This is a genomic window from Cryobacterium sp. TMT1-19, assembly GCF_004403055.1.
Classification (GTDB): Bacteria; Actinomycetota; Actinomycetes; order Actinomycetales; family Microbacteriaceae; genus Cryobacterium; species Cryobacterium sandaracinum.
On record NZ_SOHB01000049.1, the window covers coordinates 1 to 57,671 of the forward strand.

Sequence of the window (57,671 nt, forward strand, 5' to 3'; positions counted from 1 at the left end):
CCCCCCCCCCCCCCCCCCCGGCGCGGGGCACCTCTGGGAGCGGTCGTGGCCAACTCAGGAGATCCAGCCGGGCCGTGCCGGGCATCCGCACCTATGCCGCACTGATCCGCGGCGGCCGTCTACTGCGGGCGACGAATGTCCTGAGTTAGCCACACACACACACACGGGTCCGGCCAAGCCGCCCCGCGGGCGGCAGCGCCACATTCTTCGTCGGATACGTCGCGGGAACGGCCGGAGAGAGGTCCGTTGCCCTACCGCTGGGGGAAACCGTGCGGGAGGCTATGCAGAATGGACTGCAGACGGTCGAGACGCTCCTGCTCGAGCTTCAGCGCCGTGAACTCTCGGCTTCGGCGCACCGCGGCGACCCCGGCCAGGAAGACCTCCGCCGAGACCTGCGCCGGGACCTCCGCCGAGACCTCCGGCTTCGGCGACACGAACGGGACGGCCTCGGTGGCCAGGCTGTCTGCGAGGCGCAGCCGCGTCGCCGGAGTCAGCTTGTCGGCCTGGCGGAGAAACTGCGCGATGCGGCGGGACAGGCGATCGGGGAGCCGCACAATGTCGACCGTCTGGGCCCAAGCCTCGAGCACGGGCGGCAGCGGGACGGTTCGATCAGTGAGGCGGGGAACCCGCTCGTGCTGGCTGTACGTGCCGGCCAGCAGGTCGCCCAGGCGTTTGGACTTGCTGTTCAGAAGCGCAGTGGTGGCGGCGATGCCGCCGAACGTCAGGTAGATCTCGATGATGCCCAGCAGGGCGCGGATGAACGCGTGGCGCAGCTGGATCGCGCCGCCGTCGTCGCGAACGATGCGGGCGCCGATGGCGAGCTTGCCCAGGGACCGTCCGCCGCTGGCCGTTTCGACGGCCATCGGCACGATGAGCAGGCAGACCACCAGGCCTGCGATCCCGAGCGCCCGTCCGAGTGCGTCGTCGATTGCCACGCCCGTGAGACCGGCCACAAGAAAGGCCACCCCCAGGAAGAGGAGGATGTAGGCAACATAATCGATGATCGTTCCGGCGGCGCGCAGGATGATGCTGGCCGCCCTTACATCGAGGGCAACGGCCTCGCCGGTGACCAATTCCTGCTCGGTCCACGAATACTGGCCGTGATCGGCCACCTTGCCGGGCTGCTCCATGTCTACTATTAGAGCAGATGGACCTTGACGCATATTCAGCGGCGCACCGCGCCGAGTGGGACCGCCTGGCTGAGCTCGGTTCGCAGCGGCGGCTGTCCGGCGCGCAGGCAGACGAGCTGATCGAGCGGTACCAGTCCGGCGCGACCCAGCTGTCGGCGATCAAATCGACCGCCGGTTCGACGCTGGAGGGTGACCGGCTCTCGGTGGCGCTGTCCCGGGCAAGGCTGCGGTTCACGGGGGCGAGCGCGAACGTTGTTTCCCAGATCCCGAGCTTCTTCGTGCTGCAATTGCCGGCCGCGCTCTACCGCCTACGGTGGCTGACCCTTGCCGTGGGGGTGGTGACGATTGTGGTCGCGGGCCTCTACGGTTTCTGGATCTCCGGCAACCCTGAGGCCCTGGCCGCCGTCGGCTCCGACGCCGAGCTGCAGAAACTCGTCAACGAGGACTTCGTCAACTACTATTCGGAGAATCCCGCGGCATCCTTCACCGGCTTGGTCTGGACCAACAACGCGTGGATCGCCGCGCAGGCCATCGCCTTCGGGATCCTCGGCGTCTACGTGCCCTACATCGTGCTGCAGAACGCGCAGAACGTCGGCATCACGGCCGCGGTCATGTTCGCCTACGGCAAGGGCGACGTGTTCTTCCTGTACATTGCACCGCACGGCATGCTCGAACTGACCGCTATTTTCGTGGCCGCGGCAGGTGGACTGCGCATCTTCTGGGCTTGGATCGCCCCCGGGGCTCGCACTCGCGCGCAGGCTTTGGCCGAGGATGCCCGCGCCCTCTCGACGGTGGCCATCGGTCTGGTCTTCGTGCTCTTCGTCTCCGGGGTGATCGAGGGTTTCGTCACCCCGGCCCCGTGGCCGTGGCCGGTGAAGATCGGGATCGGCGCGGCCGCCCTGCTCGCCTTCCTCACCTACATGCTCGTGCTCGGCCGGCGTGCCGTGCGGGCGGGTGAGACCGGCGACCTGGCCGAATTCGAGGCCGGCAGCACCCGGATCTACGCGGCCTAGCGCCTAGAGCCGGCCGGCGGCCTTGAGCGCGATATAGCGGTCGGCCAGTGCGGGTGGCAGGTCGGCGGGGGAGCCGGTGACGACCTCGGCGCCCTGGCGTCGGATGGCGGCCGAGACCCGGGCCACGTCGAGCAGTGCCCGTTCGGCGGCCGCCGCCCGGTAGATCTCCTCCCGGTCGCCGCGCGGGCGCGTGGCCTCCAGGGTGGTTGGGTCGGTGACGGATGCGACGATCACGGTGTTTCTGCGGGTCAACTGGGGGAGCACCGACAGCAGGGCGCTCGAGGCTCCGGCCGCGTCGATCGACGTGATCAGTACGACCAGGGCCCGGCGGCTCGTCACCGCGCGCACCTCCCCGGGAACGGCCGACCAGTCAGTCTCGATCAGCTCCGGTTCGATCAGGGCCATGGTGTCGACCATGCGCGAAAGGAGCTCCGCTCCCTGCGCACCCTGCACGCGGCCGCGCACCCGACGGTCGTAGGCGATGAAGTCCACGTGGTCGCCGGCCCCGGCCGCCAGCGCGGCGAGCAGCAGCGACGCCTCGAAAGCCGTGTCGAGGCGCGGCTCGTCGTCGATGCGCGCGGCCGAGGTGCGGCCGCTGTCGATCAGGATGACCACCCGGCGGTTCCGTTCGGGGCGCCAGGTGCGCACCATGACGTCGTTGTGCCGGGCCGTGGCCCGCCAGTCGATCGAGCGTACGTCGTCTCCGCGCACGTATTCGCGAATGGAGTCGAACTCGGTGCCCTGGCCGCGCACGAGCAGGCTGGTGCGCCCGTCGAGCTCCTTGAGCCGGGTCATGCGCGACGGCAGGTGCTTGCGCGAGTTGAAGGGCGGAAGCACCCGAATCTGGCCCGGCGCCTGGAGGGTGGCCTGACGGGCCCACAGCCCGAGCGGCCCGAACGAGCGCACCGTGACCTGGTCCACCCGGCGTTCGCCGCGCCGGGTGGGCGTCAGTCGCAGCGACACCAGCCGTCGTTCGCCAGGAGGCAGCACCAGCGGTGTGCGGTTGTTGCCCGTCCCGGCCGACGGCTGCCAGGCATCCCGCACCACCATGGTCAGTCGCCGGCCCCCGGTGTTGGTCAGGTACAGGTCGCTCGTCACGCTTTCGCCCAGGCGCACCCGGGAGGGCAGGGTGCGGGAGAGCACGATCTTCCGCGGCGATCCGGCCCGGGCCAGGTCCAGGATGCCGAGACCCACCAGGGCGAGCACCCATAGTCCCAGCACGGCCGTCGCCATCCCCGGGGTACTCCCGAGTAGCACGATCGGCACGACGCCGAGCGCGAGGAGGGCAACGAACCGACCGGTAAGCGTCACTTAGATCGGCACCTGCACCTGGGCGAGCACGGCACGCAGGATCGCGTCCACGGACACGCCCTCGAGTTCCGCCTCCGGCCGCAGCTGCACGCGGTGCCGCCAGACCGGCAGCACCATCGCCTGCACATGGTCGGGGGTGATCGAGTCATAGCCGCTCAGCCAGGCCCACGCCTTGGCCGCGGCGAGGAGCGCGGTCGTGCCGCGCGGGCTGACGCCGAGCTTGACCGACGGGCTGCTTCTCGTTGCGCGGGCCAGGTCGACGATGTAGGCGAGAACGTCCGGACTGGCGCCCACGGATGCCACGGCGGCCTGGGCCGTCTTCAGCTCCTCCGCGCCGAGAACCGCGGTGACGCCTGCACCGGCCAGATCGCGGGGGTTGAAGCCCTCGGCGTGGCGCCGTAGCACCTCGAATTCCGCGTCGCGCTCCGGCACGTCGAGCACGAGCTTGAGCAGGAACCGGTCGAGCTGGGCCTCGGGCAGCGTGTAGGTGCCCTCATATTCGATCGGGTTCATGGTCGCCGCGACGATGAACGGGTCCGGCAGGGGGAGGGAGCGCCCGTCGACGCTGACCTGGCGTTCCTCCATCGCCTCAAGGAGGGCCGACTGGGTCTTCGGCGGGGTGCGGTTGATCTCGTCGGCCAGCAGGATGTTGGTGAAGACGGGGCCCTTGCGGAACTCGAAGTCGCCCACCCGGGCGTCATAGACGAGTGAGCCGGTCACGTCGCCCGGCATCAGGTCCGGCGTGAACTGCACCCGTTTCGTCTCCAGGCTGAGCGAGTGGCTCAGGGACCGCACCAGGAGGGTCTTGGCGACGCCCGGCACACCCTCGAGCAGCACATGGCCGCGGGCGAGCAGCGCGATGATCAGCCCGGTTACCGCGCCGTCCTGTCCGACGACGGCCTTGCCGACCTCGGTGCGGACCTGGGCGAGGGAGCCTCGCAGGGTATCGACAGGGGTATGAGTGCTCATGAGTCCATTCTTCCGGGTGGCAGGGGCGTGGTCGCGCGGGCCGTGGCCCGCTCAATTTCCTGGATGCGGTCGGAGAGGGCGACGAGATCGGAGTCGGATGCCGGGACGGCGTCCACCAGCACGGTCCGAACGTCGGCCGGCGGCCGGTCGACCACGGTGGCCACCATGGCGATCACATCGTCGAGGCTCGCCAGCCGGGACAACCCGACCTGGCCGGCAAGGCGCTGCACGGCGCCGACCCGCAGCGCGTCGAGGGCGCGCAGGCGGGCGTTGCTGCGCGCGTAGAGCCGGGCCCGGCCTTCCATCGTCTCGCTGGCCCGCACGGTGACCGGCAGGTTCTCGGCGACGAGAGGCCCGAAGCGCCGCCCACGCCAGACGGCCGCGGCCACGGTGACCAGCACCAGCAGGATCAGGGTCGGGGTGACCCAACCGGGCGTCAGTTCGCCGAGCGACGGCGTCCCGGTTTCCGGCACATCGGCGATCGTCGGCAGGTACCAGACGAGGTCGTCGCCCGCGCCCAGCAGGTTGAGTGCGAGAGCGGCATTGCCGGCCTGGCCGATCTTCTCGTTGCTGAACAGGGTGCCGTCGGCGAGCAGGGTGAGGGTCCGGTCGGCGGTGGTCTGTTCGACCAGGGCGAAGGCGTTCTCTCCCGAGGTGAAGCATCCGCTCAGCTCGGCGGCGTCGGCCGGGATCGTGAGTGTGGAGCCGCCGGGGGAGAGATTGTCGGCCTTGACCGCGGCCGCGACCGTGCAGGCGGCACGGGACACCGTGGTCTGGGACACGCCGCCGAAGCCCACCGAGGGGGTCAGCGTCTGCAGCGCCAGGAAATCGGGGGAGGCCACCACCGTGCGCGGGGCCAGGGCGGACATCGCGCTCAGCTGGTCGTCGGTGAGGTAGCCGCTCTCGTCGAAGAAGAACACGGTGGGGTCGGCGGCGGCGCCGGCTAGGCTCCGCGCCTCCGCGAGGGTGTCGGCGGCGGTGACGTTGACACCCTGTCGGCGGAGTACCTCGACGAGCGCCCGCGCGCCGGCTGGGGCCGCGCTGTCGGCCTCGAGGGGCTTACCGCCCACGCCGCCGCCCGCAGCGAGGACGGTGCTGACGACGGCGACGATCAGTGCGCCGACGCCGGCGAGCAGCCAGTACCGCGCCCGGCGTCCGGCTTCGCGCAGGGTCGGTGTGGAGGAGACGGCGTTTTCGGCCGGCTGTGAGGCCGTTTGTGTGAGAAGACTCATGGCTGCTTCGTCGGGGCTGGATCCTCGAGGTGCGGCGGCCGGGCGGCCCGCAAGACGCTCTCGAGCGCCGCCAGGGCCAGGAAGCGCTGCTCGGTGCCGTCGACCCCCAGGTAGCGCACCCCGTCGAAGAGCTCGGCCGCCTCGCTCAGTCGCACCCGTTCGCCGGGGAAGGCCTCGGCGGCCCGCACCGCGAAGGAGTGCGCGGTGGTGCCCGGCGTCACGATCAGGATGGTGCGCTCGGACAGTCCGCGCGCCAGCGCCCGGAACATCTCGGCACTCGCCAGGTTCCAGTCCCGGTGGGAGGCGGCGGCCAGCGCGGCACGACGCAGGTCGGCGGCGCCGCGACGGTCGTCGACGCCGAAGAGGTCGGACGCGAGCCGGCTGCGCCGGTTGAGCCGGGGCAGGCCGAAAATGAGGAGGGCGGCGACGACCAGGACCACCACGGCCACGGTCAGGAGCAGGGGCACCCAGGCGGCGAAACCGTCGGCCGACGGCGCGGTGAGGGAGGCTAACCAGTCCAGAATCGATGTCGACAACCGATCGAACCAGGTGGGCTTGGCGGCCTCGTACGGAGCCTTGGCCAGCTCTTCCCGCAGCCACTTCCGCGCTTCGGGCGCGCCGGGATCGACCGGTATCGCCGCCCGGATCACCGTGTGGATGTGCGACCCTGCGATCATGCCCAGGCAGCCTCCGAGGCGTGTGCCGGCTTCGACCGGTAGGGGTCTACACCGACGCCGACGGCCGATTCGACGAATCGGGCCAGCTCGAGGTCGAGGCCTTCCTTGCGCATCCGCAGATCGATGTAGATCAGGGCGGTCGCGGCCGACTGCACCACGGCTGCTACGGCGCCGAGCACGAGGCCGATGAGGATGGTCAGAACGTACAGGATCACTGACGGGAGGTACGCATCGAAGGCGGCGTTCGGGTCGACCACGGAGATGGCGGCACCGAACAGGAGCGACAGCGGCGTCGTCACAATCTGGGAGACGACGTTCACGACCGTCGCGACCAAGAACTGCACGCCGAACGTGCGCCAGAAGTAGCCGCGGGTCAGCGACCAGGACCGCCCCACCGCCGCCCGGATGCCGAGCCGTTCTAACACGATCACGCTCGGCACGAGCGAGGTCTTCGTGAACAGCCAGATGCCGAGCGCGAGAAGGGCGACCGTACCGAGGATGCCGGTGACCACCGCCAGACCCACGCCCGCTCCGCCGAGGGAGACGAAGAACACCACCAGTCCGGCCAGGAGGGCGATGGCCGCGATCAGGGCCGAACTCAGCATCAGGGTCCAGAGCACCAGCGGCCAGAGGCGCGGCAGCACGGCACGCCACAGGGCGCCCAGCCGCAGCTTCTCTCCGAGCGTGGCCCGGGCCACCTCGATCACTATGACGCCCTGCAACAGAGCGGATGCGACCACCGCCAGAGCCAGCGGCACGATGGCCGAGAGCACAATGCTGAGGGTCGCGCCGGCCTCGAGCGCGTCGCGGTCCTCCAGTGGAGAGTTCTCCACCCGTGCGAGCGCGAAGTAGGAGACCAGACCCATGATGACGACGGCGATCAGGGCGACGCCCGCCTGAACGAGCAGCGCGCTGCCGAAGGTCGCCTTCGGGTTGCGGCGCAGAACCTGGAACGGCGCCCACAGCAGGGTTCCGAAACCCAGCGGGCGCAGAGGGATCAGTCCCGGTCTGGGTGGGGGCGTCCAGGTCGGTGGGGGACCCCAGACCGGCGGCGTATTCGCGCCGGGAGCACCGGTCGGTTTTGCCGGGGGCACAAAACCGGCGGGCGCGAGGGGCGGTTTTTGCTCGTCGCCGACCGGGATGCTGCGCCCGTCATCGGTCGGGGAGTGCCAGTTCTGCGGGTCGGTCACGAAACCTATGCTGGCATACCTCGGTGTGGAATGAGCGCGTTGAGCTTTCCTGCGGCGCCGTCGACTACTCTTGAGCCAGTGATTGCATGACTCACCGGGGTATTTTGGGTGACTGAGTGGAAAACGGTTTGATGAACGCACGCATTCTTGTCATAGACGACGACACCGCGCTGGCTGAGATGATCGGCATAGTGCTGCACGCCGAGGGCTTCGAGCCGGTTTTCTGCGCCGACGGCTCCCTGGCCCTGGAGGTCTTTCGCGCCGTCAAGCCCGATCTGGTCCTGCTGGACCTGATGCTGCCCGGCCTCGACGGCATCGAGGTCTGCAGCCTGATCCGCGCCGAATCCGGCACGCCCATCATCATGCTGACCGCGCGAACCGACACGACGGATGTCGTGAAGGGCCTCGAGTCCGGCGCTGACGATTACATGGTCAAGCCGTTCAACCCGAAGGAACTGGTCGCCCGGATCCGCACGCGCCTGCGCCCGATTTCTTCGGAGACCCCCGCCAACCTGCAGATCGGGGATCTGGTCGTCGATGCCGCCGGGCACGAGGTGCGGCGCGGTTCGCGGCAGATCAACCTCACCCCGCTCGAATTCGACCTGCTGCTGGCACTTGCGTCCAAGCCCCAGCAGGTCTTTACCCGGGAAATGCTCCTGGAGCAGGTCTGGGGCTACCATTACAAGGCGGATACCCGCCTCGTCAACGTGCACGTGCAGCGTTTGCGCGCCAAGGTCGAAGACGACCCGGACAACCCTCGCATCGTCATGACGGTGCGCGGGGTCGGCTATCGGGCCGGCGCGGCCGGCTAGGTTCCTCGTGTTCGGTGGCACCGGGTACGACCGCAGCGTTTGGCGGGACTGGCGGGACTGGCGGGACTGGCCGGCCAGGATCGGCGGACTGTGGCGTTCTTCGCTGCAGTTCCGCACGGTGACCATCACGGTGGCGCTGTCCGGGATGGCCATCATGGTGGTCGGGGTCTACATCTCCGCGAGTGTGGGCAACGACCTGTTTCAATCAAGACTGAACCAGGTGCTCGTCGACTCGAACCGGGCCACGACCGCCGCCCAGGGCATCTTCGACGCCTCCGACGCCGCGGACCGGGTGGAGGTGCAGACCCTGGTGGGCTCCGCCCGCACCCTGATTACCGCGGCATCCTCGTCCCAGATGATTGCCATCTTCCGGTCTCCCGGGCAGGACGCCTCCACCGTGGCGCCGCAGGACTCCTCGTCATTCGGTGTTTCGACCGGCGTGATCACGCCCGCTCTCCGCCTCCAGGTGCAGGAGAAAGCCGGGGAGCAGTTTTGGCAGTCGGTGACGCTTGCGACGGATGACGGAGCGCAGGTTCCCGGCATCGTCGTCGGTTCCCAGCTCACCGTGCCGGTCGCCGGCCGGTACGAGCTGTACATCGGGTATAGCCTGGCCGACGCCGAGGCAACCCTGGCTTTCGTGCAGCGAACCCTCGGCATCGCCGGCCTGGTGCTGATCCTGCTGATCGGCGGGGTGACCTGGATCGTAGTGCGCTTCGTGGTCACCCCGATCCGCGTGGCCGCGGCCACCAGCGCGCGGCTGGCCTCCGGTGACCTCGGCGTGCGCATCCCGGAAAAAGGTGAAGACGTCATCGCGACGCTGGCCCGTTCCTTCAACGGCATGGCGGACAGCCTGCAGAGCCAGATCAAGGAACTCGCCGACCTGTCCGAGGTGCAGCAGCGCTTCGTGTCGGACGTCTCGCACGAGCTGCGCACCCCGCTGACGACGATCCGGCTGGCCGGCGACGTTCTCTATGACCACCGTGCCACGTTCCCGCCGGCGGTCGAACGCACAGCCGAGCTCCTGCACACGCAGGTCGAGCGCTTCGAGCTGCTGCTGAGCGACCTGCTCGAGATCAGCAAATACGACGCCGGGTCGGTGCAGCTGGAGACTGAGCCCACGAACCTGGTGCACCTGGCCGAGGACGCCATCGAAGGGCTGCGCTCGCTCGGCGACTCCAAGGGCACGGTGCTGACCCTGGTGGCACCGGGCGGGCACCTCGACGCGGACGTCGACCCCCGCCGCATCCGCCGCATCATGCACAACCTGATCGGCAACGCCATCGAGCACGGAGAGGGCAAGCCGATCATCGTGTCCGTCGACAGCAACGAGAGCGCGGTGGCCCTGTCGGTGCGCGACTACGGCATGGGTATGAGCCAGGCCGAGATGGCCCACGTTTTCGACCGGTTCTGGCGGGCCGACCCGTCGCGCAAGCGCACCATCGGCGGCACCGGCCTCGGCCTGTCGATCTCCCTCGAAGACGCCGTCGTGCACGGCGGCTGGCTGCAGGTCTGGTCGCACCCGGGGGAGGGGTCGTGCTTCCGGCTGACCCTGCCGCGCAGCGCGAACGGAACGCTGTCGAGCTCGCCGAGCCCGCTGCCCCCGGCCGATGCGGGCGGCGGCACGGCCGCCGGAGAAAAGGGAGGGCACTATGCGTAGTCGAACCCGGATGTTCGCTGGCCTGGTCGCGCTCGCGGTGGCCCTGACCGGATGCGCGGGAATCCCGCGCGACGGAGGCGTGCGCGCGGGGCAGACCGTGCAGCCCGGCGCCACCCCGGCACCCGTGTTCCTGCCCTCGCGACCGCAGAAGGACGCCACCCCCGAGGCGATCCTGCGCGGCTTCATCGACGCGGCGACGAGCCCCGACAACGACTACGCGATAGCGCGGGAGTTCCTGGCTCCGAACTACAGCAGCTCCTGGGAGCCCGACTCCGGGGTGACCATCGACGACGCCACCGGGCGCAGCATCGTCTCCGTCGGCGAAGGTCAGATGCAGTTCTCGGTGAATCCGGTCGCCGAGGTGGATGAGCGCGGCGAGTACCGCGAGGTTGAGTCGCCCACCGCGGTGGCATTGCGCTACCAGTTCGTGCAGGTCGGCGGCCAGTGGCGCATCGGCGCGGCCCCGAACGGCACGGTCGTCGATCGGAACATCTTTCAAGATGTCTTCACCGCCCAGGCGCTCTACTTCTTCGACCCGGGCTTTAGCTACCTGGTGCCCGATCTGCGCTGGTATCCGCGCAGTGGGGCCACTCTGACGAAGATCGTCAACGGACTGCTCGACGGCCCGAGCCCCTGGTTCACCGGAGCCGTCGTGACGGCGTTCCCCGACGGCACCAAGCTCACCGCCGATGCCGTGCAGGTCATCGCCAGGGACGCCAAGGTCGACCTCAACAGCGAAGCGCTGAACGCCGACCGGGTCACCCTGCAGCGAATGAAGGCCCAACTGTCCAACAGCCTCCCGCCCGGGCTGTCCGCCACCATCACCGTCAACCGCAACCTGCAGGACATCGCCGAGTTGAGTGCGAACGCCCCGACCGTGAATTCCCGCGTCGACGCCCGGGCGCTGATCCTGCGCGAGGGCGAATTCGGATTCCTGGCGGCAAGCGGTTCCTCGATCAGCCCGATCGCCGGATTGTCCGGCTCGATCGTCGCCCTGGACCCGACCTCCGTCACCCTCTCGCCCGGTCAGACCGCGGCCGCCGTGCTGACGGGAACGGGAGTGTACGGCGTCAGGGTCGGTGACGACCCGGTGCAGCTCGATCCCCGCCAGGCGCTGATCGCGCCTGCCATCGACAATTACGGCTTCGTCTGGTCGGTGCCCGCCGCCCGCCCCGGTGAACTGTTCGTGTACGGCCCGAACGGCGAAGCGACCGCCGTCCCTACACCGTGGCCGGAAGCCTCGGCGATCCAGTCGTTGCGCGTGTCGCGGGACGGCACTCGGCTGATCGCCCTGCTCCAGTCGGGCAAGGACAGCCGATTCGTCGTCAGCGCCATCACCCGGGACAAGAGCACCCCGGTCTCTCTGGGCGACGCGGTGCTTCTGGCCGCGCCGGGAGGCACGGCCGTGGACGCGGCCTGGATCGACGAACTCACCGTGGCCTGCCTGACCCGCCTGCCCAGCGGTGAGGGACGGATCGTGGCCTTGCAGCTGGGTGGACTCACCACGCGCCTCGAGTCCGCGCCGGACAGCGTCACCATGGTCGGCAGCAACAACCTGCGCGACCTGCGTGCGCTCTCGTCCACGGGCGGTCTCCTGGTGCAGCGCGGTGCCGGCTGGCAGGAACGACTCGGCGGTGTCACCCTCCTGGCCACCCAGCAGGGCATCGGCGGGTAGCCCCTCCACCGATCGTGCGGAAGCCGGTTCTGCACCGGTTCGAGCCCCGCGCCCGGGCCGGCCGGGCCTGGACCCACGATGGCGGGATGCGCCCTCCAGCCGGCCTCTCCCGGGCTGCCCTCGACGCGTGGGCAGTTCTGATGCCCACCGAGTGCAGCGGCTGCGGCATGCCCGACCGGGCCCTGTGCGGGGTCTGCCGGGCAGCCCTGGCACCGCGGGCGCACAGCTCCGAACGATCGGGTGTCCTGGTGTGGTCCGCTTTGGACTACTCCGGCGTGGCCAGGCGGGTCCTGGGAGCGTTCAAGGACGGTGGCCGAACGGATGCCGCCGGCGCGCTGGCCGGTCCGCTCCGGGCCGCCGTGGCTGCGGCGCTGGCCCCCATACCGGAGGGTGCCGGGGTGCACCTCGTGACCGTCCCCTCGTCACAGCAGGCGTGGCGCATCCGTGGCTATCACCCGGTGGAGCTGCTGCTCGGTCACTCGGGGCTCCGGCCGACTCGGTTGCTCCGAACCGTGGGCGAGACGCAGGACCAGGTCGGACTGGGCAGCGCAGAGCGAGGCCGGAATCGCACGGGTTCGCTGGTCGCGAACCGGTCGCTGTCCGGCCTCCGTATCCTGGTCGTCGACGACATCCTGACCACTGGGGCAACCGTGCTCGAGGTGCGACGTGCCCTGCTCGCTGCGGGCGGCGAGGTCGTCGGCGTGGCCACTCTGGCGGAAACACGGCGTCGTTTCCCCGTTGCCGAAAGTTCAGCGAAAACAGATTGACAAAAGGCTGTGACTTATCCGGCGCGCACGGCTACGGTAAGTCGTGAAGGCGCGTAATAATCGCCCGGATACGGGCGGTTCGCCAGATCTGGAGGTCGTCATGGAAATTAACATCGTTGGACGAAACCTAGGGATCACTGATCGTTTCCGCGAGTATGCCACCGAGAAGGCCGAGAAGGTCGCCGGTCTTGCCGAGAAGGCGCTGGCTCTCGAGATCAAGCTGAGTCGCCACCGGGAGAAGAACGGTGCCACGGGCAACGACCGGGTCGAACTGACCCTGATCGGCAAGGGGCCGATCGTGCGAGCCGAAGCCGACGGCTCCGACAAGTACGCGGCGTTCGACGTCGCCCTGGGGCGGTTGCTCGAACGGGTGCGCCGCGCCAAGGACCGCCAGAAGCTGCACCGCGGCGGGGCCCACCGTCCCATCTCGTTGCACGACGCGGCATCCGTCGATTTCAGCGTGGTCGACATCAAACCGGCCGACGCCGAGGTGCTCGAGCGGGTGCGCACCGGAGCAATCCCCGTCGTGAACGCGGAGACGCCGGCAACCGAAGAACCGGACGACGTCTACAACCCCGTCGTCATCCGCCGCAAGGTTTTCGCGGCCGCACCGATGACCGTCGACGACGCCCTCTACTTCATGGAACTCGTCGGCCACGACTTCTACCTGTTCCAGGATGCCGTAACCAAGCGTCCGAGCGTCGTCTACCGTCGCAAGGGCTGGGACTACGGCGTGATCGAGCTGGACGAGAACGCCGATGAGGCCGGGGAGGTCGTGCCGCCCTCCCGGGAGCGCAGCAACTGACCATCTAGCCTTGTTATAGTTGCCGCATGCCGGACGCTATGAGCGTGCGGCAACGACGACAGGCGTGTGCACACGCCGTGACGACTAGTGGAGTGCATTCGTGGCCTCAATTCTGGAAAAAGTACTTCGTGTCGGTGAAGGGCGTCTGCTGCGCCGTCTCGAGCAGTATGCGAAGGCCACCAACGCGCTGGAAGATGACTTCAGCCACCTCACCGATGAGGAGTTGAAGAACGAGACCGTGGTGCTGCGTGAGCGCTATTCGGGCGGTGAGTCGCTGGACGACTTACTGCCCGAGGCGTTCGCCGCCGTGCGTGAAGCCTCGACCCGCACCCTGGGACTGCGCCACTTTGATGTGCAGTTGATGGGCGGGGCGGCCCTGCACCTCGGCAACATCTCCGAAATGAAGACCGGTGAGGGCAAGACCCTCGTGGCCACGACGGCGGCCTACCTGAACGCCATCACCAGCCGCGGCGTGCACATCATCACGGTCAACGACTACCTCGCCAGCTACCAGAGCGAGCTGATGGGTCGCGTGTTCCGTGCCCTCGGCATGACCACCGGCTGCATCCTGTCCGGCCAGACGCCGGCTCAGCGCCACGAGCAGTACCTGGCCGACATCACCTACGGCACAAACAACGAGTTCGGGTTCGACTACCTGCGCGACAACATGGCCTGGCAGTCCTCCGACATGGTGCAGCGCGGGCACTACTTCGCCATCGTCGATGAGGTCGACTCGATCCTGATCGACGAGGCGCGCACGCCCCTGATCATCTCCGGTCCTGCCTCCGGCGAGGCCAACCGCTGGTTCACCGAGTTCGCGAGCCTGTCGACCAAGCTCATCCCCGACGTCGACTTCGAGGTCGACGAGAAGAAGCGCACCGTGGGCGTGCTGGAACCCGGCATCGAAAAGGTCGAGGACTACCTCGGCATCGACAACCTCTACGAGTCCGCGAACACCCCGCTGATCTCCTTCCTGAACAATGCGATCAAGGCCAACGCTCTGTTCAAGAAAGACAAGGACTACGTCGTGATGAACGGCGAGGTGCTGATCGTCGATGAGCACACCGGGCGCATCCTGATGGGCCGTCGCTACAACGAGGGTATCCACCAGGCGATCGAGGCCAAGGAGGGCGTCGCGGTCAAGGCGGAGAACCAGACCCTGGCGACGGTCACCCTGCAGAACTACTTCCGGCTCTACTCGAAGCTGTCCGGCATGACCGGTACCGCGGAGACCGAGGCGGCCGAGTTCATGAGCACGTACAAGCTCGGCGTGGTGTCCATCCCCACGAACAAGCCGATGAAGCGCATCGACCAGTCCGACCTGATCTACAAGAACGAAGAGGCAAAGTTCGGCCAGGTCGTCGAGGATATCGTCGCCCGGCACGAAAAGGGGCAGCCGGTCCTGGTCGGCACGACGAGCGTCGAGAAGAGCGAATACCTGTCGCGCCTGCTCGCCAAGAAGGGCGTGCGGCACGAGGTGCTCAACGCCAAGAACCACGCCCGGGAGGCCGCGATCGTCGCGCAGGCCGGACGCCTGGGCTCGGTGACCGTCGCCACCAACATGGCCGGTCGAGGCACAGACGTCATGCTCGGCGGCAACGCCGAGTTCCTCGCCGTCGCCCAGATGAACGCGAAAGGCCTGAGCCCGGTCGAAACCCCCGAGGACTACGAGACCGCCTGGGACGACGTGTTCGACGCCGTCAAGGCCGAGGTCGCCGTGGAGGCCGCGAAGGTCGTCGACGCCGGCGGCCTCTATGTGCTCGGCACCGAACGGCACGAGTCGCGCCGCATCGACAACCAGCTGCGCGGTCGCAGCGGACGCCAGGGTGACCCGGGCGAGAGCCGCTTCTACCTGTCGCTGACCGACGACCTGATGCGCCTCTTCAACGCCGGCGCCGCCGAGAGCCTGATGGGCCGCCAGGGGATTCCCGACGACATGGCGATCGAATCCAAGGTCGTCAGCCGAGCCATCCGTAGCGCGCAGGCGCAGGTCGAGGGCCGCAACGCCGAGATCCGCAAGAACGTGCTCAAGTATGACGACGTTCTGAACCGTCAGCGCGAGGCGATCTACGGCGACCGCCGGCACATCCTGGAGGGCGACGACCTCCACGAGCGCACGCAGCGCTTCCTGGAAGACGTCGTCGACGAGGTCCTCGAGGTGCACACAGGCGAAGGCAACGGCGACGACTGGGACTTCGATGCCCTGTGGACCGAGCTCAAGACGCTGTACCCGGTGGGACTGACCATTGACGAGGTCGTCGCCGAGGCCGGCAACCGCGGCAAGATCAACCGCGACTTCATGCGCCGTGAGATTCTCTCGGATGCCAAGGTCGCTTACCTGCACCGAGAAGAGTCGCTGGGTTCACCGGCGATGCGTGAACTCGAGCGCCGCGTCGTCTTGTCGGTCATCGACCGCCGCTGGCGCGAGCACCTTTACGAGATGGACTATCTGAAGGACGGCATCGGCCTGCGCGCCATGGCCCAGCGCGACCCCCTGGTGGAGTACCAGCGCGAGGGCTTCGTCATGTTCCAGCAGATGATGGGCCAGATCCGCGAGGAGACCGTCGGTTTCCTGTTCAACCTCGAGGTCGAGGTCAGCCAGGCCCCCGGCGCCGTCGCCGGTCCCATCGTCGCCGCCAAGGGGCTCGCCGCGGCCGCGGCCGCGGGTGAGAAGCTCAGCTACACCGCCCCGAGCGATTCGGGCGGAGTCGAGGTACGCAACCAGCGCGGACAGATCCAGCAGGCCGCTACCGACCGTGCCCGCCGGGTGAGCGCCGCGGCTCCCGCCGATGAGGCGGAGACGGACGTGGTGGCCGGACCGCCCCAGCGCGGTGCGTTCGGCCAGCGCGGCGACGACTCGAAGCCCGCTCCGGTCAATCGCTCCGAACGGCGCGCTCAGGGCAAGAAGTAGCCCGGTCAGGTCCGTGCGCCTTCATCGAACGGTGGAGGCGCTCCCGGAGACCAGAGCCGCCCGCACCGCGTGGACGCCGTTCATCACGGCGGGGCTCCGCGTCCGGCAAGCGAATTCGACGGAGATTCTCGGATGAAACTGCTTTTTCGGAGTTTTTAGGGTCGATTCCGGCGAAATCTCCGTCGAATTCGTTCGGGCTGCGCGGCGGAGTTCGACGGGGATCCGAACCGCTCGAGCGCTGCCGCGCATCCGGCGGGTCTTGTGGCCAGCATGGGAGAATCGACCCGCCGGGCCGGACCTCCGCGCTGGTCCCGCGCTGATCCGCAGCGGTCACACACGTTCGAGTCGCGTCGCGGTTCACTGCGCGCCTACCTCGGCAGTGGGAACAATCCCCTCGGAGCGCGCCCCCGGGGCGAGGGCTCATTTCTCCCGCGGAGCCGGCTGTCACAACACGTTGATGGCGCTGGCCCGCCAGCGTTGGTCCATTCCTTCCAGGCGCAGGGCCACGGCGCGAACGCGAACCTTACTGTGCACCATCACGACGGCCTCGATCACGCCGTCTCGCGGCTCGGAAATCGTGACCCGCCCGATCGTGAACGCGGGCCGCTGGGCCCTCTGCCCCTTGACGGCGCGCGCCCGTGCCGAGAGCACCACCCGTTTCAGCAGGTGCCGGTAAACGTCGTCGCTGACCCACCGGGCGAGCTGGTCGAGCTCTCGGGCGCCGGCAAGCACCTCGATCACGCAGCGGGTGAGGTTGATCAGCAGTGGCTCCGGGTCTGGCAGCTGGTCCCTGCTGCTCGGTTGGTGGCCGAAGAAGTCGTCCTGGACGAACTTGTTGTCCCTTGACCGGGGTTGGCGTGCCGGGGTGTTGGCTGGATCGCTCATGACTCCTCCGAGGTGCGTGAGTCCGCTGCCGGCGGCACACCTGCCGTGGCAATCGGGTGGTTCAAGGGGTTCGGGTGGATCCGGCGTGCGATGGAGCAGACATTCGGTGGAGCAGGTGTTGGCGGGGGTCAGACACCCCCACGCGGGGGGTGCGGGCCGTGCTCGACACTCAATCAGCCGGGGACGGTGGTGTCGAGTGCTTTTAAGACCTGTGGATAACCCGGGCAGGATGTTGGTCGTGCGGGCTAACTTCGGGACTGTGCGCTGGGACAACCTTTTCGACGACCTCGAGGGGCAGCTCGAACACGAGTTGCACGCCGAGGAGATCGACCTGCGCGCCGAAGAAGAACGGTTGCGGCTGGGTCGGCTGTCTCTGCGTAACCGATTGACCAGCCTCGCGCGCACTCCCGAAGTGGCCGCAGATCCCCGGAAAGGATCAGAGCCCTGGACCGGGTCGGTCCCCGGTGCGGGCGTGCTGCGGATCGTGCTCGCGACGGGGGAGACGATCGCCGTTCGGCCGACCACATTCGGGCGGGACTGGCTGGCGGGTGACCTGCTGGACTCCGTCTCCGCCGGTTCCCAGTGCGTGCTCCCGCTGGCCGCCGTGGCCGGGGTCGTCCTGCGCCGGGGGGAGATCCCCGGATCGCTCGGCACCGAGCCCGAATCCGCAGCCCGGGTCGTGGACCGCATCGGCCTGGCGTTCGTGTTGCGAGACCTCTGCCGACGGCGCTCCAACGTGGAGGTGCACACCCGTGCCGGTGTGCTCCCCGGCACCATCGACCGGGTGGGCCGGGACCACATCGACCTGGCCCTGCACGCGCCGGGTACCCTGCGCCGCGAAGCGGAGGTGCACCAGTACCGCATCGTGCCGGTGGGCGAGATCCAGCTCGTACGGCTGCCCTAACCCTCTGGCCTAACCCTCTGGCCTAATCCTCTGCCCCAACGCTCTGCGCCAACCGTCCGCGCCAACCGTCCGCGCTGAGCCGCCGTGTCTTTCGCGTTCACAGCCCGCAGCGACTCGTCCGAACGAATTCGACGGAGATTTGAGTCTGAACAGCCCGTTTGGGCTTGACAACGGTTGTTTGAATCTCCGTCGAATTGGTTCAACGCCGGGGACAGCGGTCCGCCGTGATGGACAGCGTGCCCCCCCCCCCCGTGCGGTCAGCCCTGACCCTCCGGGAGCGGCACAACCACACGACGAGGATTCATCAATCTAGCCGGGTCAGTCGTCGGGACGGATGATCGTGCCGCCGGAAAGCTCGGGGATGTTCCCGAAGTCGGACTGCTGCCACAGCGACATGCGCCGGGCCTCTTCGTACTTGGCCTCGATGAAAGACTCGAGCACGACCCGTTCGACCCGCCACACGCCCGCGCTGCCGGCCCCGATCGTGCCTGCGCCGCCCGCCGGGGTGCTCTGGGTGCCGAGCCGGATGGCCGGCAGCTCACCGCTGCGCACCAGCTCCAGCACCTCGGCCACCGTCAACGAGAGGATCTCCGCGGTGTCGGCCAGGGTGAGGAATCGGCCCACACTGGAAGCAGCCCCGGAATCGTTCATGGATCGATTATCCGTCGGCGGGCGGGCCCTAATCGGGGCGGAGTGAGGCTGTGGATAACTTTCCCGCGTGGGGGCGAAGACGACCACGATGGACGTCGAGGCGGATTCCCGGGTCAAACGGAGTTTCGAGTCGAAACTATTGAGTCGGCACCATCGATTCGGCTCCATCGAGTCAGCACCAATTGAGTCAGTATTGGGGAGGCAGGCGCCCGTGAGCAAGACCGCCAGGAACGCACGACCGAAATTCTGGTTCGATCCGCGATTCGCGATCGGGCTGGCGCTCGTGGTCGCCGCCGTCGGAGGCGTCTATCTGATCGTCTCCGCCGCCGACCGGTCCACGGCGGTGTTCACCGCGCGCTCGGCGCTCGCCGTCGGGGACCGAGTGGAGGCATCCGACCTCGTGGCCACGCAGGTGCGGCTTGGTGTAACGGGAGACCTGTACGTGACCCCCGACGGGCTGCCGGATGACGGGCTGGTCGTCACCCGCACGATCGCCGCCGGGGAACTCGTGCCTGCGTCCGCGGTCGGGCGCACCGCCGGCACCGAGGTCACGAGCGTGGTCGTTGAGCTGACCAGCGCCCTGGCCTCGACCATCGGTCCCGGCTCCGTGGTCGACGTCTGGTCCGCCCGCAAAACGGTCCCGAACACGTTCGGGCCGCCGACGGTGCTCGTCGACCAGGCCGCGGTCGTGCGTCTGGTCGAGCCCACGGGGCTCGTGGCGGGCGGCGGCATCCGAACACTTGAGATCCTGGTGCCGAAGGGAGCCGTCGCGGCGGTGCTGGAGTCCATCGCGAACCGCGACGCCATCGCGGTCGTGCCCGTCAACGCACCGCTGGAGAAGTAAACGTGGCTACCATCGCACTGGCACTCGACCGGAACACCGAAGACCGTCTGCTGATCGACATCATCGAGCAGGGCCATGTGATCGTGGCGCGTTCGACGACTGCGGGCGAAGTGATCCTCGCCCTGCGGAGGCGCGCGCCCGAGTTGGTGATCGTTGGAGCCGGCCGCAGCACGCTCACGGCCGAGCTGATCACCGCCTGCGACGCCCACGGCGCCCGGGTGATCGCACTCGCCGCCAACGACCAGGACCGGCGCAATGCGGCCGGGCTCGGCCTCTTCGACGTGGTCGACGCCGCCGCCGATTGGGCCGAGACTGAGGCGCTGATCGGCGCCGGGGTCGCCATTCCGCTGCGGGTCGGCGATCCGGCGGGCTTGCCCGGCACAAAACGGCAGGGCACGGTCATCGCCGTCTGGGGGCCGGTCGGCGCCCCGGGGCGCACCACTCTGGCGATCAACATCGCGGCGGAGATCGCCGCTGCCGGGCATACCGTCGCCCTGGCGGACATCGACACCTACAGCGGTTCGGTGGCGCCGAGCCTGGGGATGCTCGACGAGGCGCCGGGCTTCGCCGCTGCGTGCCGCCTGGCCGGCTCGGACAGCTTCACCCGGTCCGAATTTGAGCGCATCGCGCAGCGCTACAACTCACCGCAGGGAGCCTTCTGGGTGCTCACCGGCATCGGGCGGCCATCCCGCTGGCCTGAGCTCTCCACCGAGCGGGTGACGCGCACCATCAACGCGCTCCGTATCTGGGTCGACTACGTCGTGCTCGACACCGGGTTCAGCCTTGAGAGCGACGAGGAGATCTCCAGTGACCTGTTCGCCCCGCGCCGCAACGCGGCCACCCTGACGGGCCTCGGACTGGCTGACCACGTCGTCGCCTGCGGCCTCGCCGACCCGGTCGGGATGGCCCGGTTCCTGCGCGCCTGGGTGGACCTGGCCGAGGTGGTCACGACTGATCAGGTCAGCGTGGTCATGAACCGGGTGCGCCGGGGCGCGGTCGGGCTGGATGCGAACGGGCAGGTCGTGTCGGCGCTCCGCCGGTTCGGCGGCATCGAGTCGCCGATCCTGGTGCCGCAGGACCAGGTGTCCACGGATGCGGCCATCGTCGCCGGGCGCACGCTGCGGGATGCCGCGCCGAAGTCCCCGGCGCGCACCAGCATCCGTCGCTTCGTGCGCACTGAGCTGCTGCCGGTGCCCGCGCCCGCCACGGGGCGACGGCGCCGGGAATCGAGATGGCGCCGGCCAGCGGTGGCCACCTGAGCACACCGTCGGCGTCGAATCCCGCGTCGAACCCCGCGTCGAACCCCGCGTCGACTTGCGCGTCGACCCTTGTGCCAACCCCGGTGCGGAAGGCCGCACCGGCGCTCATTCCTGAAGCGGGATCACCTCTACCCGGTCGCCGGGGCCCGTGACGACCAGCACCCGCTTTCCGGTTACGCCGGTGAGGGCCTGGGCGAGATGCTCGGCCGTTGCCGAGCTACCGGCGCCGTCGGCGCGCTTCAGCACGAAGACGGCCGCGCCTCCGGTCGCTGCGCCGATTGCGAGGCTGAGGGGTTCCGGGTCGGCGTCCGTTACCAGGAGCACGCGGCCGATGGTGCGCGCCGGCTGCGGGGCCTCTGCACTCACCGAGCGGTCTCGTCGCCAGACAGCGAAATGATACCCAGCGGCGAGGCCGGTGGCTACCAGCAGCCCTAGCGAGGCCCGCACCCGGTCGATCACGCTGTCCCCGGTGAAGTCGCCGAGGGCGAACTCGAAGAGCCGGTAGCCGATCACCAGAAGCGTCACGATGGCAACGACCGCGCTCACGCCGAACACCAGGATCAGGTACACCCTTCGTCCCGTGGAGCGGACCTCCGCGGGGGAGAGCGGCGTCGTAGGCTGCCAGGCCAGCCACCACACCGGGCCGCCGACGACGAGGGCGCTGATGCCGCCCAGCAGGAGGGTTCGGGTTCCTGAACCGGCGAGCGGGGTGGTCGTGGCGGCGAGGATCGCGTTCACGACCACGCCCAGCCCGGAGGCCGCGGCCACGAGACCCACGCCGGAGGTCACAAGCTTCGTCGCCACCCTCGTCGTGTCCGACCGGGCCAGGGTCAGGCCCCGGTGGTAGCTCCAGACGAGTGCGCCGATGAAGGCGACCGAGACGCCGAAACCCAGAAGGTCGAGGATGTCGGTGACCGGGTCGGTGCGGTCGAAGGCCAGTCTGAGCAGCAGGAACAGCACGGTTCCGACCCCGCTCAGCGTCAGGATGGCCGCCCCGGCCACGCCGACGGCCACGACCATTAGATCGGCGAGGCCGCCGCGCAGGTCGCGGGCCTGGCTGCGGATCCAGTGCCACCACCAGATGACCAGCCCGCCGGCGAACCAGATGAGCGCCTGGAGGGTCAACTCCCACCAGGGTTCGCCCGGGGTGAGGCTCGGTGCGGCGTCGACGGCGGCGTCGATGGCGGCGTCGAGAAGAGAGCTGAGGGCCGTGACGGCGCCGCCCACCGCGATCACGAGACCGAAGACGGAACCGAGGATCGGGGCCACGGTGACCAGCTGGGTGGGGCTCTTCTCCTCGTGCCGGGACATCCACAGGTGCCAGACCCACACGCCGGTCCAGACCACTCCGGTGGCGAAGAGGCGCGGTTGCCAGTCCCCGCGCACGAGCACGGCCGCCGTGGTCAGCAGGGCGGTGCTGAACGTGACAAGGGAGACCGTATTCAGGCCGGCCAGGTAGAGCCCCCAGGCGACGGATGATCGTTCCGCGCCGTCCATTCGGCGCCACAGCACCCACCAGAGTACGGCTGCGAACGGGCCGGCGATTAGGGTGAACGCGAGCGAGCGGGCGAGCCCGGTGATGTCGCTGGAGGCAAGTGCGTTGCCGGCGTCGAGGAGGCGCCCGAGCAGTCCGCTCACTCCGATGGCGGCAATCACGACCAGGGCGAAGAGCAGAATGTATACGATCACCCGGCGTACCGTGGGCTGGGCCGCGCTCTCCCCGGACGGCGTCGATTTGCGCACCGCGATCACGATGCCGGCGATACCGCCGCCGATCACCAGGACGGCAACCAACAGCACCACGCTGACCATCAGGAACCGGCTTTCGGATTCGGGCAGATGTTGAGTTCGTAGGGGGCGTCATCGATCAACCACGTGCCGTCGACGGCCACCAGGTCGAAGACGCCCTGGGTCTCGTACTCGTCGGCTCCGAAGGGGCCGCTGCCGTAGGAGGTGACGATGGACACCTTCACGTCGGCGGACTCGGCCCGCTCGGTGGTCGACACGAGAGTGACCCGCATGTTGTCGGTGGGGCCCCGGTCGAAGTCCTCGCAGCCATCGAACGCGTCCTCGGTGAGGTACGCGCCAGCGGCCTGCTCGTCGCCGTCGATGACGGCCGCGGAATAGTCCTGGACGAGGCCTTCCGGGGTGTCGGCGTCAAGCTGTTCGGGTTCGCCGCCGGTGAAGACGACGATGAGGGCGATGACCACCAGCGCTCCGATCACGGACAGTAGGACAACCAGGGTCCGATCGGGCTTTCCATTTGCTGTGCTCATCTGTTCAGCATGGCCCAAACTACGAGACGGCACCACGACGGCGGTGGCACGTGTCCGGGGGACCTAGGCTATTGCTGTGTCGACGCTCAGTAATCTCGTACTTGCCCAGGGCCGCAGCAGGCCGGAGGATGTGGACTGGCTCCATATGCTTGTCGCGGATGGCCAGCTCCTGGCCGATCTCGCCTTCGCGGACATCGTCGTGTGGGTGCCCAGCAGCACCGGGAGCTTCGTGGCCGTCGCCCACGCCAGGCCGTCGAGCGCCGCCACCCTCTTCTATCGTGACTTCGTCGGGCAGAGCATCAAGGTCGAGTGGCGACAGCAGGTCACCGAGGCTTTCGAAACGGCGAAGATCGTCGACACCACGGCCCCCGACTGGTACGAGGAGACCCCGACCCGGGTGCGCGCGATCCCGGTGCGGCGGCGGCTCAGTTCCACGGGTTCCCAGATCTCGGACACGCCGGTGGCGGTGCTCACCCGGCACACCAACCTGAGTGAGGCGCGCACGCCGAGCCGGCAGGAGCTGACCTTCAACGACTGCGCCAATGACCTCTTCGCCATGATCGCGTCCGGCGATTTTCCCGATCTGGGCGCCCCCACCGGCCCGAGGCGCGGCGCCCCGCGCGCCTCGGACGGACTCATCCGTCTCGACGTCGACGGCGTGACCACGTTCGCGAGCCCGAATGCCCTCTCCGCCTTCAACCGGATGGGGTTCGCCGACGAGCTGGAGGGCGAGTCCCTCGCCGAGGTGACCACTAGCCTGCTCACTGGAACGGCGGTTGTCGACGAGACCCTGCCGCTCGTGGTCACCGGCCGGGCGCCATGGCGCACCGACGTGGAGGCCCGCGGCGTGACGGTCTCGCTGCGTGCCATCCCGATCCGCAACCGGGGCGAACGGATCGGAGCCATGGTTCTCTGCCGGGACGTCACCGAGCTGCGGCACCAGGAACGTGAGCTGATCACGAAGGATGCCACCATCCGGGAGATTCACCACCGGGTCAAGAACAACCTGCAGACGGTGGCCTCGCTCCTGCGGATCCAGGCGCGCCGCACGCATTCCGACACGGCCAGGGAAGCGCTCAACCAAGCGATGCGCCGCGTGGCCGCCATCGCCGTCGTGCACGACACACTGTCCGAGGGCCTCAGCCAGAAGGTCGACTTCGACGTGGTGTTCGACCGGGTGTTGCTGCTGATCATGGAGGTGGCGTCCGCGCACAACACGACGGCGCATCCGAAGTCGTCCGGCAGTTTCGGTATCCTGCCCAGCGCCTACGCGACGCCGCTCGCCCTCGCGCTGACAGAGCTCGTGACGAACGCCGTCGAGCACGGGCTGGCCGGACGCGAGGGGGAGGTGTCGATCGAGGCCGAGCGTAACGAGGAGACTCTCACCGTGCGGGTCCGGGACAACGGCACGGGCCTGCCGGAGGGCAAGGTCGGGTCGGGACTCGGAACCCAGATCGTGCGCACCCTGATCCAGGGAGAGCTCAGCGGCAGTATCGACTGGCACACCATGATGGGCAGCGGCACCGAAGTGACCATCGAGATCCCGCTGCGGTACATGCGCGAAGCGTAGCGCCGGGCGCGGGGTGGCGCCGCGGGTGTCGCCTCGGGGTGTCCCCTCAGTGTGTCGCCTCGGGTGCCGAGCGCGTCGCGCGCAACGAAGAAAGGCCCGGCTGTTCAGCCGGGCCTTTCTCTGTAATCCTGTGGTGCGGGGGGGTGCTAGGACGCGCGCCGGGCCCGGGCCGCGCGTCGCTTGAGCGCGCGACGCTCGTCTTCGCTCAGTCCACCCCAGACGCCGGAGTCTTGACCGGTTTCGAGGGCGTACTGCAGACACACCTCGGTGACGTTGCAACGGGCGCAGACCGACTTGGCCTTCTCGATCTGGTCCACAGCGGGGCCAGTATTACCGACCGGAAAGAAGAGTTCCGGGTCGGCGGTGAGGCAGGCAGCTTTGTCGCGCCAGTCCATAGGGGTGCTCCTTTATTGCAGGGATGCCTGGCCGATTGGCCGAAGATGAGAGGCTGCCGATTGCAGGAAGGGTAATGGATCTACTCGTTCAGATCGACTCACGTCCCTGTGAGCGTCAACCGGGCCTCAAAAATGATCGCATAATGGTGGAGTCAAATCAATAGTTTTGAATGGGATATCTCTGTGAATGCACGGTCAGACCACAGCGGCGACGACGAGAACCAGGCCGGCCGGGTGCGTCGGCCACGGGCCGTGCTGCTCCTCGCCGCGATCCTCTGCGCGGAGGCCGCCCTCCTCTGGGTCGCGGTCGCGTGGCTTATTCTCGAGTTGCTGATCGCGACGCCGACCTCCTTGGCCACGGCCCTCGCCATCCTGGTGCTCGTGCTGATCGCCGCGTCCTGGGTGACCGCCATCGCGGTCAACTCCCTGCGGCGCCGGTCCTGGATCCGGGGCGCGGCCGTCACCTGGCAGCTGGTGCAGATCGCCGTCGCCATCGGCTCCTTCCAGGGGCTCTACGCACGGCCCGACCTCGGCTGGGCGCTTCTTCTGCCGTCGGTCATGGTCCTCGTGCTGCTGTTCCAGCGGCGCGTAATCGCAGAAACGACGTCAGCGCGCTCCGAGGACGACTTGCCGCAGTAGTGGCGCAGCAGCGGCGCAGCAGGGCCGCACCGGCGGCGGCAGCGGCGGGGTGGACCCGACGCGCGTTCGAGCGCTCCGGGGGCCGGTATGGGCCACCTGCGGCCGGTGAGGGCAGCGCAGGGACCGTGCAGGGACTGTGTCGGCCGCGTGGCGGCATCCGTTTGGTCAGGCCGGCAGGCCGAGCTTCTTGCGCAGGCTCGCGACATGGCCGGTGGCCTTCACGTTGTAGAGGGCTAGCTCGACCATGCCGGTCTCGTCGATCACGACGGTGGAACGCAGCACGCCCGTGACGGTCTTGCCGTAGAGGTTCTTCTCGCCCCAGGCGCCGTAGCCCGTGTGCACCGCGAGGTCGGTGTCGCTGAGGAGCGCGAACGTGAGCTGCTCGGTCTCCTGGAACTTCTTCAGCTTGACCGGGGCATCCTTCGACACGCCGAGCACCTGGTAGCCGGCCGATGCCAGTGAGCTGAGGTTGTCGCGGAAGTCGCAGGCCTGCTTCGTGCAGCCGGGCGTCATCGCCGCCGGGTAGAAGTACACGACGACCTTCGAGCCGGCGAAATCGGCCAGCGACACGGCGTTCCCGTCCTGGTCGGACAGGGTGAACAGAGGGGCTTGGTCGCCGGTCGCGAGCCGCGTGGAATCGGTCATCCCCCCACGCTACTGGTCCCGCCTGTACCCATTTTTCGCCCATCCCTGACGAATTCGACGGAGATTTGGGGTCAAGCACCCGTTTTTTGGCCCTGCAACGCTCTCTAGAGCAAAATCTCCGTCGAATTCGTTCAGTGCAGGGGCTGCTGGCTCGGGGGTGGTGGGTGACAGGGGGCTAGTGGGTGGGGGCGGCGGCGAAGGTGGCGAGCAAGCGCTGCAGCGAGTCCAGGCGCACCTTGCCGGTCTCGCCGAGCTTGCCGGCGCTAACGGCTTCATTGATCGCGCAGTCGGGCGAGTTCGGCAGGTGGGTGCAGCCGCGCGGGCACTTTTGGGAGATCAGGGCCAGGTCGGTGAAGGCCTTGAGGATGTTGTCGGTGTTGATGTGGCCGAGACCGAAGGAGCGCACGCCGGGGGTGTCGATGACCCAGCCCCGGCCGGCATCCGTTTGCAGTCGCAGCGAGATGGTCGACGAAGACGTGTGCCGGCCGCGGCCGGTCACCGTGTTGACGACTCCGACGGCGCGGTGGGCGCTCGGCACCAGGGCGTTGACGAGGGTGGACTTGCCGACGCCGGAGTGACCGACGAAGACCGTGTCGTGGCCGACCAGGGCGGCGGAGATCTCCGCCAGCGGCATGGCGTCGTCGCGGCTCTCGAAGACGGGCAGGTCGAGGCCGGCGAAGTTGCGGAGGAAGGCGGTGGGGTCGGCCAGGTCGGTCTTGGTGATGCAGAGAATGGGATTCACGCCCGCGTCGTAGGCGGCGACGAGGTAGCGATCGACGAGACGGATGCGCGGCTCCGGGTTGGCAACGGCCACCACGATCAGCATCTGGTCGGCGTTGGCGACGATCACTCGCTCCACGGCGTCGGTGTCGTCTGCGCTGCGGCGCAGCAGCGTCGTGCGCGGCACGATCCGCACGATTCGGGACAGGCTGCCCGGTGCTCCGGTCGTGTCGCCGACGATGTCGACGCGGTCGCCGGTGACGACGGCCTGCTTTCGCAGTTCGCTCGCCCGGGCGGCGGTCACCCGGCGCTCGGCAGGCAGGTTCTCGTCGAGCATGACGGTGTACCGGCCTCGGTCGACCGAGAGGATGCGCCCGGTCAGCGCGTTCTCGTGGTCGGGGCGGGTCTTGGTGCGCGGCTTGCTGCCCTTGCGGTTGGGGCGCACACGCACGCTCGACTCGTCGAACTCGGGCTCATCGTCGTCGGCACTCGCCCACCACGTCACGACGGGACTCCGGAAACGAGCGCCGACCAGAGGTCGGTGAACTGGGGGAGGGTTTTCGAGGTCGTGCCGATGTTTTCGATCAGCAGTCCGGGAACGCGAAGCCCGATCAGCGCGCCCGCGGTTGCCATCCGGTGGTCGTCGTAGGTGTTCCACGGCCCGCCGTGCAGCGGGCGCGGGTCGATCTGCAACCCGTCGGGCAGCTCGGTGACGGCGCCGCCAAGCCCGTTGATCTCCGCGGCGAGGGCCGCCAGCCGGTCGGTTTCGTGGTGCCGGATGTGCCCGATCCCGGTGATCGTGCTCGGGGACTCGGCCAGGGCGGCCAGGGCCACGAGCGTGGGCGCGAGCTCTCCGCCGGTCGACAGGTCGAGCTCCACGCCCCGGATGCGGCCGGTCCCAGAGACCGTCAGCCGGTCGCCCTCCCGAGACACCTCGGCGCCGAAGCGCGGCAGCAGGTCGGCCAGGTCGGCGCCGACCTGGGTGGTGGTCTCGGGCCAGCCGGAGATGGTGACGCTGCCCCCGGCCACGAGGGCCGCGGCGAGGAACGGCGCCGCGTTCGAGAGATCGGGTTCGATGTCGACCTCGGCGCCCTGGATCGGGCCGGGAGCCACGATCCACTCGCCGACGGCCGGGCTGTGCACCGTGACGCCGCGCCGGGCCAGCGTGGCGATGGTCATCTCGATGTGCGGCAGGCTGGGCAGGCGCTCGCCGGAATGGCGCAGGTGCAGGCCCTGCCCGAAGCGCGGCGCGGCGAGCAGCAGGCCGGAGACGAACTGGCTCGACGTGGACGCGTCGATGGTGATCTCCCCGCCGACTAGCGTGCCGGTGCCGTGCACGGTGAAGGGCAGGGCGCCGCGACCGTCGTCGTTGATGTCGGCGCCGAGGGCCCGCAGGGACGAGATGGTGGTGCCCATCGGGCGGCGGCGTGCGCCGGCGTCCCCGTCGAAGGTGGTCGGCCCGAGGCCGAGCGTCGCGACCGGCGGCAGGAAACGCATCACGGTGCCGGCGAGACCGCAGTCGACGGTCGTCGACCCGAGCAGCTCCCCGGGGGTGATCCTCAGGTCGGAACCGAACTCCCCGGCGCCGGGGACCTCCTCGATGACGGTGCCCAGTTGACGCAGCGCCGCGACCATCAAGTCGCTGTCCCGCGAGTGCAGCGGGGCACGCAACAGCGACGGATGCGCGGCGAGGGCGCTGAGCACCAGCTCCCGGTTGGTCAGCGACTTCGACCCCGGCAGGGACACGGACGCTGAGAGCGGGCCGGCGGCCGTCGGAGCGGGCCAGTGGGCATCCGTCACCTCGGGCGACGTGTCGCCGTAGGGATCGAACTCAGGCTTGGAATATCTCGAGATCAACATCGGTTATCAGAATAGTCGGTGATGAAAGAGAGAGGGAGGCCCGGGTGACGCTGTCCATGGTGCTGGAGCGACCCGCGGTCGTTTCACGCGACGGCTTAGGATTGTCCGTGATGACAACCGATGCGATCGAAATGCGAGACCTGTTCGAAGAGCAGGCACTGCCCTTTGTCGACCAGCTGTACGCCGCGGCCATGCGCATGACGCGCAACCCCTCCGACGCCCAGGATCTGGTTCAGGAAACGTTCGTGAAAGCGTTCGCTGCGTTCAAACAGTTCGAGCAGGGCACCAATCTCAAGGCCTGGCTGTACCGCATCCTGACCAACACCTTCATCAACACGTACCGCAAGAAGCAGCGTGAGCCGTTCCAGGGCACCATCGACGATCTCGAGGACTGGCAGCTCGGCGGCGCGGAGTCCCGCACGGCGATGGCGAATCGTTCGGCGGAGGCCGAGGCCATCGACCACCTGCCGGACAGCGCCGTCAAGGACGCGTTGCAGTCCATCCCGGAGGACTTCCGGCTGGCTGTCTACTTCGCCGACGTGGAGGGGTTCTCCTACCAGGAGATCGCCGAAATCATGAAAACACCCATTGGCACCGTGATGAGTCGCCTGCATCGTGGCCGGCGCCTCCTGCGCGACCTGTTGGCCGGTTACGCCCTTGAGCGCGGCCTGGGAACAGCGGCGGGCCAGACTCGAACCGGGAGCACACCAGCATGACCGATTGTGGCTGCGAGAAGGCCAAGGCCGAACTCGAGGAATACCTGCACAACGAACTGTGCGGCGAAGACGCGTCTGACATTCAGGAGCACCTCGCCCACTGCAGCGACTGCAGCGACGAGCACCTGGTCGGGCGCACCCTGACCGAGGCCGTGCAGCGCGCATGCCGTGAAATGGCCCCCGAAGACCTGCGCGACCAGGTGTTGCTGAAGCTGCGCACCATCCAGTCCGCCCACTAGCCGATCGGCAGGTCGGCGTCCTCCTCACCGGCGTCGTCGATGTTCTTCTCCTCGGGGAGCGGCTCGTCGACCGAGCCGAGCACGAACAGGGCCCCGGTCGGGTCGGTGACCAGCGCGAAGGTGCCGAACTCCGCCGTCCACGGCTCACGGACGACCGTGCCGCCGAGCTCTGTCACGGTCGTGACGGCCGCGTGCACGTCAGGCACCCCGAGATAGAGCTGCCAGTGCGAGGGCACGCTGTCGGGCAGGTGTTCCGCGGCGTCGAAGACGCCCGTCACCATCTCACCCTCCACCCCGATCGTGCTGTAGCGGAAGTCCTCCGTGTCGCTCAGGACGACCGGTTTCCAGCCGAACACCTCGGTGTAGAAATCGAGGGCGGCGGAATAGGACCGGGTGTTCAGCTCGTGCCAGACTGGTGAGCCCGCCTCGCCGAAGACGTCGAAGCCGGTGAACTCGTCGGCCTGCCACACCCCGAAGGGCGCACCCGTCGGGTCCATGAGGATGGCCATGCGGCCCATGGTTCCCACCGTCATCGGCTCGGCCAGCACGTCTGCGCCGGCTGCGCGGGCGACGGCGACGGCGGCGTCGGCATCCGTCACCGACAGGTAGGTGGTCCACGCGTCGGGCAGTTGGGAACCCGGCTCCTGTGAGCTCATGCCGGCGACGTCCGCGTCGCCCTTCCGGAAGGTGACGTAGTTGCCGTACTCCGAACCGGAATCGCTGGCCGTCCAGCCGAACAGCCGGGTGTAGAACTCCCGGGCGCGCGGCAGGTCGGAGGTCATCAGGTCGGCCCAGCAGGGCTGGCCGGTTCGGTTCGCGTGCGGTGCGGGCATGGCGGATCTCCTTGTCGGTGGCCGATGCGTCGGCGGGCGGTGCGGCCAGCCTAGATGAGTGAGTCCTGATAGCCGAGGGGCGATAGGGGTTCGCGGTTCCGAGACGGTTGTTTCCGGTGCCGACGCCGGGCGATCAGGGAACCGTGACGCTGGATGAAGTGTGGACCGCCGTGTCTTTCGAGTCCGAAGCCGTGCAGTAGCGCTGTCCCGAACGAATTCGACGGAGATTCCGCCCAAAACCGACCCAAAACATCCGGAAATGCTGTTTTGGAAGAAAATCTCCGTCGAATTGATTCGACGCCGGGTCATGACCAGCGCTACGCGGTCGTCGCCTCTGATCTTGCGGGGGTGACACAGCCCGTCGATCAGGACTCACCCGTCGAGGACTGGGCCGTAGCGTCCGGTGCGGCCCATTCTGTCGAACGGTTCTGCCGGTCGGCGCAGGTTACAGGGTAAGCGCCTGGCGTAGTAGTTCGGCCTGCTCGACCGCGTGACGCTTCGCCGAGCCCGCCGCCGGCGACGCCGACGCCGCCCGGGAGAACAGGGTCACCGGGCGCGGGCCCAGCTTGTTCGTCTCGAGGTAGAAGAACGGCCAGGCACCCTGGTTCTCCGGCTCGTCCTGCACCCAGGCGAGTTCAGCGTCGGGGTACTGGTCGGCGACCTGCTTGAGTTCGACGGCGGGCAGCGGGTAGAACTGCTCCAGGCGAACCAGCGCGATCTCCGGGTTCGGGTTCTTGTCGAGTTCGGCGAGCAGGTCGTAGTAGAGCTTGCCAGCCAGGAACAGCACCCGCTTGACGCGCGGCTTGTCGGTGATCCGGGCGTCGTCGATGACCGGTTCGAACCGGCCGGTGGTGAAGTCGGCCACCTCGCTGGTCGCGCCGCGCAGGCGCAGCATCGACTTCGGAGTGAAGACGATCAGCGGGCGCCGCGGGCGCATGTAGGCCTGACGGCGCAGCAGGTGGAAGTACGACGCGGGCGTCGACGGGCGAGCGACGGTCATGTTGTCTTCCGCGCACAGCTGCAGGTAGCGCTCGATCCGGGCGGACGAGTGGTCCGGCCCCTGGCCCTCGTAGCCGTGCGGCAGCAGCAGCACAACGGATGACCGCTGGCCCCACTTCTGCTCGGCGGAGGAGACGAACTCGTCGATGACCGTCTGGGCACCGTTGGCGAAGTCGCCGAACTGCGCCTCCCAGAGCACCAGGGCGTCGGCGCGTTCCACCGAGTAGCCGTACTCGAAGCCCATGGCCGCGTATTCGCTGAGCAGCGAGTCGTAGATCCAGAACCGGGCCTGGTCTTCGCTGAGGTTCGCCAAGGGCAGCCATTCCTGGCCGTTGATGCGGTCGTGCAGCACCGCGTGACGCTGCACGAACGTGCCGCGGCGGGCATCCTGGCCGGCGAAGCGCACCGGGGTGCGCTCGAGCAGCAGGGAGCCGAGGGCGAGGAGTTCGCCGAAGCTCCAGTCGATTTTGCCGTTGCGACTCATGTCGTTGCGCTTCTGCATCAGCTGCTGCAGCTTATTGTGCACGGTGAAGCCGGCGGGCTTGTTCAGGAAGGCGTCGCCGATCAGGTGTACGACCGCTTCGGGCACCCCGGTGGTGGACGGTTCCCCGACCGCGTCGTCGTGCTTGTCGGTACCGTGCTTCTCGGCACCGATTCCCTGCGGCGCGGCACCGGCCGTGCTGACGATCGGGATCGACGAGGACTGCGCCGCGTGCGTCTCCATGAACGCGCGCTCGAGGCGGTCCTGGAAATCCGCGTGCGAGGCCTCGTATTCCTCCTGCGTGATGTCGCCGCGACCGACGAGAGCCTCGGTGAAAAGCTTCCGGACGGAGCGCTTGGCCTCGATCAGGTTGTACATCAACGGCTGGGTCATCGAGGGGTCGTCGCCCTCGTTGTGCCCGCGGCGGCGGTAGCAGACGAGGTCGATGACGACGTCCCGCTTGAATTCCTGACGGTAGGCGAAGGCGAGCTCCGCGACCCGCACCACGGCCTCGGGGTCGTCCCCGTTGACGTGGAAGATGGGCGCCTGGATGGTCTTGGCGACATCCGTCGAGTACACCGAGGTGCGTCCGTCACCGGGCAGTGTGGTGAAGCCGACCTGGTTGTTGACGACCAGATGGATGGTGCCGCCGGTGCGGAACCCGCGCAGTTGGGACATCTGGAGCGTCTCCAGGACGATGCCCTGGCCGGCCATGGCCGCGTCGCCGTGCACGAGGACGGGGAGGGTGGAGAAGGTGCCGATCGGCTTGCGGTCCTGCTTGGCGCGCACGATGCCCTCGAGGACGCCATCGACGGCCTCGAGGTGGGACGGGTTCGCGGCCAGGTAGACCGGCATCTCCGTGCCGTTGGTGGCACGGAAGGTGCCCTCGGTGCCCAGGTGGTACTTGACGTCGCCGGAGCCCTGCACGGTGCGGGGATCCTGCGTGCCCTCGAACTCGCGGAAGATCTGACCGTAGGTTTTGCCTGCGATGTTGGTGAGCACGTTCAGGCGCCCGCGGTGGGCCATGCCGATGCAGACCTCGTCGAGGCCGGCATCCGCGGCACCCTGCAGGATCGAGTCGAGCAGCGCGATGGTGGACTCGCCGCCCTCGAGGCTGAACCGCTTCTGGCCGACGTACTTGGTCTGCAGGAAGGTCTCGAAGGCCTCCGCCTCGTTGAGCTTGCCGAGGATGCGCATCTGCTCGTCATGCGTGGGCTTGACGTAGCTCTTCTCCATCTTTTCCTGCATCCACTTGCGCTGGGCAGGGTCCTGGATGTGCATGTACTCGATGCCGGTCGTGCGGCAGTAGGAGTCGCGCAGCACGCCGAGGATGTCGCGCAGGAGCATCAGGCGTTTGCTGCCGAACCCGCCGGTGACGAACTCGCGGTCCAGATCCCAGAAGGTCAGCCCGTGGTTCGAGATTTCCAGGTCGGGGTGGGAGCGCTGCGTGTATTCGAGCGGGTCGATGTCGGCCATCAGGTGGCCGCGCACGCGGAACGCGTTGATGAGCTCCTGCACGCGGGCGGTCTTGTCGACGGCGCTCGCCAGGTCGACGCTGATGTCGGGCGCCCAGTGGATCGGGTCGTACGGGATGCGCAGGGCCGAGAAGATGTCCTCGTAGAAGTTGTGCTGCCCGATCAGGAGCTCGTGCACGATCTTGAGGAATTCGCCCGAGCCGGCACCCTGGATGACCCGGTGGTCGTAGGTGCTGGTCAGCGTGATGGTCTTAGAGATGGCGAGGCCGGTCAGGGTCTTGCCGCTGGAACCCTGGAACTCGGCCGGGTAGTCGAGGGCGCCGGCGCCGATGATGCAGCCCTGGCCCTTCATCAGGCGCGGCACGGAGTGCACCGTGCCGATGCCGCCGGGGTTGGTGAGGGAGACCGTGGCGCCGGAGAAGTCATCCGCCGTCAGCTTGCCCTTGCGAGCCCGGGTGACGAGGTCTTCGTAGGAGGAGAGGTACTCACCGAAGGTCATCGTGTCCGCGCGCTTGATGGCCGGGACCATCAGGGAGCGGGTGCCATCGGGCTTGGGCAGGTCGATCGCGATGCCGAGGCCGACGTGCGCGGGGGCGATGACCGAGGGCTTGCCGTCGATCTCGTTGTAGTAGACGTTCTGGCTGGGGAACATCTTCAGCGCCTGGATCAGCGCCCAACCGATCAGGTGCGTGAACGACACCTTGCCGCCGCGCGAGCGCTTCATGTGGTTGTTCATCACGATGCGGTTGTCGATGAGGAGCTTCGCCGGGATGGTGCGCACGCTGGTGGCCGTGGGCACGGTCAGGCTGGCCGCCATGTTCGCCGCGAGGCTCTTGGACATGCCGCGGAGCGGGGTGACGACGTCGACCTCGGTGGCCTCGGCGGCGGTCGGCTGCGAGTTCGTGATCGGAATGTCGGCCGGCACGGGGACCCGCTTGGGCGCGCTGGACGTCGTGCGCGCGGTGCGCTGCCCGCCGACGACGGGGATGGGTGCCGTGATCGGGGCCGGCTCCGCCGCTGAGGCGGCCGGGGTTGCGGGGGCGCTTGCCGCGGGTGTGGTCACGTCGGGAGCGATCACGGCGGGCGCGTCGCCTGCGGGTGCGCTGCTCGCGGGAGCCTCTGAACCGTCGCTGCGGCCGTTCGCGGTCCGGTGGTAGCTCTCGAGGACGGGCCACCAGGACTCGTCCACCAGCTTCTTGTCGACGAGGTACCGATCGTACAGTTCGTCGACGAGCCACTCGTTCGCTCCGAATTCACCCGACGTCGTCTCGTCGGACCCACTACCGGTCAACTGGCTTGACACAGCCGGTTCCCACTCTCTACGTTGATTTTGAATGTCCCGAGCGGTCGTGCACGCCCGGCGCGGTCTGCCCGTCCAGCCTAATCCCCTCGGGCCTGGCTGCGGGCATCCGCGCGGGGCGCTAGCGTTATTTCCATGCAGTTCTATGGAGCGGTACCCAGCCACGACCTCACGTATTCCGACGTCTTCCTTGTGCCGAGTCAATCGGATGTGAGCAGCCGTCTCGATGTCTCCCTCGCCCCGGGCGACGGCAGCGGCGCCACCATCCCCATCGTCTCGGCGAACATGAACTCGGTCACCGGGCCGCGCCTGGCGGCCGCGCTCGCTCGCCGCGGCGGGCTCGGCGTGCTGCCGCAGGACATGCACCTGCAGGATCTCGACGCCGCGATCCGCTGGGTCAAGGCCCAATCCACCCGCTTCGACACCCCCTTCAACTTCGCCCCGGGGGACACCGTGGCGCTCGCCCTGCGGCGGGTGCCGGCTGTGGCCGGCCAGGGATTGGTCATCAACGACCAGAACGGCGACTACCTGGGTGCCATCGACGCGTCCCGGCTGGCGACGGCGCTGCCCGACGCGCTCCTCGGAGACCTCCTGCACGGCACGATGACCTCCCTCGACGCCGACGATATCGAAGGCCCGCGCCGCGCGTTCGACGTGATGACCGCGGCCGAGCTCGACTTCGCCACCGTGCAGCACCACGGCCGGGTGATCGGCACCCTCAGCCGCAAGAGCGCGCTTCGCTCCACCCTGTATCAGCCCGCGCTGGACGCGCAGGGCCGACTGCGCGTGGCCGCGGCGGTCGGCATCAACGGCGACATCGCGGCCAAGGCCCGGGCGCTCGTCGCCGCGGGGGTCGACGTTCTCGTGATCGACACCGCGCACGGCCACCAGGGCGGCATGGCGCGGGCGATCGAGATCGTCGCCGACCTGGGCCTCGGCATCCCCATCGTGGCCGGCAACGTCGTGACCGCGGATGCCGTGGGTGACCTCGTCGGCGCCGGCGCCACCATCGTGAAGGTCGGCGTCGGCCCCGGCGCCATGTGCACCACGCGCATGATGACGGCGGTCGGCCGCCCCCAGTTCTCGGCCGTGCTCGAGACCGCCGCCGCCGCCCGGGAACTCGGAGCGCACGTCTGGGCCGACGGCGGGGTGCGCTACCCGCGCGACGTGGCGCTCGCGCTCGCCGCCGGCGCGGCATCCGTCATGATCGGATCCTGGTTCGCCGGCACGATCGAGGCACCCGGCCTGCTCGACCGGGACGCCGCCGGCGGCATTTACAAGGAGAGCTGGGGGATGGCCTCCACCAGGGCTGTGCGCCAGCGGTTCGACCGCCTCGACGCCTACGAGCTGGCCCGCAAGACGCTTTTTGCCGAGGGGATCTCCAGCTCGAAGATCTACCTGGACCCGCTACGGCCGTCCGTCGAGGACCTGCTGGACATGATCACCTCCGGCGTGCGCAGCTCGTTCACTTATGCAGGCGCGACCTCGGTCGCGGAGTTCCACACCCGTTCGCTGGTCGGGATCCAGTCGGCGGCCGGCTACGAGGAGGGCAAGGCCCTGCCCGTCTCCTGGTAGAGGTGGGGGGCCTGACACCCGGGACCGACTCGTGGCCTCGGTGCCGGGCGGTAGACTGGGAGGAATAATGGACGACCCCCCTCCTGCGCATGCGCCCGGTTTCTCGCCCGGAAATTCTTCCCGTCACCCGAACGGCGTCTCGGTCATGAGCTTCGGTGCCGCCGTCGTCGAGGTCCGCCATGTATGAGTGGATCATGCTCGCCGCGGGGCTCCTCCTCACCGTCGGCACCGGCCTGTTCGTCGCCAGCGAGTTCGCCCTGGTCAACCTGGACCGGTCGGAGCTCGAGGCCCGCCGCGATCGAGGAGAGACCCGACTCGGCCTGACCATCGCCGCACTCAGGATCACCTCGACGCACCTCTCCAGCGCCCAACTGGGCATCACCCTCACCACCCTGCTCACCGGTTACGCCATGGAGCCGGCTCTGACCATGCTGCTGTCGCCGTCGCTGATCGGCCTGGGGCTGTCCCCGGCGGTGGTGCCGGTCGTCGCGGTCACGACCGCGGTCATCGTCGCCACACTCGCCTCGATGATCATCGGCGAGCTGGTGCCGAAGAATTTCGCCCTCGCCCTGCCCGTGCAGACCGCGAAGCTGGTCATCCCGTTCCAGACACTGTTCACGACCGTGTTCAAACCGGCCGTCGTCGTGCTCAACGGCAGCGCCAACGGTGTGCTGCGGTCGATCGGGATCGAGCCGAAGGAAGAGCTGTCCGGGGCGCGCACCGCGGAGGAGCTGTCCTCCCTCGTGCGGCGCTCGGCCAGTGCCGGGCTGCTGGAGAAAGACACCGCCACGCTCCTGCACCGCACGCTGCTCTTCTCCGGGCATACCGCCTCGGACGTGATGACGCCCCGCCCGCGGGTGGCCAGCATCGAGCGCACCGCCTCCGCCCAGGCCGTCATCGACCTCACCCGCCAAACCGGGTATTCCCGCTTCCCCGTCGTCGACGAGGGCGTCGACGACATCGTCGGGATCGTGCACGTGAAGCAGGCCGTGGCCGTTCCCCGACGTCGCCGGGCGGATGTCCCGGTATCGGCCCTGCAGTCCGAGGCCATCCGGGTGCCCGAGACCATGAAACTCGACGGACTACTGGTCGAGCTGCGCGGCCGCGGTTACCAGATGGCCATCGTCGTCGACGAATACGGCGGCACGGCCGGAGTGGCCACGCTCGAGGACCTGGTCGAGGAACTCGTCGGAGAGGTTGCCGACGAGCACGACCGCACCCGCGCCGGTGTGGTGTTGTCTACCGACTCTCTGACATTCCCCGGCATGCTCCGCCCGGACGAGCTGCTCGACCGCACGGGCATCGTGATCTCGGAGGACGGCCCCTACGAAACCGTGGGTGGGTTCGTGATGAGCGAATTGGGTCGCCTGCCCGTGGTCGGCGACGTCGTGCAGCTGGCCGGCGGCGTGCTGTCGGTGGAACGCCTCGACGGCCGACGGATCGACCGGCTCCGCTTCACACCCTGCGGCGAGCCCGTCGAGCCCGAGGAGGGCGGCGAGCCTGCCCGGGGCGACCGCGGTACCAGGACCGACAAGAAATCCGAAAAAAAGTTGGACAAAAAGGGTGACCGTAAGAAGAACGGTATGGAGCGCACGGTGAGTGACCATGAGTGACTGGGCGGGGCTGGTCTGGCTGGTCGTGCTGCTCGCGGCCAACGCCTTCTTCGTCGCCGCGGAATTCGCGGTTATCTCCGCGCGCCGGTCCCAGATCGAACCTCTCGCCGAGGCCGGCAAGAAGCGCGCAATCACAGCGCTGTGGGCGATGGAACACGCCACCCTCATGTTGGCGACCACCCAGCTGGGCATCACGGTCTGCTCGCTGCTCATCCTGAACGTCTCGGAGCCGGCGATCCACCACCTGCTCGAGATCCCGCTGGGCCTGACCCCGCTACCGGAGGAGGCCATCGGAGTGATCGCCTTCGTGATCACGCTGCTGCTGGTCTCCTACCTGCACGTCGTGTTCGGTGAGATGGTGCCGAAGAACCTGTCGTTCTCCATCCCCGACCGGGCCGTGCTCGTGCTCGCCCCGCCGCTCGTCTTCTTCGGCCGCCTGGTCAAGCCCGTGATCGTGACGCTCAACGCCACCGCCAACCTGGTGGTGCGAATGTTCGGGGTCCAGCCCAAGGAGGAGGCCACCAGCACCTACACGTTGGACGAGGTGGCGACCATCGTCTCCCAGTCGACCCGGGAGGGCGTGCTGCGGGACGGCACCGGGGCACTCAGCGCCACGTTCGAGTTCACCACCCGCAAGGTGCGGGACGTCGCGGTGAACCTCGATGGCCTGATCAGCCTGCCCGAGGCGGCCACCCCCGCAGACGTGGAGAAGGCCGTCACCAGACACGGTTTCTCCCGCTATGTGCTGGTGAACGAGTCCGGTGAACCGACCGGGTACGTTCACCTGAAGGACGTCATCGACCTCGACGGCGACACGGCCACCTCGGTCGGGCAGGGCAGCTACGCGGAGCCGATCCCGGGCAAGCGCATCCGTTTGCTGGCGTCGATCTTCGAGGACACCGACCTCGAAGATGCCTTGGCCACCATGCGGCGTTCGGGCGCGCACCTGGCGCGCTCGTTCACCGCGACCGGTGAGACCGTGGGGGTGCTGTTCCTCGAGGACATCATCGAAGAGCTGGTCGGCGAAGTGCAGGACGCGACCCGCCGCCTGTAGCCGTTCTCAGGTGTAGCCGTTCTCAGGCGGCCGGCCACCGGGCGCGCAGGTACTGCGGCGGCCAGTAGTCCACGCCGGCGCCGAGCTCGTGGGCGGCCCGCAGCGGGAAGTGCGGGTCGCGCAGGAGTTCGCGGCCCAGAAGGACCGCGTCGGCCCGGCCGGATGCCACGATCTGCTCGGCCTGGTGCGCGGTGGTGATCAGCCCCACGGCGCTGACCCGCACGCCCGCCGCCGTTTTCACGTGCTCGGCGAGCGGCACCTGGTAGCCGGGACCCAGCGGGATGCGCACCCCGGTCACGTTGCCGCCGGAGGAGATGTCGAAGAAGTCGGCGCCGGCGGCCGCGGCCCAGCCGGCGACCTCGGCCGTCTCGTCTTCGGTCCAGCCGCCCGGGGTGTAATCGGTGGCGGAGAACCGCACGAACAGGGCGCGCTCCTCGCCGATGGCCGCGCGCACGGCGGCCACGACCTGAAGCAGCAGGCGGGCCCGGTTCGGCAGCCCGCCGCCGAACCCGTCGGTGCGCCGGTTGCTCAGCGGGGACAGGAACTGGTGCAGCAGGTAGCCGTGCGCCGCGTGCAGCTCCACGACGTCGAACCCGGCCTCCACCGCCCGGAGCGCGGCGGACGCGAACCCGTCAACGATTCCCAGGATGCCCGCGGCATCCAGGGCCACGGGCGGTGCGTAGCCGGGGAACGGCACGGCCGAGGCCGACACGGTCGGCCAGCCGCCGTCATCCGTCGCCATGGTGCCGTGCCGGTCTCCGCCCCAGGCCGGCCAGACGGAAGCCTTGCGCCCCGCGTGGGAAAGCTGGATGCCGGCCTTCGCGCCCTGCGCATGAAGGAAGGCCACGATCGGTGCCCAGGCGGCGGTCTGTTCCGCGTTCCAGAGGCCGGTGTCGGCGTAGGAGATGCGGCCCTCCGGGCTGATCGCGGTTGCCTCGACCAGGATCAGGCCGGCGCCGCCCGCGGCCAGCGCGCCTAAGTGAACGAGGTGCCAGTCCCGCGGGACGCCGTCTTTCTCCCGCACCGCGTATTGGCACATCGGCGCCGCCCAGATGCGGTTGCGCAGGGTGACGCCGCGCACGGTGAACGGTTCGAACAGGGCGGCAACAGCCACGGATTTCCCCCAAGGGTCGAGTGCGCGGGCGAAGCGGCCGGCCCGACGCACTCAAAACAACCTATCGTGAGTGCATGAGCGAACCACGGGGATGGCTGGAATGGGACGACGCACGGGCGCGCGAGCGGATCGCGGTTCCCCGGGCGGACGACGACAAGTACCGCCGCGGCGTGCTGGGCGTGCGCACGGGCTCCGACGAGTACCCCGGGGCCGCGGTGCTCGGAGTCGAGGCGGCCCTCCGCACCGGGGTCGGGATGGTGCGCTACCTCGGCCCGAGACGGGCGTCCGACCTGGTGCTGCAGCGCCGCCCGGAGGCCGTCACCGCCCCCGGGCAGGTGCAGGCCTGGCTGCTCGGCTCGGGCCAGGACGCCGCCGCGCGCGACCGGGTGACCGAGGCCGCGCTGCTCGGTGCCCTGGCCGAGGGGCTGCCCACGGTGTGCGATGCCGGGGCCCTCGACCTGGTCGGCCGGGCGACCGGGCCCGTCGTGATCACCCCGCACTACCGCGAACTCGCCCGGCTGCTTACCCGCCTGCTCTCCCCGCAGGGCGAGTCGGTGGCCGGCTCCGAGGTGGCCGCTGCGCCGGGAGAGTGGGCCGTGCGCGCCGCGTCCGGCCTCGGCGTCACGGTGCTGCTCAAGGGAAGCGTCACCTGGATCGCGGCGCCCGACGGCACCCGGCTGACGGTGTCGAAGGCGCCCTCCTGGCTGGCGACGGCCGGATCCGGGGACGTGCTCGGCGGCATCCTCGGCGCCCTCCTGGCCACGCATTCACGGGCGATCCAGACGGATGCCGCCGCGCCGGCCTATCTCGCGGCGACGGCCGCCCTGGTGCACGCCCGGGCAGCGGCCCGGGCGTCCAACGGAGGTCCGATCACCGCGCTCGACATCGCCGGCGCGGTGCCGGCCACGATCGCGGACCTGCTCGGCTCGCGTTGACCGCCGCGCTGGGCCCCGCGCTGACTGTCCCGGTGCGGCGGCGGAGCCGTGGGGGTGTGCGAAGGTGGAGCGTGCCCCAATCCGTCGCAGAACACCTGGCCGCCGGAGCCGGCGTGCCGACATCGCGAACGCTGCTCTGGGCCGGCTTCGCACTGGTGCACGGCGTGCTTTGGTGGCTCTGTTTCGCGTCCCCCGGCTGGCCGCTGGGCGATGTGGAGGTCGTCTACCTCGGCTGGGCGACCGACGCGGCATCCGGTGCCGACGTCGTGGGCATCACCACCGGCTTCGTCTACCCGCTGCTGGCCCTCCTGCCCATCCTGGCGCCGCTCGCGTTCGGCCCCGACCTCTACGCCGCCGGTTGGCTCGGGCTCGTGACCCTGCTGAACGCCGGGACCTTCGCGCTGCTGCTCGGGCGGGGCCGCAACCGGCGTGCCCTGGCCGCGGCGGCCTGGTGGCTGGGTTTCCTGCTGCTGCTCGGGCCCGTCGCCCTCGCCCGGATCGATGCGGTCACCGTGCCGCTGGCGATCGCCGCACTGCTGTTCGTCGGCGCCCGGCCGGTCTGGGGCACCGTGCTGCTGACTCTGGTCACCTGGGTGAAGATCTGGCCGGTGGCCCTGGTGATCGCGCTATTCGTCGTCTCGAAGGACCGCTGGCGGGTGCTCGTCGCCGCGGCCGGGACGAGCCTGGGCATCGTGCTGGTGGCGCTCGGGCTCGGCAGCGGGCCGAACGTGCTCAGCTTCGTCGGCGAGCAGACGAACCGCGGCATCCAGATCGAGTCCCCGGTCGCCGGCCTCTGGATGTGGCCGGCCGCGCTGGGTCTGCCGGGCAGTTACCTCTACTACGACCGGCAGATCCTCACCTTCCAGATCATCGGCACCGGCACGAACGTCGCCATCGTGGCGATGACCCCCCTGCTCGCCCTCTGCGGGCTGGCCGTGGTGCTCCTGGCCTGCCAGCGGATGCGTGCAGGCGCCGAACCGGCCGGCCTGTTCCCGCCGCTGGCGCTGGCCCTGGTGCTGACCCTGATCGTCGTCAACAAGGTCGGCTCGCCGCAGTTCACGACCTGGCTGGCCGCGCCCATCATTTTCGGGCTGCTGGTGCGGGGGCCTGCCTGGCGGCTCCCGGCCGTGCTCGGGCTTGTCATCGCGGCCCTGACCCAACTCGTCTACCCGCACTTCTACGACCGCCTGCTTGTGGCAGACCCGGCTCTGGTGCTGGTGCTGACCGTGCGCAACGCGCTGGAGGTCGTGCTGCTCGGCTGGGCCGTGTGGCAGATCCTGTTCCCACCCACCCCCTATCAGAAGGAGTAACCCCATGCTGGTTGCATTTTCCGTCGCCCCGTCCGGCTCCCACGATGACGAAGGGTCGGTGCACGACGCGGTCGCCGCGGCCGTGCGCATCGTGCGCGCATCCGGGCTGCCCAACCACACCGATTCGATGTTCACCACCATCGAAGGCGACTGGGACGAGGTCTTCGCGGTGGTCAAGGCCGCCACTGAAGCCGTCGGAGCCTGGGGGCCGCGGGTGTCCCTGGTGCTCAAGGCCGACATCCGGGGCCGCCGCACCGGGGAGCTGACCGGGAAGGTCGAGCGCCTCGAGGCGGTGCTGGCCGAGGCCGCAGCATCGGCGGCCGCCACACCGGCCGCGTAGCCAGGTGAATCCCATCTGGTTGCATCGCTCTCCGGGAGTCAGAGCCGACCATACCGCGGGGCGCTGATTGACCCCGGCGGAACGCCGTGCCGGGCGTCTAATTAATTCGACGGAGATTCTGGGTCAAACCCTCGTTTTTGAGCCCAAACGCGCTGCTTAGAGCAATATCTCCGTCGAATTCGTTCGGGCCACCGGCCCCGTACTCTGGAACCATACCTGCTCACGGCCTCGCCATCGCGGGCGACTTCGGCTACGTCGCCCCGGTCTGGATCGGCGCGAGGCAGCCGGGCCGTTCGGCAGCCGGGCCCTTCGGCAGCGCCGAAGTCAGTCGCCCTGGAGCAGGATGCCGTCGTGGATGGCGCGCTTGCGCAGGGCGACCTTGGTTCCCACGTCGAAGCCCGCGAGGCGGTACTTCTCCCGGATGCGCTTGAGGTAACTCTTGGCGGTCTCCTCGGAGATGCCGAGCTGGTGCGCGACGGCCTTGACCGGCTCGCCCGCGCCGTAGAGGGCCATCACCCGGCGCTCCTGCGCGCTGAGGCGGGGAGAACCGCCGTTCGCGCCGTTGTTGAGGGCCTCGTCCAGTTCGGCCGAAATGAAGGAGTCGCCGTCATAGGCGGAGCGGATCGCTTCGACGATCATCGTTGCCTCTTCGCTCTTCACCAGGTAACCGAGCGCACCGGCAGCCAGCGCCTCGCGCACGAGCCCGGCCTCGGAGTAGGTGCTCATCAACACCGTCTTCACGCCGGCCGTCTTGAGCGTCGAGATCTTCAGTGAGACCGGGATGTTGTCTTTGAGGTCGAGGTCGAGGAGCACGACGTCGACGGGAAATTCGGGGTGGGTGAGCAGCTCGGGCCAGGTGGTGACGGCGGCGACCATGTTGATGTCGTCCGCGGCCCCCCGGATCCACTCGGTGAGGGCCCCCAACAGCATGCGGTGGTCGTCGACGAGGGCCAACCGGATGGGGTTGTCCTTGCTCGGCGCCTCAGTGCTCAACGTGGTTGTGTTCGTCACTTCTGTCTCCTTGTGCTTCTGGCCCCGAATGAGAAGCTCAACAGCGTAGTTCCACGGACCCTAAGCATCCGCGGGATTGTCGATACTGCATTCGATTTCCAGATGCAGACTTCCGTCCCGGCTGGAATCGACGTGAGGGCCGACTATTCGGATAGCTTGCCACGTCTCGGGGTCCACTCGACGCCGTGGCACACCCGTCGTGGTCAATTCGATCGGAAATCGTAACTTCTGGCGAGCGGAGACGCCGTGCGTGGGTCGGATCGGACCGAGAGAGAGCGAAACGGATGCCTCGTCGCGGGTTGTGTCGCTGATCAGCAGCCAGATCGTGCGCAGAAGGGCATCGCGCTGGTCGGGGTCGAGCATGCCGGCCAGCCCCGCCGGGTCGTGCAGGCCGACGGACGGTCCCAGGAACTCGGACTCGGTGATCGCGTGGTGCAGCCAGGTCTCCCGGCGGCCCCGGATCAGGTGCAGCCGCAGTTGCGTGGCGAGGTCTGCCGCCGTCGTCGACTTCTCGGAACTCAGCGGCAGCGCCGTGCGACCCTTCGCGACGTCGTCGAGCAGAGTCTCCGCGTCGAGGTCGATGCGGGCGAGTTCCTCGGAGGCGAACATCCCCACCGCGAACTGCGGCTGGGAGATGGTGCTCTGCACCAGCACCAGGTCGAGCTCGCGCTGGGCCATCCGGCGGAATCCCCGCACCGTGGCGACGCCGAGCAGCGGAGGCAGGATGGCGAGGCTGATCGCAAGGAGGTCGGGGGCGAAGGTGAGCGGATCGGCTCGCTCCTCGGTGAGCGCCCCGAGGAAGAGAAGCAGGCCGAGCGCCATCGCGGCCGAGACGAGGTCGTGCCCGCGGCGCACGGTGGCCAGGGAGATGAGCAGGGTGCCGACGGCGGCGGCGGCGGTCGGGTAGACGCCGGAGTCGGTTTCGCCCCACGACCCGATCAGGTCGAGCACCACCACGGCGGCGCCGGCGGCGATGGCCGCGGCGAACAGCCGGTCCGGCATCCGAGCCGAAAGGCGCTGCACCGTGATCAGTGCCAGGACCGTGGTCGCCATCAGGAGACCCCACGCGATGAGGCTGGGCGTCGGGTCGGGATATTCGGACCACTGCACGGCGAACTGCCCGAACAGGAACAGGGTGATGAAGCCGCCGCTGAACGTCAGGCCGATGCCGAGGTGGCGGCCACCCAGGCCGCTCTGGTTGGCGCGGGTGGTCTGCTCGGTGCGTTCGGGGCGTCGGAAACTGCGCCGGTAAGCCCGGCGTTCCTGGCGGTCCTGATTGCTCGGCTGGTCGGGCCCGCCCGCCGCCGCAGCGCGGCGCGCGTCACGGCGGCGGGCGTCGACGATGCCGGGGACGGTCACTTGGGCACCTCGAGCACGACCGTGGTGCCGGAGCCGGGGGAGGAGAAGAGGCGGGCGTTGCCGCCCACGTCGCGCAGGCGGGCCACGACCGATTCGGCGAAACCGAGGCGTTCGGCGCTGACGCCGCTGAGGTCGAAGCCGACCCCTGCGTCGGTGACCATGGCGCGCACGGTTGTGTCGTCATCAGTGATCGTCACGTCGGCGCGGGCGACGCCGGCGTGACGTCGCACGTTCTCGAGGCACTCGCCGAGGGCGAGGAGGAAGGAGTCGAGCACGTCGCTGGGCAGAAGAACCTGTCCGCTGCCGTGCCAGTCCACATCGAGGCCCATCCGCCCGAACCGCTGCTTGACCGATTCGAGGGTGCTGCCGAGCATTGACTCGGTGGCCGGCTCGAGCGTGTAGACCCCGGAGCGGCGCGGGGTGGGGAGGCCGCCGAGCCGTAGCTGCCGCAGCAACCGGGCGTCGTCGCCGGCCTGTTGGCGCAGTGCGGCCGGGCTGACGCCGACGCCGGAGTGCGCGAGGAGGGTGAGGGTGGCCAGCACGGTGTCGTGCAGCAGCCGGGCATCCTGCCGGCGTTGGGCTTCGAGCTCGCTGGCATGGCGCTCGGCGAGGTGGGCGCGGCCGATGAAAGCGATGCGCGCCATGACGCGCGGCACGCTCTGGGCCAGCCACCAGGCCACCAGGGCGATGGCAAGCCAGACGCTGAGGGTGAGCAGGAGGGGCACGGTGGCGTCGGACGAGGCGCGGGTGGCGACGAGCACGCTGGCAACGGTCGCACCGAATACCAGGAACAGCACCAGCAGGCGGGCGGCGCTGATTACGAGCACGAGGGCGACGCAGCTCAGGGCTCCGGCGGCGATGCCGCCGATTATGGCCTGCTCGACGAGGTTCAGGCCGGTGGCACGCTGGCCCGACCAGCCCACGAGCAGGATCACGGCGATGCCGGAGACCAGGATCAAGGCGACCCAGCGCATCCGGCCGGACCGGCCGAGCAGGTACTGGCCGGCCACCAGCAGCAGCAGCAGTGGCAGGCTCCGGGCCAGGGTGCTCACGGTCAAGCCGCCCGGGACGAGCATCGCGAGGAGCGCAGCGGCCGAGCCGGCCAATCCGCACAGGCGAGCCGCTCTGCGGAGCAGACGGTCACGTTCCTTGTAGATTCGTTGCATAGCGGCGCTCTCACCCCATTTGCCCTCTATACAGAACCCTACCGGCCCGGTGTCCGTTACCCCGCGCGCTCCGTGGCATCCGTCGGCGTCCGCGCGGCCGGAGGCGTTCCCGACGGGCGTGACCGGCGACTCAGGGCGTGCTCGACGCCGCTCCGCCGGCAGGTGCGGCGGGTGCGATCGGTGCTCGTGTGACCGCGGCCTCTGGGGTGTCGGCGCCGCCCTGGTCGAGGCGGAACGGCGGGTACTCGTCGCGGAACAGGGCGGTGTAAACGGCCACCCGGAAGATCCAGCGGTCGATGCCGAGGATCAGATCGAACAGGCTGCGCCGGTACCGGCCGGTGAAGAGGAGGATGACCGCGGCGATCAGCACCAGGACCCCGATCAGGGACGGGACGGTGTTCGAGACCGAGTCGCCCTCGTCGTTCCGCCAGATCGTCGCACTTCCGGTCAAGGCCGCCACGATCAGCAGGTGCGGAATCGCCAACAGCCACCATTTGACCAGAACGAGCCCGTGCGAGAGGCGCTCCGGGTAATCGACCTGCAGATCGGCGGGATAGTCGGCCGACGACGCCAGGCTGAAGGGGGGGTACCGGTCGGTGCCGAGCGCCGAGTAGGCGTAGAAGGACACCCGCCAGCTCCAGCGCAGCACCCCGACGTTGAACTGGAAGAGGGCCGTCGGGTATCGACCGGTGAACAGGATGGCGAACCCGGCGACGATGGTGGTGACGACAAACCCGAACCAGAGGAACAGCAGCACCACCACGTGCGGGAAGATCAGGATCCACTTCACCAACCACAACCAGCGGGACAGCCCCTCGTCGAGGGTTCCGGTCAACCGGGCGGGAAACGTCCGCTCACCGGGATGGGCAGGGACCGCGGTCGCCCCGGGTGGGCCTGCTCCGACGAAAGTTGCTGCTCCGAGCGGTGTGTCGGGCGTGGCGCCGGGCCCGGTTGCGGGCAGTGTGCCGCGGCCCAGGCCGATTGCTCCGAACACGGTCAGCACCAGGCCGATGAGAAGGATGAACAGGCCGACCAGAAGCAGCCCCACCGCCAGCGGGGCGAGGAACCCGAGGCGAATGCCGGCTTGCAGGGCGACCGAGACGCCGGAACTGGCATCCTCGTTCATTACGACGACCGCCCAGCTGCCGCTCGTCAGATCCCAGTCGATCTCCTGAGTGCCGGGACCCTCGGCGGAGGACACCCAGAAGTCCTGGGCGCCGGGGGCTTCGGGAGCGCGGCTGCCCGGAATGTCGCGGTACACCGCACGGAAGGGATTGATGTTCAGGTCGCGCAGCTCGGTGTTATTCACTCCGGCCAGGTAGCGGTCGACGTCGGCCTGAGGCGCGACGCCGATGAAGACGTCCGCTGTGGAGGTGGAGAGCGCGCGGAGTCGGAGACTGCCGATGTCCGCCGGGACGTCCTGGAGCTCGATCGAGCCGATCCGGGGCGAGGTGAGCGCGAATGACTGTACCGAGAACGAGCGGGCGGGGCTGGTGAGGTAGCCGTCCTCGCCCTGCGCGTTGACCACGGCGGTCATCGCCCCGGCCAGGGCCAGCGAGAAGCCGAGCAGGGAGAGGATCGCGCCAAAGATCAACATGATAACGGAACCGGGTTTCATGGCGCGTGTCCTCTCATCGGGTACGTCTTGAGTCAGGGTACGTCTCATTCATGGGAACGACTCGGTTCACGAGGGTGTCGCGTTCCGTGGCCTGCCGGTCGACGTCGTCTTGATCCGGGACCGTGTCAAGCTCGATGCGAGGGAGCGGGACGGCTCAGAACGCGCAGAAGTTGCGCGCCGATGGCCTCGTTCTCGATCAAAAAACCGTCGTGGCCGAAGCCGGAGTGGAGCGTGACGGCATCCGTGTCGTCGATGTTGCCCTGCAGGTGGGCGGCGATGACCTGTTGGCCATCGAGGGGGAAGAGGCGGTCACTGTCGATCCCGACGACGACGCTGAGCGCATCGATGCGGGAGAGGGCGGATGCGACACCGCCGCGGCCGCGGCCGATGTCGTGCGAGTTCATGGCCTCGACCAGCACGATGTAGCTGTTCGCGTCGAACCGCCGGGTGAACTTGTTGCCGTGGAAATCGAGGTAGGACTCGACGGCGAACCGGCCGCCCGCGCCGAGCGGACTGATCTCGCTTTGCCAGCCGCGCTCGAAGCGCAGGTTGAGCTCCTCGGAGCTGCGGTAGTTCAGCAGCGCCATCCGCCGGGCCAGGGCGAGGCCGCGGGTCGGGCCATCGCCGTCCGCGGCGTCGTAGTAGTCGCCGGAGCGGAAGAGTGGGTCGCTGCGGATGGCTTCGATCTGCACCGAATTCAGCGCGATCTGGTCGGCGGTCGTCACCGGCGGTGCCGCGAGGATTGCCAGGCGGGCGACCCGGGACGGATGCTCGATGGCCCACTCGAGCGCGTGCATCCCGCCCATCGAGCCGCCGACGACGGCGGCCCAACGGTCGATGCCGAGATGGTCTGAGAAGGCGACCTGCGCGGCGACCTGATCGCGAATGGTGAGGTAGGGAAAGCGGGTGCCCCATTCGGAGCCGTCCGGGGCGAGGGAGGCCGGACCGGTGCTGCCCTGGCAGCCACCGATCATGTTCGGGGCAACCACGAACCAGCGGTCGGTGTCGATGGCCAGGCCGGGGCCGACGATCCTGCTCCACCAGCCCGCGGTCGGGTGGCCGTGGCCGGCCGGGCCGACCAGGTGGCTGTCGCCGGTGAGGGCGTGCAGCACGAGCACGGCGTTGTCGCCGCTCGGGGACAGTTCGCCCCACGTCTCGTAGGCGATCCGCACGGCGCCGAGGCTGCTGCCCGCCTCAAAGTGCAGCGCACCGACGTCGAGGAAACGACGGTTCCCCACGGGGTCGCCGTCGCGCCACGCACCCGTCGCCGGGGGTTTTCCGAGCAGCGACCGAGCCTGGGCTTCGGTCACGAAGCTCGACGGGACGGTGTCTGCCGAATATTGCCAGTCCATAGGCTCCCTATTCTGCCGGGTGAACAGCCTTTCCGGCTTATTGTCACCGCACCACCTGGTCAGCGCACCGCACGCCCGGCCGTCGCCGCGGAGTACCCGGCCGACACTCGGGCTGCACCCGGTTTCCACTCGGGTTGCACTGGGTTTCCACTGGGTTTCCACTCGGTTTCCACTGGGTTTTCCACTGGGTTTCCACTCTGTTCGCACTCGGCGAAGCCGAATCAGCTCGCCACCCGAACGAATTCGACGGAGATTTTGGCGATTTTGGCCTGAAACGGGCCGAAACCGGGTGTGGAGGGCAAAATCTCCGTCGAATTGGTTACCTACCTGCCCGGGGGGGATACCCATCCGGATTGGCAGCGGCTGGGGGCGTGTCAGGCGTTGGCGCGGGATGCCTGCACAACCGCGCGGGCGGCCGCCAGGCCGGTCTCGAGGTCGGCCTTCAGATCGGCGATGTTCTCGATGCCGACGGAGAGGCGCACCAGGCCCGGCGTCACACCGGCCGTGAGCTGCTGCTCCGGGGTGAGCTGCGCGTGCGTGGTCGAGGCCGGGTGGATGACGAGCGACCGCACGTCGCCGATGTTGGCCAGGTGGCTGAACAGGGAAAGGTTGTCGACGAGGGCGCGGCCGGCATCCACTCCGCCCTTCAACTCGAAGGACAGCACGGCGCCGACACCGCGGGGCGCGTAGGTGTTGGCGGCGGCGTACCAGGGGCTCGACGGCAGGCCGGCGTAGTTGACCGAGGCGATGTCGGGGTGGTTCTCGAGCCACTCCGCGATGTCCTGGGCGTTCTGCACGTGGCGTTCGATGCGCAGGCTGAGAGTCTCGATGCCCTGGATGAGCTGCCAGGCGCTCGCCGGGGCGATCGCGGATCCGAGGTCGCGCAGCAGCTGCACGCGCGCCTTGATGATGTAGGCGATGCCGTCGCCGACCGCGCCCGTGTAACTGACGCCGTGGTAGGACGGGTCCGGCTCGGTGAGGCCGGGAAACTTCTCCACGTTCTTGGACCATTCGAACGTGCCGCCGTCGACGATGACGCCGCCGATGACGGCACCGTGGCCGCCGAGGAACTTGGTCGCCGAGTGGACGACGATGTCCGCGCCGTGCTCGAACGGGCGGATCAGGTAGGGGGTGGCGATGGTGCTGTCGACGATGAGCGGCACCCCGCCGGCGTGCGCCACATCGGCCACGAGACGGATGTCGAGCACATTGATCTTGGGGTTGCCGATGGTCTCGGCGAAGAAGAGCTTGGTGTTGGGGCGCAGCGCCCGGCGCCACTCCTCGGGGTCGTCCTGGTTCTCGACGAAGGTCGTCTCGATGCCCAGCTTGGCTAGCGTGTACTTGAACAGGTTGTAGGTTCCGCCGTAGATCGAACTTGACGAGACGATGTGGTCGCCGGCCTGGGCGATGTTCAGCACCGCGAACGTGGAGGCGGCCTGGCCCGAGGCCAGGAGCAGGGCTGCGGTGCCCCCTTCGAGGGCGGCGACGCGCTCTTCGACGACGGCCTGGGTCGGGTTCATGATACGGGTGTAGATGTTGCCGAATTCCTCCAGTGCGAACAGGTTCTGCGCGTGCTGGGCGTTGTCGAACACGTAGGACGTGGTCTGGTAGATCGGGGTGGCCCTGGCATTGGTGGTCGGGTCGGGCTGGGCACCGGAGTGCACCTGCTTGGTTTCGAACTTCCAGTCTGCAGCGTTGTCGCTCATGAGGTGATCTCCCGGGTGATCCTCGACGAGCGTGGACCTTCCAGCGCTCTGCCAGCGATTCTAGGCAGGGGGTTGTCGAGCTGGCAACGGACACCGCAACACAGCGTCACGAAGCGGTCAGCGCGGCGTGTCGCGCGGTGTGCCGGCGGCAGGGTCTGCGGGCGGTGCGTCTGCGGGAGGCTCTGCGGGAGGCTCGGCGGCGAGCGTGCCGGCAGGCGCGTCGAGGTGCGGAAGCACGATCGTGCCGGTGTCGGTGCGCGCCGTCTTGCGGAACAGCCAGCGGGCGCGCGGCTCGATCAGCGGGTGGAACGCCCTGCGCACGATCCGCTGCGAGAGGGCGATGGAGATCAGCGCGCTGAACCCGATCATCGCGGGCAGCACCCAGCCCGGCTGGGGTCCGCCGAGCACCCCGCTCTCGCGCAGGAGGAACAGCACGAAACTGTGCAGCAGGTAGATGTACATCGTGGCCGCGCCGTAGGGCGTGAACCAGAGCCGTCGCCGGGGCATGAGCACCAGGAATGCCACGATGAGGGCGAACGCGAGCAGCAGCAGACCCAGACGGATGACGCCGGCCCAGAGCTGGTCGTAGCCGAACGCCGGGTAGGCCTCGTCGTAGAGCAGGAACTGGCGCACCTGCGCCTCACGAAGGGCGTCGATGTTCGCCACGATCACGCCCAGCAGTGCCGTGAACAGGGTGAACGCGCCGATCCGCCAGTGCCATACCGCGGTGGCGTGCAGCCCCAGCCAGCGGTCGGTGAGCTTCCACTGGCGTAGCTGCCAGCCGAAGACGAAGAACGGCAGCAGCCCGAGCGTGCGCGACAGCGCGAAGGTGCTGTCGATCGACGCGAAGTACCCGGCGCCGACGGAGATGATCACACTGATCAGCAGCGGATGGCGCAGCAGCACGAGGAAGGGCAGGGCGAGGCGCCAGGCCAGGAGGGCGATCAGGAACCACAGGGTCCAGGAGGGGGACGAGTAGTCCAGGCGGAATTCGCCGCCGAGTAGCCAGTGCACGACTGTCCAGATCGTCTCGAAGATCACGTAGGGGAGCACGATGTCGGTGACCAGACGATGCAGCTGGCGGGTGCCGAGCGGGCCCGACCGGGCGAAGTACCCGCTGACGGCGACGAACAGCGGAACGTGGAAGGCGTAGACGAACAGATAGAACTCGTAGGCGACATCCGACTCGGCGATGAGTTTCAGGATGGCGTGCCCGAGCACAACCAGGGCGATCGCGATCCAGCGCGCATTGTCCCAGAGCGGCACGCGTCGTTTCTGCACGTGCGGTATTCCGGCGGCGCGTGGGCTCATCATGCTGCTTCTCCGACCAGAATGGAACCATGGGTACAAAAAGAGTCGTTGTGACCGGTGCGAGTTCGGGGATCGGTGCCGCCACCGTGCGCCTGTTCCGCCAGCGGGGCTGGGATGTGGTGGGGGTGGCTCGCCGCACCGACCGCCTCGCGACGCTGCAGGCGGAGACCGGGGCGCAGGTCTTCACGGCCGACCTCACCCGGCAGGCCGACGTGGACGCGCTGCGCGACTATCTCGCGGCGTCCGGGCCGGTGCACGCGCTGGTCAACAACGCGGGCGGCGCGGTGGGGCTGGACACCGTCGAGGAATCGAAGGTCGAGGACTGGGCTTGGATGTTCGAGATCAACGTGCTCGCGGTCAAGCGGGTCACGAGCGCCGTGCTGCCCTTGCTGCGGGCCGGGATCCGGGCGGAGGGCGGCGCTGCCGACATCGTCACGGTCACGTCCATTGCGGGTCATGTCGCCTACCTCGGAGGTGGAGGGTATAACGCGGCGAAGTTCGCCGCGCACGCCCTGATGGAAGTCTTGCGCCTGGAATTGAATGGCGAGCCGATCCGGGTGATCGAAGTTGCCCCCGGGATGGTGCAGACCGAGGAATTCGGGCTGGTGCGCTTCAACGGTGATGCGGAGAAGGCCGCCGCGGCCTACGCCGGGGTGCCGAATCCGCTCACCGCCGAAGATATTGCCGAGACGATCGTGTCGAGCGTCGAACGCCCGGCCCACGTCAATCTGGACCTGATCGTGATTAAGCCGGTTGCACAGGCGGCCCCCACGCGAGTCGCGCGGGGGCCGCTGGCACCCAAAGACTGACGCACTCAAGCGTTCTGCCTAGGGGTGGACCAGGATCTTCACAGCGGTGTCGTTGTGGTTGATCAGGGTGTCGAAGCCCTCGCTGGTGAGGTCGAACTCGTGGCCCATGGTGACCGGGAGGGATTCATGCGAAAGCGGATGCGGGTGGCCGGGCGCCGAGATGAAGATCGGGCCGTCGAGATACTCGTGAAGGTCGGTGCCGCAGATGCCGCACCAGGCGACTGCGATCTTCACTGTGCCGCTGCGGGTCTCCGGCTCTTCGATGTTTTCAATGCGGACGTTTTTCTGGCCGTGGAAACGTGCAGCTTTCATTGAGAATCTTCTCCAGTCATGCGTCAAAGGCTCGGCGCAGGCGGATGGTCTGGCCCTCCAGCCCGCGGAACGACACTACTCCCCCCGGCTGGGGTGCAGCCGAGGGGAGTAGTGGTCATGCGGGTCGTACGGTTTCGATCAGTGCTCGGAGGCCTTCTCGGCGCCGAAGCCGGTCATGGACCGCACGGACATTTCCGCGGCCAGCAGCGGGTCTTCCTTGCGGGTGCTGGTGACCGAGCCGAGCCAGCCCAGGAAGAACCCGATTGGGATGGAGATGATGCCGGGGTTGCTCAGAGGGAACCAGGCGAAGTCGACGTCTGCACCGAACATCGACGTCTCCGTGCCGGAGAAGACCGGCGAGAAGATGATCAGACCGACGGTGACCGCAAGGCCGCCGTACATGCTCCACACGGCGCCGCGGGTGGTGAAGCCGCGCCAGAAGAGCGAGTACAGGATGGTCGGCAGGTTGGCGCTCGCCGCGACGGCGAAGGCCAGGGCCACCAGGAAGGCGATGTTCTGCCCCTGCACGCCGATGCCGCCGGCGATCGAGAGGATGCCGATGATGACGACGGTACGACGCGCGACCTTGACCTCGGCGTCGGGGTCACCCTTGCCCTTCTTGATCACGCTCATATAGATGTCGTGAGCGAAGGAGGTCGCGGCGGTGATCGTGATCCCGGCCACCACGGCCAGGATCGTGGCGAAGGCAATGGCCGAGATGAAGCCGAGCAGCAGCGGTCCGCCGAGCGCGAGGGAGAGCAGCGGCGCGGCCGAGTTCACTCCGCCGGGAGCGGCGAGGATGACATCTGCTCCGACGAGCGCGGCGGCACCGAAGCCGAGCACCAGCGTGAACAGATAGAACGCACCGATCAGCCAGATCGCCCAGACGACCGAGCGACGGGCTTCCTTGGCGCTGGGCACCGTGTAGAAGCGCATCAACACGTGCGGCAGGCCCGCGGTGCCGAGCACCAGGGCGATGGCGAGCGAGACGAAGTCGAGCGGGTTCTCGCCGTATTTCAGGCCGGGCACCAGGATGGCGTCGGCCGGCACACTCGTCGAGGCGGCGATGGCCGAGTCGAGAAGCGCCGAGAAGTTGAAGCCGTTGATGGCCAGCACCCAGACGGTCATCGCGAATGCGCCGATGATGAGCAGGAACGCCTTGATGATCTGCACCCAGGTGGTGCCCTTCATGCCACCGATGAGCACGTACATGATCATCAGGCCGCCGACCACGGTGACCACGACGGACTGCCCGACCTTGTCGTTGATGCCGAGGAGCAGCGACACGAGGCCGCCGGCTCCGGCCATCTGGGCGAGGAGGTAGAAGAAGCAGACGGCAAGGGTGGTCGTCGCCGCGGCCACGCGCACGGGACCTTGACGCAGGCGGAAGGAGAGCACATCCGCCATGGTGTACTTGCCGGTGTTGCGCATGAGCTCGGCCACCAGCAGCAGGGCGACGAGCCAGGCCACGAGGAAGCCGATCGAGTACAGGAAGCCGTCGTAACCGCTGACCGCGATCGCCCCGACGATGCCGAGGAACGATGCCGCGGAGAGGTAGTCGCCGGCGATGGCGAACCCGTTCTGCGGGCCGGTGAAGGACCGGCCGCCGGTGTAGTAGTCGGCCGCGGTCTTGTTGTTGCGCCCGGCGCGGATGACGACGATCAGGGTGACCGCCACGAAAGCGAGGAAGATCGAGATGTTCAGCACGGGGTTGTTTTCCGCAGGTTCGACGGCTTGGGCCAGGCGGCCCGGCAGGGACTGCAGAATGCTGGTTGCGATCATTTCTTGTCCATCTCCTCAAGCTCGGCACGCAGCTCGGCCCCGAGGGGGTCGAGACGGCGGTTCGAGTACGACACGTACCACATGGTGATGGCGAAGGTGGTGACGAACTGGCCGAGGCCGAGCACCAGTCCGAGGTTGAACTTGCCGAAGACCGGGATTGCCATCACGTCGGGCAGGTAGGCCGCGACGAGCACGAAGGCGAAGTACCAGATGAAGAAGAAGGCGGCCAGCGGCAGCACGAACCCGCGGCGCTGCTTCTTCAGCTGGATGAACTTCGGCGTCTTCTCATACGCGATGTAGTCGATGGTGGACGGTTTTACTCCGTCCGGGAGTTTGTCTTTCAGTGATTCCGCCATGCGGGCTCCTTTGCTCCGGTGAAGGGATGTGACTGTGTGGGATGGTGCTGGGGTGATCTGTGGGGGTCGACTGGTGCTTCAGGTGTGCGGGCCGACTCCATGCACGGCCTGCTTGAGGGCGTCGAGAACCGTGGGATCCTCGATCGTCGGCGGCACGGTGTAGGCCTCGCCATCGACGATCTGCCGGATGGTCTTGCGGAGGATCTTCCCCGACCGGGTCTTCGGCAGCCGGTCCAGGATGGTCACGTCTCGGAACGCGGCCACCGGCCCGACATGCTCCCGCACCAGCGCGATGAGCTCTGCGCCGAGAGTGTCGTGGTCGATCGTGGCCCCGGACTTGAGCGTGACGAAGCCGGCCGCGCGCTGCCCCTTGAGCGGGTCGCGCACGCCGAGCACCGCGCACTCGGCGACCGCGGGGTGCAGGGTGAGCACCTCCTCGAGCGAGCCGGTGGACAGTCGGTGCCCGGCGACGTTGATCACGTCGTCGGTGCGGCCCATCACATAGAGGTAGCCGTCCTCGTCGAAGTGGCCGGAATCTCCGGTGGCGTAGAAGCCGGGGAAAGCCGACAGGTAGGAGCTTTCGAAGCGGTCTTCGCTGCCCCAGATCCCGAGCAGGGTGCCGGGCGGCAGCGGGAGGCGGATGGCGATGTTGCCGTCCTTGCCGGCCTTCGTGACCGGCTTGCCCTGGGAATCGAGGATGGCGATGTCGTAGCCGGGCACCGGGAACGTGGCCGAGCCCGGTTTCGTCGGGATGTCGGCGATGCCCCGCGGGTTCGCGCAGATCGCCCAGCCGGTCTCGGTCTGCCACCAGTGATCGACCACCGGGCAGTGCAGCCCGTCATTGGCCCAGTGGTATGTCTCCGGGTCGAGGCGTTCGCCGGCCAGGAACAGCCCGTGCAGGCTCTGGATGTCGTGCCCCGCCAGTTCGACCAGGTCAGGGTCGACGCGGCGGATGGCACGGATGGCCGTGGGCGCCGTGAACAGGACTGACACCTGGTAGTCCTCCACCACGCGCCAGAACGCCCCGGCATCCGGGGTGCCGACCGGTTTGCCCTCATAGATGACCGTGGTGGCGCCGACCAGCAGCGGGGCATAGACGATGTAGGAGTGGCCGACCACCCAGCCGACGTCAGAGGCCGCCCAGAAGACGTCGCCGGGCTTGACGTTGTAGATGTTGGCCATCGACCAGGCCAGCGCCACGGCGTGGCCGCCGTTGTCGCGGACGATCCCCTTCGGATTGCCGGTCGTTCCGGAGGTGTACAGGATGTAGAGCGGGTCGTCGGAGCGAAGGCTGATCGGCGCGGCCGGGGAGGCCTCGTTCTCCTCGTGGGCCCAGTCCAGCCAGGCCACGTCGCTGGTGCCGGCGTAGTCGGCGGCGCAGCCGGGGACCATCTCCCGGTCGCGCACGATGACGGTGTGCACCGAGCCCTTGCTGCGAGCGAGGGCGCGTTCGACCAGAGGCAGGTATTCGACCGCCCGGCCCGGTTCGAGGCCGCCGGAGGCGGTCACGATCACGGTCGGTCGCGCATCGTCGATCCGCACGGCGAGCTCGCTGGCTGCGAAGCCGCCGAAGACGACGGAGTGGATGGCGCCGATGCGGGCACACGCCAGCATGGCGACGATGGCTTCCGGGATCATCGGCAGGTAGACGATCACCCGGTCGCCCCGGCCGACGCCGCTGGCGCGGAGCACCCCGGCGAAGCGCTCGACGCGTCCCAGAAGTTCGCGGTAGCTCAGGCGCACCCGGGTGCCGGACATCGCCGAGTCGTAGATGACGGCCGTCTGTTCGCCGCGGCCGGCAAGCACGTGGCGGTCGAGCGCGTTGTAGCTGGTGTTGAGTTCGCCGTCCGGGAACCAGCGCCAAGCGCCGGGGAAGCGTTCCTCCAGCGCCACCGTCGGCGGAACGGTCCAGTCGATTGCCCGGGCTGCCTGCAGCCAGAACGCCGAACGCGTGCCGTCATCGATGCTTCTCTGCCACAGGTCGTGATACCCCGCCGAAGCTTCCCCTGACATTCGAACCTCTCCGTTGAAGTTCCTATGTATACATAGAATTCGTGAAGTCTGGCACAAATCCCGCAATAAGGGAATAACATGTGATTTGTGTATAC

At 68.5% G+C, this 57,671-nt stretch carries 49 protein-coding genes and 1 pseudogene (1 of these 50 running past the window's edge); 22 read left to right on the forward strand and 28 right to left on the reverse strand.

Annotated features, from left to right (window positions below):
• Positions 1-251: 251 nt before the first annotated feature.
• Positions 252-1,130 (reverse strand): RDD family protein, encoded by an 879-nt coding sequence (locus tag E3T40_RS12575; protein ID WP_134543903.1) that lies wholly within the window; start codon positions 1,128-1,130, stop codon positions 252-254.
• 17 nt (positions 1,131-1,147) lie between these two features.
• Between E3T40_RS12575 and E3T40_RS12580 the strand changes: the two genes are divergently transcribed.
• Positions 1,148-2,143, forward strand: coding sequence for a stage II sporulation protein M (locus E3T40_RS12580; protein ID WP_134543906.1), 996 nt, complete (start codon positions 1,148-1,150; stop codon positions 2,141-2,143).
• Positions 2,144-2,146: 3 nt separating this feature from the next.
• Here E3T40_RS12580 and E3T40_RS12585 read toward each other — a convergent pair whose 3' ends face one another.
• From E3T40_RS12585 to E3T40_RS12605, 5 genes are read right to left on the reverse strand one after another with little or no spacing between them, the layout of a single operon-like run.
• Positions 2,147-3,454 carry a DUF58 domain-containing protein gene (locus tag E3T40_RS12585; RefSeq protein WP_134543909.1) on the reverse strand — a complete coding sequence of 436 codons (1,308 nt, stop codon included), beginning with the start codon at positions 3,452-3,454 and terminating at the stop codon, positions 2,147-2,149.
• Positions 3,455-4,423, reverse strand: a complete 969-nt coding sequence (locus E3T40_RS12590) for a MoxR family ATPase (protein ID WP_104099840.1) — start codon at positions 4,421-4,423, stop codon at positions 3,455-3,457.
• Entirely contained in the window at positions 4,420-5,655 is a 1,236-nt protein-coding gene (locus E3T40_RS12595) for a DUF4350 domain-containing protein (RefSeq protein WP_134543912.1), read from the reverse strand. Before E3T40_RS12595 ends, E3T40_RS12590 begins: the two co-directional genes overlap by 4 nt.
• Entirely contained in the window at positions 5,652-6,332 is a 681-nt protein-coding gene (locus E3T40_RS12600) for a DUF4129 domain-containing protein (protein WP_104170236.1), read from the reverse strand. The genes E3T40_RS12595 and E3T40_RS12600 overlap by 4 nt, the downstream gene beginning before the upstream one ends.
• Entirely contained in the window at positions 6,329-7,522 is a 1,194-nt protein-coding gene (locus E3T40_RS12605; protein WP_104170235.1) for a hypothetical protein, read from the reverse strand. The genes E3T40_RS12600 and E3T40_RS12605 overlap by 4 nt, the downstream gene beginning before the upstream one ends.
• A gap of 131 nt (positions 7,523-7,653) precedes the next feature.
• Here E3T40_RS12605 and mtrA point away from each other — a divergent pair, with 131 nt between their 5' ends.
• The 6 genes from mtrA (at position 7,654) to secA (ending at position 16,149) form a co-directional block, all read left to right on the forward strand.
• Positions 7,654-8,334: an MtrAB system response regulator MtrA gene (gene mtrA, locus E3T40_RS12610; protein ID WP_104170234.1), complete on the forward strand. Its 681-nt coding sequence runs from the start codon at positions 7,654-7,656 to the stop codon at positions 8,332-8,334.
• 7 nt (positions 8,335-8,341) lie between these two features.
• Complete coding sequence (mtrB, locus tag E3T40_RS12615) at positions 8,342-9,991, forward strand: MtrAB system histidine kinase MtrB (protein WP_134543915.1); 1,650 nt, start codon at positions 8,342-8,344, stop codon at positions 9,989-9,991.
• A complete protein-coding gene (locus E3T40_RS12620; protein WP_166786633.1) occupies positions 9,984-11,666 on the forward strand; it encodes an LpqB family beta-propeller domain-containing protein in 1,683 nt (560 codons plus the stop codon). The genes mtrB and E3T40_RS12620 overlap by 8 nt, the downstream gene beginning before the upstream one ends.
• A gap of 14 nt (positions 11,667-11,680) precedes the next feature.
• Entirely contained in the window at positions 11,681-12,433 is a 753-nt protein-coding gene (locus tag E3T40_RS12625; RefSeq protein WP_233193996.1) for a ComF family protein, read from the forward strand.
• A gap of 100 nt (positions 12,434-12,533) precedes the next feature.
• Positions 12,534-13,238, forward strand: a complete 705-nt coding sequence (gene hpf / locus E3T40_RS12630) for a ribosome hibernation-promoting factor, HPF/YfiA family (protein ID WP_104099847.1) — start codon at positions 12,534-12,536, stop codon at positions 13,236-13,238.
• 100 nt (positions 13,239-13,338) lie between these two features.
• Positions 13,339-16,149, forward strand: a complete 2,811-nt coding sequence (gene secA / locus E3T40_RS12635) for a preprotein translocase subunit SecA (RefSeq protein WP_104170231.1) — start codon at positions 13,339-13,341, stop codon at positions 16,147-16,149.
• Between the two features lie 444 nt (positions 16,150-16,593).
• Here the strand turns inward: secA and E3T40_RS12640 are convergent, their stop codons facing one another.
• On the reverse strand, positions 16,594-17,034 hold the full coding sequence (locus E3T40_RS12640) for an Rv3235 family protein (protein WP_233193995.1): 441 nt from the start codon (positions 17,032-17,034) through the stop codon (positions 16,594-16,596).
• Positions 17,035-17,272: 238 nt separating this feature from the next.
• Here E3T40_RS12640 and E3T40_RS12645 point away from each other — a divergent pair, with 238 nt between their 5' ends.
• Positions 17,273-17,938 (forward strand): hypothetical protein, encoded by a 666-nt coding sequence (locus tag E3T40_RS12645; RefSeq protein ID WP_241981777.1) that lies wholly within the window; start codon positions 17,273-17,275, stop codon positions 17,936-17,938.
• Between the two features lie 318 nt (positions 17,939-18,256).
• Here E3T40_RS12645 and E3T40_RS12650 read toward each other — a convergent pair whose 3' ends face one another.
• The gene (locus E3T40_RS12650; RefSeq protein ID WP_104194173.1) at positions 18,257-18,589 is read right to left on the reverse strand and encodes a helix-turn-helix domain-containing protein; all 333 of its coding nucleotides are present in this window, start codon (positions 18,587-18,589) and stop codon (positions 18,257-18,259) included.
• 211 nt (positions 18,590-18,800) lie between these two features.
• Between E3T40_RS12650 and E3T40_RS12655 the strand changes: the two genes are divergently transcribed.
• Both E3T40_RS12655 and E3T40_RS12660 read left to right on the forward strand, forming a co-directional pair.
• The gene (locus E3T40_RS12655; RefSeq protein ID WP_134543921.1) at positions 18,801-19,433 is read left to right on the forward strand and encodes a hypothetical protein; all 633 of its coding nucleotides are present in this window, start codon (positions 18,801-18,803) and stop codon (positions 19,431-19,433) included.
• Between the two features lie 2 nt (positions 19,434-19,435).
• On the forward strand, positions 19,436-20,692 hold the full coding sequence (locus E3T40_RS12660; protein ID WP_174843668.1) for a regulator: 1,257 nt from the start codon (positions 19,436-19,438) through the stop codon (positions 20,690-20,692).
• A 105-nt stretch (positions 20,693-20,797) separates the two neighbouring features.
• Here the strand turns inward: E3T40_RS12660 and E3T40_RS12665 are convergent, their stop codons facing one another.
• On the reverse strand, positions 20,798-22,504 hold the full coding sequence (locus E3T40_RS12665) for a DUF5671 domain-containing protein (protein ID WP_241981778.1): 1,707 nt from the start codon (positions 22,502-22,504) through the stop codon (positions 20,798-20,800).
• Positions 22,504-22,968 (reverse strand): hypothetical protein, encoded by a 465-nt coding sequence (locus tag E3T40_RS12670; RefSeq protein ID WP_134543924.1) that lies wholly within the window; start codon positions 22,966-22,968, stop codon positions 22,504-22,506. Before E3T40_RS12670 ends, E3T40_RS12665 begins: the two co-directional genes overlap by 1 nt.
• A gap of 76 nt (positions 22,969-23,044) precedes the next feature.
• On the opposite strand from E3T40_RS12670, the gene E3T40_RS12675 reads away from it, so the two are divergent.
• Positions 23,045-24,538, forward strand: a complete 1,494-nt coding sequence (locus E3T40_RS12675) for a sensor histidine kinase (protein WP_134543926.1) — start codon at positions 23,045-23,047, stop codon at positions 24,536-24,538.
• 146 nt (positions 24,539-24,684) lie between these two features.
• Here the strand turns inward: E3T40_RS12675 and E3T40_RS12680 are convergent, their stop codons facing one another.
• On the reverse strand, positions 24,685-24,933 hold the full coding sequence (locus E3T40_RS12680; RefSeq protein WP_035837005.1) for a WhiB family transcriptional regulator: 249 nt from the start codon (positions 24,931-24,933) through the stop codon (positions 24,685-24,687).
• Positions 24,934-25,116: 183 nt separating this feature from the next.
• Here E3T40_RS12680 and E3T40_RS12685 point away from each other — a divergent pair, with 183 nt between their 5' ends.
• Positions 25,117-25,572, forward strand: a complete 456-nt coding sequence (locus tag E3T40_RS12685; RefSeq protein ID WP_233193992.1) for a hypothetical protein — start codon at positions 25,117-25,119, stop codon at positions 25,570-25,572.
• Between the two features lie 165 nt (positions 25,573-25,737).
• Here the strand turns inward: E3T40_RS12685 and bcp are convergent, their stop codons facing one another.
• The 3 genes from bcp to aroA all read right to left on the reverse strand — a co-directional run bounded on the left by bcp (position 25,738) and on the right by aroA (position 28,797).
• On the reverse strand, positions 25,738-26,217 hold the full coding sequence (gene bcp, locus E3T40_RS12690) for a thioredoxin-dependent thiol peroxidase (protein WP_134543929.1): 480 nt from the start codon (positions 26,215-26,217) through the stop codon (positions 25,738-25,740).
• A gap of 175 nt (positions 26,218-26,392) precedes the next feature.
• Positions 26,393-27,442 carry a ribosome small subunit-dependent GTPase A gene (gene rsgA, locus E3T40_RS12695; RefSeq protein ID WP_104170225.1) on the reverse strand — a complete coding sequence of 350 codons (1,050 nt, stop codon included), beginning with the start codon at positions 27,440-27,442 and terminating at the stop codon, positions 26,393-26,395.
• The gene (gene aroA / locus E3T40_RS12700) at positions 27,439-28,797 is read right to left on the reverse strand and encodes a 3-phosphoshikimate 1-carboxyvinyltransferase (RefSeq protein WP_134543932.1); all 1,359 of its coding nucleotides are present in this window, start codon (positions 28,795-28,797) and stop codon (positions 27,439-27,441) included. Before aroA ends, rsgA begins: the two co-directional genes overlap by 4 nt.
• A 110-nt stretch (positions 28,798-28,907) precedes the next feature.
• On the opposite strand from aroA, the gene E3T40_RS12705 reads away from it, so the two are divergent.
• Both E3T40_RS12705 and E3T40_RS12710 read left to right on the forward strand, forming a co-directional pair.
• On the forward strand, positions 28,908-29,513 hold the full coding sequence (locus tag E3T40_RS12705; protein ID WP_233193997.1) for a sigma-70 family RNA polymerase sigma factor: 606 nt from the start codon (positions 28,908-28,910) through the stop codon (positions 29,511-29,513).
• Complete coding sequence (locus tag E3T40_RS12710; protein WP_104170222.1) at positions 29,510-29,752, forward strand: zf-HC2 domain-containing protein; 243 nt, start codon at positions 29,510-29,512, stop codon at positions 29,750-29,752. Before E3T40_RS12705 ends, E3T40_RS12710 begins: the two co-directional genes overlap by 4 nt.
• Here E3T40_RS12710 and E3T40_RS12715 read toward each other — a convergent pair.
• Positions 29,749-30,585 (reverse strand): VOC family protein, encoded by an 837-nt coding sequence (locus tag E3T40_RS12715; protein WP_134543935.1) that lies wholly within the window; start codon positions 30,583-30,585, stop codon positions 29,749-29,751. The two genes, E3T40_RS12710 and E3T40_RS12715, sit on opposite strands and share 4 nt — an antisense overlap.
• 445 nt (positions 30,586-31,030) lie before the next feature.
• Positions 31,031-34,843 carry a multifunctional oxoglutarate decarboxylase/oxoglutarate dehydrogenase thiamine pyrophosphate-binding subunit/dihydrolipoyllysine-residue succinyltransferase subunit gene (locus E3T40_RS12720; RefSeq protein ID WP_134543939.1) on the reverse strand — a complete coding sequence of 1,271 codons (3,813 nt, stop codon included), beginning with the start codon at positions 34,841-34,843 and terminating at the stop codon, positions 31,031-31,033.
• Between the two features lie 132 nt (positions 34,844-34,975).
• Here E3T40_RS12720 and E3T40_RS12725 point away from each other — a divergent pair, with 132 nt between their 5' ends.
• The 3 genes from E3T40_RS12725 to E3T40_RS12735 all read left to right on the forward strand — a co-directional run bounded on the left by E3T40_RS12725 (position 34,976) and on the right by E3T40_RS12735 (position 39,082).
• Positions 34,976-36,415 carry a GuaB1 family IMP dehydrogenase-related protein gene (locus tag E3T40_RS12725; protein WP_134543942.1) on the forward strand — a complete coding sequence of 480 codons (1,440 nt, stop codon included), beginning with the start codon at positions 34,976-34,978 and terminating at the stop codon, positions 36,413-36,415.
• 179 nt (positions 36,416-36,594) lie between these two features.
• Complete coding sequence (locus E3T40_RS12730) at positions 36,595-38,028, forward strand: hemolysin family protein (protein ID WP_134543946.1); 1,434 nt, start codon at positions 36,595-36,597, stop codon at positions 38,026-38,028.
• On the forward strand, positions 38,021-39,082 hold the full coding sequence (locus E3T40_RS12735) for a hemolysin family protein (RefSeq protein WP_104170217.1): 1,062 nt from the start codon (positions 38,021-38,023) through the stop codon (positions 39,080-39,082). The genes E3T40_RS12730 and E3T40_RS12735 overlap by 8 nt, the downstream gene beginning before the upstream one ends.
• Before the next feature lie 22 nt (positions 39,083-39,104).
• On the opposite strand, the gene E3T40_RS12740 is transcribed toward E3T40_RS12735, so the two are convergent.
• Positions 39,105-40,196 (reverse strand): NADH:flavin oxidoreductase/NADH oxidase, encoded by a 1,092-nt coding sequence (locus E3T40_RS12740; protein WP_134543949.1) that lies wholly within the window; start codon positions 40,194-40,196, stop codon positions 39,105-39,107.
• Between the two features lie 74 nt (positions 40,197-40,270).
• Here E3T40_RS12740 and E3T40_RS12745 point away from each other — a divergent pair, with 74 nt between their 5' ends.
• From E3T40_RS12745 to E3T40_RS12755, 3 genes are all read left to right on the forward strand, one after another.
• A complete protein-coding gene (locus E3T40_RS12745) occupies positions 40,271-41,131 on the forward strand; it encodes an ADP/ATP-dependent (S)-NAD(P)H-hydrate dehydratase (RefSeq protein ID WP_134543952.1) in 861 nt (286 codons plus the stop codon).
• A 71-nt stretch (positions 41,132-41,202) separates the two neighbouring features.
• Complete coding sequence (locus E3T40_RS12750) at positions 41,203-42,441, forward strand: glycosyltransferase 87 family protein (RefSeq protein WP_158252001.1); 1,239 nt, start codon at positions 41,203-41,205, stop codon at positions 42,439-42,441.
• A gap of 4 nt (positions 42,442-42,445) precedes the next feature.
• Positions 42,446-42,781: a thiamine-binding protein gene (locus E3T40_RS12755; RefSeq protein WP_104170215.1), complete on the forward strand. Its 336-nt coding sequence runs from the start codon at positions 42,446-42,448 to the stop codon at positions 42,779-42,781.
• Positions 42,782-43,105: 324 nt separating this feature from the next.
• Here the strand turns inward: E3T40_RS12755 and E3T40_RS12760 are convergent, their stop codons facing one another.
• From E3T40_RS12760 to E3T40_RS12790, 7 genes are all read right to left on the reverse strand, one after another.
• Positions 43,106-43,792, reverse strand: coding sequence for a response regulator transcription factor (locus E3T40_RS12760; RefSeq protein WP_255408575.1), 687 nt, complete (start codon positions 43,790-43,792; stop codon positions 43,106-43,108).
• A 60-nt stretch (positions 43,793-43,852) separates the two neighbouring features.
• Positions 43,853-45,151, reverse strand: coding sequence for a hypothetical protein (locus tag E3T40_RS12765; protein WP_104194163.1), 1,299 nt, complete (start codon positions 45,149-45,151; stop codon positions 43,853-43,855).
• Complete coding sequence (locus E3T40_RS12770; RefSeq protein WP_134543955.1) at positions 45,148-46,317, reverse strand: sensor histidine kinase; 1,170 nt, start codon at positions 46,315-46,317, stop codon at positions 45,148-45,150. The genes E3T40_RS12765 and E3T40_RS12770 overlap by 4 nt, the downstream gene beginning before the upstream one ends.
• Before the next feature lie 130 nt (positions 46,318-46,447).
• Positions 46,448-47,935 (reverse strand): DUF4389 domain-containing protein, encoded by a 1,488-nt coding sequence (locus E3T40_RS12775; RefSeq protein ID WP_104170212.1) that lies wholly within the window; start codon positions 47,933-47,935, stop codon positions 46,448-46,450.
• Between the two features lie 125 nt (positions 47,936-48,060).
• On the reverse strand, positions 48,061-49,287 hold the full coding sequence (locus tag E3T40_RS12780) for a homoserine O-acetyltransferase (RefSeq protein WP_134543958.1): 1,227 nt from the start codon (positions 49,285-49,287) through the stop codon (positions 48,061-48,063).
• Positions 49,288-49,661: 374 nt separating this feature from the next.
• Positions 49,662-50,993 (reverse strand): bifunctional o-acetylhomoserine/o-acetylserine sulfhydrylase, encoded by a 1,332-nt coding sequence (locus E3T40_RS12785; protein ID WP_134543961.1) that lies wholly within the window; start codon positions 50,991-50,993, stop codon positions 49,662-49,664.
• A gap of 117 nt (positions 50,994-51,110) precedes the next feature.
• Entirely contained in the window at positions 51,111-52,307 is a 1,197-nt protein-coding gene (locus E3T40_RS12790) for an acyltransferase family protein (RefSeq protein WP_134543964.1), read from the reverse strand.
• Between the two features lie 26 nt (positions 52,308-52,333).
• Between E3T40_RS12790 and E3T40_RS12795 the strand changes: the two genes are divergently transcribed.
• A complete protein-coding gene (locus E3T40_RS12795; protein ID WP_104170208.1) occupies positions 52,334-53,113 on the forward strand; it encodes an SDR family oxidoreductase in 780 nt (259 codons plus the stop codon).
• A gap of 84 nt (positions 53,114-53,197) precedes the next feature.
• Here the strand turns inward: E3T40_RS12795 and E3T40_RS12800 are convergent.
• The 4 genes and pseudogenes from E3T40_RS12800 to E3T40_RS12815 all read right to left on the reverse strand — a co-directional run.
• A pseudogene (locus E3T40_RS12800) lies at positions 53,198-53,425 on the reverse strand (alcohol dehydrogenase catalytic domain-containing protein); the annotation flags it as partial.
• Between the two features lie 138 nt (positions 53,426-53,563).
• Entirely contained in the window at positions 53,564-55,207 is a 1,644-nt protein-coding gene (locus tag E3T40_RS12805) for a cation acetate symporter (protein ID WP_104170207.1), read from the reverse strand.
• Positions 55,204-55,563, reverse strand: a complete 360-nt coding sequence (locus tag E3T40_RS12810) for a DUF485 domain-containing protein (protein ID WP_104099874.1) — start codon at positions 55,561-55,563, stop codon at positions 55,204-55,206. Before E3T40_RS12810 ends, E3T40_RS12805 begins: the two co-directional genes overlap by 4 nt.
• 78 nt (positions 55,564-55,641) lie before the next feature.
• Complete coding sequence (locus tag E3T40_RS12815; protein WP_134543967.1) at positions 55,642-57,576, reverse strand: AMP-binding protein; 1,935 nt, start codon at positions 57,574-57,576, stop codon at positions 55,642-55,644.
• Positions 57,577-57,663: 87 nt separating this feature from the next.
• Between E3T40_RS12815 and E3T40_RS12820 the strand changes: the two genes are divergently transcribed.
• On the forward strand, positions 57,664-57,671 hold the start of the coding sequence (locus E3T40_RS12820; RefSeq protein WP_104170205.1) for a GntR family transcriptional regulator. The gene runs 709 nt beyond the window's last position; only the first 8 of its 717 coding nucleotides appear in the window; the start codon lies at positions 57,664-57,666; its stop codon lies beyond the right edge, outside the window.

Bases quoted from the DNA above. Each gene is read 5' to 3' on its own strand.
- E3T40_RS12620 (WP_166786633.1), top strand. From the start codon at position 9,984: ATGCGTAGTCGAACCCGGATGTTCGCTGGCCTGGTCGCGCTCGCGGTG.
- mtrA (WP_104170234.1), top strand. From the start codon at position 7,654: ATGAACGCACGCATTCTTGTCATAGACGACGACACCGCGCTGGCTGAG.
- E3T40_RS12790 (WP_134543964.1), bottom strand. From the start codon at position 52,307: ATGATGAGCCCACGCGCCGCCGGAATACCGCACGTGCAGAAACGACGC.
- E3T40_RS12815 (WP_134543967.1), bottom strand. From the start codon at position 57,576: ATGTCAGGGGAAGCTTCGGCGGGGTATCACGACCTGTGGCAGAGAAGC.
- E3T40_RS12590 (WP_104099840.1), bottom strand. From the start codon at position 4,423: ATGAGCACTCATACCCCTGTCGATACCCTGCGAGGCTCCCTCGCCCAG.
- E3T40_RS12580 (WP_134543906.1), top strand. From the start codon at position 1,148: ATGGACCTTGACGCATATTCAGCGGCGCACCGCGCCGAGTGGGACCGC.
- E3T40_RS12715 (WP_134543935.1), bottom strand. From the start codon at position 30,585: ATGCCCGCACCGCACGCGAACCGAACCGGCCAGCCCTGCTGGGCCGAC.
- E3T40_RS12710 (WP_104170222.1), top strand. From the start codon at position 29,510: ATGACCGATTGTGGCTGCGAGAAGGCCAAGGCCGAACTCGAGGAATAC.
- E3T40_RS12730 (WP_134543946.1), top strand. From the start codon at position 36,595: ATGTATGAGTGGATCATGCTCGCCGCGGGGCTCCTCCTCACCGTCGGC.
- E3T40_RS12600 (WP_104170236.1), bottom strand. From the start codon at position 6,332: ATGATCGCAGGGTCGCACATCCACACGGTGATCCGGGCGGCGATACCG.
- E3T40_RS12670 (WP_134543924.1), bottom strand. From the start codon at position 22,968: ATGAGCACAGCAAATGGAAAGCCCGATCGGACCCTGGTTGTCCTACTG.
- E3T40_RS12770 (WP_134543955.1), bottom strand. From the start codon at position 46,317: ATGCAACGAATCTACAAGGAACGTGACCGTCTGCTCCGCAGAGCGGCT.
- E3T40_RS12755 (WP_104170215.1), top strand. From the start codon at position 42,446: ATGCTGGTTGCATTTTCCGTCGCCCCGTCCGGCTCCCACGATGACGAA.
- E3T40_RS12810 (WP_104099874.1), bottom strand. From the start codon at position 55,563: ATGGCGGAATCACTGAAAGACAAACTCCCGGACGGAGTAAAACCGTCC.
- E3T40_RS12775 (WP_104170212.1), bottom strand. From the start codon at position 47,935: ATGAAACCCGGTTCCGTTATCATGTTGATCTTTGGCGCGATCCTCTCC.
- E3T40_RS12595 (WP_134543912.1), bottom strand. From the start codon at position 5,655: ATGAGTCTTCTCACACAAACGGCCTCACAGCCGGCCGAAAACGCCGTC.
- E3T40_RS12805 (WP_104170207.1), bottom strand. From the start codon at position 55,207: ATGATCGCAACCAGCATTCTGCAGTCCCTGCCGGGCCGCCTGGCCCAA.
- E3T40_RS12680 (WP_035837005.1), bottom strand. From the start codon at position 24,933: ATGGACTGGCGCGACAAAGCTGCCTGCCTCACCGCCGACCCGGAACTC.
- E3T40_RS12780 (WP_134543958.1), bottom strand. From the start codon at position 49,287: ATGGACTGGCAATATTCGGCAGACACCGTCCCGTCGAGCTTCGTGACC.
- E3T40_RS12795 (WP_104170208.1), top strand. From the start codon at position 52,334: ATGGGTACAAAAAGAGTCGTTGTGACCGGTGCGAGTTCGGGGATCGGT.
- E3T40_RS12735 (WP_104170217.1), top strand. From the start codon at position 38,021: ATGAGTGACTGGGCGGGGCTGGTCTGGCTGGTCGTGCTGCTCGCGGCC.
- E3T40_RS12650 (WP_104194173.1), bottom strand. From the start codon at position 18,589: ATGAACGATTCCGGGGCTGCTTCCAGTGTGGGCCGATTCCTCACCCTG.
- E3T40_RS12725 (WP_134543942.1), top strand. From the start codon at position 34,976: ATGCAGTTCTATGGAGCGGTACCCAGCCACGACCTCACGTATTCCGAC.
- E3T40_RS12705 (WP_233193997.1), top strand. From the start codon at position 28,908: ATGACAACCGATGCGATCGAAATGCGAGACCTGTTCGAAGAGCAGGCA.
- bcp (WP_134543929.1), bottom strand. From the start codon at position 26,217: ATGACCGATTCCACGCGGCTCGCGACCGGCGACCAAGCCCCTCTGTTC.
- aroA (WP_134543932.1), bottom strand. From the start codon at position 28,797: ATGTTGATCTCGAGATATTCCAAGCCTGAGTTCGATCCCTACGGCGAC.
- E3T40_RS12665 (WP_241981778.1), bottom strand. From the start codon at position 22,504: ATGGTCAGCGTGGTGCTGTTGGTTGCCGTCCTGGTGATCGGCGGCGGT.
- E3T40_RS12575 (WP_134543903.1), bottom strand. From the start codon at position 1,130: ATGGAGCAGCCCGGCAAGGTGGCCGATCACGGCCAGTATTCGTGGACC.
- E3T40_RS12785 (WP_134543961.1), bottom strand. From the start codon at position 50,993: ATGAGCGACAACGCTGCAGACTGGAAGTTCGAAACCAAGCAGGTGCAC.
- E3T40_RS12745 (WP_134543952.1), top strand. From the start codon at position 40,271: ATGAGCGAACCACGGGGATGGCTGGAATGGGACGACGCACGGGCGCGC.
- E3T40_RS12640 (WP_233193995.1), bottom strand. From the start codon at position 17,034: ATGAGCGATCCAGCCAACACCCCGGCACGCCAACCCCGGTCAAGGGAC.
- hpf (WP_104099847.1), top strand. From the start codon at position 12,534: ATGGAAATTAACATCGTTGGACGAAACCTAGGGATCACTGATCGTTTC.